At 42.6% G+C, this 57671-nt stretch carries 43 protein-coding genes; 12 read left to right on the forward strand and 31 right to left on the reverse strand.

Annotation, left to right across the window (positions count from 1 at the left end; genetic code table 11):
* Positions 1-314: 314 nt before the first annotated feature.
* The 4 genes from ACH0BF_RS03905 to ACH0BF_RS03920 form a co-directional block, all read right to left on the reverse strand.
* The gene (locus ACH0BF_RS03905; protein ID WP_120034958.1) at positions 315-782 is read right to left on the reverse strand and encodes an S-ribosylhomocysteine lyase; all 468 of its coding nucleotides are present in this window, start codon (positions 780-782) and stop codon (positions 315-317) included.
* Between the two features lie 60 nt (positions 783-842).
* Positions 843-1379, reverse strand: a complete 537-nt coding sequence (locus tag ACH0BF_RS03910; protein ID WP_406908888.1) for a hypothetical protein — start codon at positions 1377-1379, stop codon at positions 843-845.
* Between the two features lie 423 nt (positions 1380-1802).
* Positions 1803-2483 (reverse strand): response regulator, encoded by a 681-nt coding sequence (locus ACH0BF_RS03915; RefSeq protein ID WP_120034962.1) that lies wholly within the window; start codon positions 2481-2483, stop codon positions 1803-1805.
* 25 nt (positions 2484-2508) lie between these two features.
* Complete coding sequence (locus ACH0BF_RS03920; RefSeq protein WP_120037961.1) at positions 2509-3663, reverse strand: sensor histidine kinase; 1155 nt, start codon at positions 3661-3663, stop codon at positions 2509-2511.
* Between the two features lie 434 nt (positions 3664-4097).
* Between ACH0BF_RS03920 and ACH0BF_RS03925 the strand changes: the two genes are divergently transcribed.
* On the forward strand, positions 4098-4739 hold the full coding sequence (locus tag ACH0BF_RS03925; RefSeq protein WP_340852192.1) for a YigZ family protein: 642 nt from the start codon (positions 4098-4100) through the stop codon (positions 4737-4739).
* Between the two features lie 136 nt (positions 4740-4875).
* Entirely contained in the window at positions 4876-5856 is a 981-nt protein-coding gene (locus tag ACH0BF_RS03930) for an LCP family protein (protein ID WP_120034966.1), read from the forward strand.
* A gap of 68 nt (positions 5857-5924) precedes the next feature.
* Here ACH0BF_RS03930 and ACH0BF_RS03935 read toward each other — a convergent pair whose 3' ends face one another.
* Positions 5925-6974 carry a glycosyltransferase family 4 protein gene (locus tag ACH0BF_RS03935; RefSeq protein ID WP_120034968.1) on the reverse strand — a complete coding sequence of 350 codons (1050 nt, stop codon included), beginning with the start codon at positions 6972-6974 and terminating at the stop codon, positions 5925-5927.
* Between the two features lie 369 nt (positions 6975-7343).
* Between ACH0BF_RS03935 and secA2 the strand changes: the two genes are divergently transcribed.
* Together secA2 and ACH0BF_RS03945 are read left to right on the forward strand one after the other, a co-directional pair.
* Positions 7344-9701 (forward strand): accessory Sec system translocase SecA2, encoded by a 2358-nt coding sequence (gene secA2 / locus ACH0BF_RS03940; RefSeq protein WP_340852189.1) that lies wholly within the window; start codon positions 7344-7346, stop codon positions 9699-9701.
* A gap of 2 nt (positions 9702-9703) precedes the next feature.
* Positions 9704-10606, forward strand: coding sequence for an accessory Sec system S-layer assembly protein (locus tag ACH0BF_RS03945; RefSeq protein WP_340852188.1), 903 nt, complete (start codon positions 9704-9706; stop codon positions 10604-10606).
* A 132-nt stretch (positions 10607-10738) separates the two neighbouring features.
* On the opposite strand, the gene ACH0BF_RS03950 is transcribed toward ACH0BF_RS03945, so the two are convergent.
* Positions 10739-11932, reverse strand: a complete 1194-nt coding sequence (locus tag ACH0BF_RS03950; RefSeq protein ID WP_406908889.1) for a phosphodiester glycosidase family protein — start codon at positions 11930-11932, stop codon at positions 10739-10741.
* 327 nt (positions 11933-12259) lie between these two features.
* Between ACH0BF_RS03950 and ACH0BF_RS03955 the strand changes: the two genes are divergently transcribed.
* Both ACH0BF_RS03955 and ACH0BF_RS03960 read left to right on the forward strand, forming a co-directional pair.
* On the forward strand, positions 12260-13705 hold the full coding sequence (locus ACH0BF_RS03955; RefSeq protein WP_120034976.1) for an MBOAT family O-acyltransferase: 1446 nt from the start codon (positions 12260-12262) through the stop codon (positions 13703-13705).
* A gap of 11 nt (positions 13706-13716) precedes the next feature.
* A complete protein-coding gene (locus ACH0BF_RS03960) occupies positions 13717-14754 on the forward strand; it encodes a hypothetical protein (protein WP_120034978.1) in 1038 nt (345 codons plus the stop codon).
* Between the two features lie 107 nt (positions 14755-14861).
* Here the strand turns inward: ACH0BF_RS03960 and ACH0BF_RS03965 are convergent, their stop codons facing one another.
* The 15 genes from ACH0BF_RS03965 to ACH0BF_RS04035 form a co-directional block, all read right to left on the reverse strand.
* Complete coding sequence (locus ACH0BF_RS03965) at positions 14862-16736, reverse strand: C40 family peptidase (protein ID WP_340852186.1); 1875 nt, start codon at positions 16734-16736, stop codon at positions 14862-14864.
* A gap of 184 nt (positions 16737-16920) precedes the next feature.
* Positions 16921-18933, reverse strand: a complete 2013-nt coding sequence (locus ACH0BF_RS03970) for a penicillin-binding transpeptidase domain-containing protein (protein ID WP_340852185.1) — start codon at positions 18931-18933, stop codon at positions 16921-16923.
* 90 nt (positions 18934-19023) lie between these two features.
* Complete coding sequence (locus tag ACH0BF_RS03975) at positions 19024-19980, reverse strand: DMT family transporter (RefSeq protein WP_340852184.1); 957 nt, start codon at positions 19978-19980, stop codon at positions 19024-19026.
* 141 nt (positions 19981-20121) lie between these two features.
* A complete protein-coding gene (locus ACH0BF_RS03980) occupies positions 20122-22083 on the reverse strand; it encodes a hydantoinase B/oxoprolinase family protein (RefSeq protein WP_120034986.1) in 1962 nt (653 codons plus the stop codon).
* A gap of 13 nt (positions 22084-22096) precedes the next feature.
* On the reverse strand, positions 22097-24184 hold the full coding sequence (locus ACH0BF_RS03985) for a hydantoinase/oxoprolinase family protein (RefSeq protein ID WP_182917025.1): 2088 nt from the start codon (positions 24182-24184) through the stop codon (positions 22097-22099).
* A 148-nt stretch (positions 24185-24332) separates the two neighbouring features.
* Positions 24333-25313: a 5-oxoprolinase subunit C family protein gene (locus ACH0BF_RS03990; RefSeq protein ID WP_406908891.1), complete on the reverse strand. Its 981-nt coding sequence runs from the start codon at positions 25311-25313 to the stop codon at positions 24333-24335.
* 2 nt (positions 25314-25315) lie between these two features.
* Positions 25316-26200 carry a 5-oxoprolinase subunit B family protein gene (locus tag ACH0BF_RS03995; protein WP_406908893.1) on the reverse strand — a complete coding sequence of 295 codons (885 nt, stop codon included), beginning with the start codon at positions 26198-26200 and terminating at the stop codon, positions 25316-25318.
* A 13-nt stretch (positions 26201-26213) separates the two neighbouring features.
* Positions 26214-28244: a sigma 54-interacting transcriptional regulator gene (locus ACH0BF_RS04000; protein WP_406908894.1), complete on the reverse strand. Its 2031-nt coding sequence runs from the start codon at positions 28242-28244 to the stop codon at positions 26214-26216.
* A gap of 445 nt (positions 28245-28689) precedes the next feature.
* On the reverse strand, positions 28690-29850 hold the full coding sequence (locus ACH0BF_RS04005) for a glycerate kinase family protein (RefSeq protein WP_406908895.1): 1161 nt from the start codon (positions 29848-29850) through the stop codon (positions 28690-28692).
* Between the two features lie 165 nt (positions 29851-30015).
* Positions 30016-31851, reverse strand: coding sequence for a sigma-54-dependent Fis family transcriptional regulator (locus ACH0BF_RS04010; protein ID WP_406908896.1), 1836 nt, complete (start codon positions 31849-31851; stop codon positions 30016-30018).
* A gap of 244 nt (positions 31852-32095) precedes the next feature.
* A complete protein-coding gene (gene lpdA, locus ACH0BF_RS04015) occupies positions 32096-33475 on the reverse strand; it encodes a dihydrolipoyl dehydrogenase (RefSeq protein WP_406908897.1) in 1380 nt (459 codons plus the stop codon).
* Between the two features lie 16 nt (positions 33476-33491).
* The gene (locus tag ACH0BF_RS04020) at positions 33492-34712 is read right to left on the reverse strand and encodes a dihydrolipoamide acetyltransferase family protein (protein ID WP_406908898.1); all 1221 of its coding nucleotides are present in this window, start codon (positions 34710-34712) and stop codon (positions 33492-33494) included.
* 28 nt (positions 34713-34740) lie between these two features.
* The gene (locus tag ACH0BF_RS04025) at positions 34741-35772 is read right to left on the reverse strand and encodes an alpha-ketoacid dehydrogenase subunit beta (protein ID WP_120035009.1); all 1032 of its coding nucleotides are present in this window, start codon (positions 35770-35772) and stop codon (positions 34741-34743) included.
* A 24-nt stretch (positions 35773-35796) separates the two neighbouring features.
* Complete coding sequence (locus ACH0BF_RS04030; RefSeq protein WP_340852169.1) at positions 35797-36789, reverse strand: thiamine pyrophosphate-dependent dehydrogenase E1 component subunit alpha; 993 nt, start codon at positions 36787-36789, stop codon at positions 35797-35799.
* Between the two features lie 173 nt (positions 36790-36962).
* Entirely contained in the window at positions 36963-37244 is a 282-nt protein-coding gene (locus tag ACH0BF_RS04035; RefSeq protein ID WP_120035013.1) for a hypothetical protein, read from the reverse strand.
* Positions 37245-37563: 319 nt separating this feature from the next.
* Here ACH0BF_RS04035 and ACH0BF_RS04040 point away from each other — a divergent pair, with 319 nt between their 5' ends.
* Positions 37564-38673 carry a mandelate racemase/muconate lactonizing enzyme family protein gene (locus tag ACH0BF_RS04040; protein ID WP_340852167.1) on the forward strand — a complete coding sequence of 370 codons (1110 nt, stop codon included), beginning with the start codon at positions 37564-37566 and terminating at the stop codon, positions 38671-38673.
* 40 nt (positions 38674-38713) lie between these two features.
* Positions 38714-39793: a M20 peptidase aminoacylase family protein gene (locus ACH0BF_RS04045; RefSeq protein WP_340856326.1), complete on the forward strand. Its 1080-nt coding sequence runs from the start codon at positions 38714-38716 to the stop codon at positions 39791-39793.
* A 113-nt stretch (positions 39794-39906) separates the two neighbouring features.
* On the opposite strand, the gene ACH0BF_RS04050 is transcribed toward ACH0BF_RS04045, so the two are convergent.
* Both ACH0BF_RS04050 and ACH0BF_RS04055 read right to left on the reverse strand, forming a co-directional pair.
* Positions 39907-40671, reverse strand: a complete 765-nt coding sequence (locus ACH0BF_RS04050) for a 3D domain-containing protein (protein WP_120035015.1) — start codon at positions 40669-40671, stop codon at positions 39907-39909.
* A 509-nt stretch (positions 40672-41180) separates the two neighbouring features.
* Complete coding sequence (locus ACH0BF_RS04055; protein ID WP_120035018.1) at positions 41181-41738, reverse strand: 3D domain-containing protein; 558 nt, start codon at positions 41736-41738, stop codon at positions 41181-41183.
* Between the two features lie 392 nt (positions 41739-42130).
* Here ACH0BF_RS04055 and ACH0BF_RS04060 point away from each other — a divergent pair, with 392 nt between their 5' ends.
* Both ACH0BF_RS04060 and ACH0BF_RS04065 read left to right on the forward strand, forming a co-directional pair.
* Complete coding sequence (locus ACH0BF_RS04060; protein WP_340852163.1) at positions 42131-42793, forward strand: hypothetical protein; 663 nt, start codon at positions 42131-42133, stop codon at positions 42791-42793.
* 23 nt (positions 42794-42816) lie between these two features.
* Entirely contained in the window at positions 42817-44064 is a 1248-nt protein-coding gene (locus ACH0BF_RS04065) for an efflux RND transporter periplasmic adaptor subunit (RefSeq protein WP_406908899.1), read from the forward strand.
* Between the two features lie 546 nt (positions 44065-44610).
* Here the strand turns inward: ACH0BF_RS04065 and ACH0BF_RS04070 are convergent.
* The 3 genes from ACH0BF_RS04070 to serC all read right to left on the reverse strand — a co-directional run bounded on the left by ACH0BF_RS04070 (position 44611) and on the right by serC (position 50552).
* Positions 44611-48117, reverse strand: coding sequence for a S8 family peptidase (locus ACH0BF_RS04070; protein WP_120035025.1), 3507 nt, complete (start codon positions 48115-48117; stop codon positions 44611-44613).
* Between the two features lie 157 nt (positions 48118-48274).
* Entirely contained in the window at positions 48275-49477 is a 1203-nt protein-coding gene (locus ACH0BF_RS04075) for a phosphoglycerate dehydrogenase (RefSeq protein WP_406908901.1), read from the reverse strand.
* Positions 49467-50552 carry a 3-phosphoserine/phosphohydroxythreonine transaminase gene (serC, locus tag ACH0BF_RS04080; protein WP_406908902.1) on the reverse strand — a complete coding sequence of 362 codons (1086 nt, stop codon included), beginning with the start codon at positions 50550-50552 and terminating at the stop codon, positions 49467-49469. Before serC ends, ACH0BF_RS04075 begins: the two co-directional genes overlap by 11 nt.
* Before the next feature lie 777 nt (positions 50553-51329).
* Here serC and uraA point away from each other — a divergent pair.
* On the forward strand, positions 51330-52604 hold the full coding sequence (uraA, locus tag ACH0BF_RS04085; RefSeq protein ID WP_340852158.1) for a uracil permease: 1275 nt from the start codon (positions 51330-51332) through the stop codon (positions 52602-52604).
* A 113-nt stretch (positions 52605-52717) separates the two neighbouring features.
* Here uraA and ACH0BF_RS04090 read toward each other — a convergent pair whose 3' ends face one another.
* The 4 genes from ACH0BF_RS04090 to ACH0BF_RS04105 all read right to left on the reverse strand — a co-directional run bounded on the left by ACH0BF_RS04090 (position 52718) and on the right by ACH0BF_RS04105 (position 55336).
* Complete coding sequence (locus tag ACH0BF_RS04090; protein ID WP_340852157.1) at positions 52718-52903, reverse strand: hypothetical protein; 186 nt, start codon at positions 52901-52903, stop codon at positions 52718-52720.
* Between the two features lie 33 nt (positions 52904-52936).
* Positions 52937-53266, reverse strand: a complete 330-nt coding sequence (locus tag ACH0BF_RS04095; protein ID WP_406908904.1) for a DUF2812 domain-containing protein — start codon at positions 53264-53266, stop codon at positions 52937-52939.
* A gap of 285 nt (positions 53267-53551) precedes the next feature.
* On the reverse strand, positions 53552-54412 hold the full coding sequence (locus ACH0BF_RS04100) for a CvfB family protein (RefSeq protein WP_120035038.1): 861 nt from the start codon (positions 54410-54412) through the stop codon (positions 53552-53554).
* Between the two features lie 132 nt (positions 54413-54544).
* Complete coding sequence (locus ACH0BF_RS04105; RefSeq protein WP_406908906.1) at positions 54545-55336, reverse strand: hypothetical protein; 792 nt, start codon at positions 55334-55336, stop codon at positions 54545-54547.
* Between the two features lie 130 nt (positions 55337-55466).
* Between ACH0BF_RS04105 and ACH0BF_RS04110 the strand changes: the two genes are divergently transcribed.
* A complete protein-coding gene (locus tag ACH0BF_RS04110; protein ID WP_259455620.1) occupies positions 55467-55595 on the forward strand; it encodes a hypothetical protein in 129 nt (42 codons plus the stop codon).
* 28 nt (positions 55596-55623) lie between these two features.
* On the opposite strand, the gene ACH0BF_RS04115 is transcribed toward ACH0BF_RS04110, so the two are convergent.
* On the reverse strand, positions 55624-57447 hold the full coding sequence (locus ACH0BF_RS04115) for a S8 family serine peptidase (protein ID WP_340852150.1): 1824 nt from the start codon (positions 57445-57447) through the stop codon (positions 55624-55626).
* Between the last annotated feature and the right edge of the window lie 224 nt (positions 57448-57671).

Here is a 57671-nt window from a genome sequence, read left to right on the forward strand (position 1 = left end):
GAGGAACGCCACTTCACCATTTCGTCTTATGCTTGTCGCTCCAGTGCAGGCGGCTTCGCTTTTATTCTATCCAGCTCCGCCTCCTTGGAGCTCGAGGTCATATGCCGACCTGGTTGTGTGGCTGAGGAACGCCACTTCACCATTTCGTCTTATGCTTGTCGCTCCAGTGCAGGCGGCTTCGCTTTTATTCTATCCAGCTCTGCCTTCTTGGAGCTCGAGGTCATATGCCCGACCTGGTTGTGTAGCTGAGGAACGCCACTTCACCATTTCGTCTTATGCTTGTCGCTCCAGTGCAGGCGGCTTCGCTTTTATTCTTAAAATACTTCCGTCCACTCTTCGCGTTTTGATAGCATATACCGGGCAAGTTCTTTTGCTCCTTCAAGGCTGTGGCTAGCCGCCCATCCGCATTGCACTTCGTTGCAGGCAGGAACTTCTGTTGCTTCGAGTACATCTTTTAATGTGGCTTCTACAATGCGCAAAATGTCATCAAAATCTTCGTGGTTAATGACGGATAAGTAATAGCCTGTCTGACATCCCATCGGACTAATGTCTACAATTTTATCCGAATGGTTGCGGCTGAATTCCGCCATCATATGCTCGAGGGAATGAATGGCAGGCATGTCCATATGTTCTTTATTTGGCTGGGAAAAGCGCAGATCATATTTGTAAATTTGATCTCCATTGATCCCTTCTTTTTTGCCAGCAAGCCGAATATAAGGTGCTTTTACTTTCGTATGGTCAAGGTTAAAGCTTTCTACGTTCATCTGTTTTTGTTCTGCCATCATGATCGCTCCTTTATCAGAAAGTTAACTCTATTATATCAGTTCTCCTGAACATTTGGACTATTTCATCGCAGATAAAGCGGTTTGTTTCCAACCGTCTTTCTCTTTATTAAACTTCATCACTTGCCGCGTCGTTTCTGCGACTTCCTTTCCTGTCTGCAAATCTTTTGTGACAGATTTCATTGCCACGAATATATAAGCCTCTTTTTTCTTATCATCATACTTAATGATAGCTGTATGTTGAGGTTCCATTTTTGCATCAAATGTATCAAATACCTTTTTCACGTAAAGACGCTCTTCCTCATAATTGCGTTCTGTATTTTTAGAAATGGTCTCCATATATGCATCGAGATCTTTTCCGTTAAAGGCATCTACGTGCTGGGCAAGCGTCTTCATTAACTCCTCTTTTTCTTTTGGAGGCACATTATCTACATCTTCAATTGGCTGCTGTTTCGTTTCCTCAGGCTGATCAGCTGCCGGCTTAGGGTCTTCTGCTGCTTGTGATTGATCTGCCTTTTCTTTCTTTGCCTCTTCATCACCACATCCAGCCAAGAGAATCCCGGCCAGCAAAGCAGGCACCATTAATCTTCGTATCAACGTCTTCACGTCCTTTCTGCCCTATTGTATGTCAAGTTGCCCTTTTTCCTCAACTGCTGAACATAGAAAAAATTAGCGAATTGCGTGGGCAGGAGGAATGGCACTTCAAAGCTTGATTACTGATTAAAGCACCGACCGGCTACTTGCCGGGCATCCGAACGGTGCTTGCTGATCAATGCGGGCAAGTATCCTTCATAGAAATAGAAATAGGGATCGGTCAGGCCGCCAAAGAGGCATCCCTGGATGCTGACGCACCGCCTCTCCTTCAGGCCCCATCTGCCAGCCTCTCATTTACTTCCCCCCTGCACAGTGTTTTTTCCCCTTAATCGAAAACTCCTTATATGATGTGTAATGGCCTAGCTAAGTACCGCTAAAACCTTCCACACTAAAAAAGCAGCAGGCATGACTACCTGCTGCTTCCATTTATCTAACCTCTACCCAGCCTTTTTTAATAGCAGTAACAACAGCCTGTGTTCGGTCATTTACATTCATTTTCTGTAGAATATTGCTGACATGGTTTTTAACCGTTTTCTCACTGATATATAATGCTTCGCCGATCGCTCGGTTGCTTTTTCCATCTGCAAGAAGCTGAAGCACTTCACATTCGCGTCGAGTGAGCAAATGAAGCGGACGACGCACTTCTGTTTGTTGGAACCCTTTTCCTTTTCCTTCATCATTGGCCAGACGGCGATAATCAGAAATCAGATTATGTGTTACGCGCGGATGCAAATAAGAACCGCCATCAGAAACAACTTTAACAGCTTCAATTAATGCATCGGCATCCATTTCTTTTAACAGATAACCCATAGCTCCTGATTTCAGTGCATGCGTCACATAATTCTCATCATCATGAATGGAAAGGATAATCACTTTTGTATCCGGGAACTTTACTACGAGTTCACGTGTCGCCTCCACACCATTCACCTCTGGCATATTAATATCCATCAAGACGACATTTGGATGGTATTGCTCAATCAGTTCAACAGCATCCTTGCCATCGTCCCCTTCCGCTACTACTTCGAATGATTCCTCGAATTCTAAAATCCGCTTAACCCCTTCACGGAATAATTGATGGTCATCAATAATAACGATTTTCGTTGTCATTGGTCTTCCTCCCTTAATTCAATCTCTACTCTACAATTGGAACACGAATCATCACAAGTGTTCCTTCGTCCGGTTTAGAATGGATAGAAAGGTCACCTTCCAACAATTCAAGGCGTTCTTTCATTCCCATAATGCCGAACGAACTGGTCTTTTTCTCTCTTATATCAAATCCTTGACCATTATCTTTAATAACAGCCAGCACTTGATGTGCTTTTATTTCTAGTTTTACCGTAATGGATGTCGCTTCTGAGTGCTTTAATGCATTCTGCACCGATTCCTGTATGAGCCGGAATAAAGCGACTTCCAATTTGGACGAAAGCCGTTTTTCGCTTCCCATATTTGTAAAATGAATTTTTGTCGATTTTTTTAATGATTGTACATGTTCCTCGACGGTTGCCAAGTATTTTTTCAATGTGGGAACAAGACCAAGATCGTCGAGAGCCATTGGGCGTAGATCATAAATAATCCTGCGGACTTCGTACAAAGCGGAGCGAACCATTTGTTTCAAGTTGCGAATTTCTTTAAATGCTTCATCCACACCCCGTTCTCTATACAGCCGCTCAATCAAATCAGATCTAAGCAGCACGTTTGCCATCATCTGCGCCGGACCATCATGTATTTCACGCGATAACCGCTTTCGTTCTTCTTCCTGCGCCTCCATAATTTGCAGGCCGAATTCCTGTTTTAAACGGGCATCCTCCAGTACTTCGCCGATTTGCTTCATGTCTTGTGTCAAATAATTTAAGACAACAGATACTTGGGAAACGAGATGCTCTGCTCGTTCGATTGTCGATTCAATCGTCGACAATCTTCTTTCCAAGTCGTTCCTTTTTTCAAGAAACTGCTTCTCCCTTTGCCGGGAAACGAGCAGCTTCATTTGCAGATCGTGAGCTTTTTCGTAGGCCTTACGGACAGTCTCTTCAGAGTATGTATGAAAATTTTGACTCACTTCCGACAAACGGTTCCTAGCCATTTTGACCTTTGTTTCAAGTTCATCTTGTTCATCAATTAACTGATGCACCTGAATACGGACTTGTTCGAGTTCTCCCAGCAAGGATTCATAGTCGTGTCTGCTCTGCTCAGCAATCGCGAATAATTCTCCTTTACTCTGGTCTACCGTCACAATCATTTTTTTTAAAATGGTATCTAAAAGTGATGTATTGGTGTTTTTAGCAGCCATCATTAGGTAATCCCTTCCTCGACATCCCTATTTTACCTTTATTTCATCTATATCACTATGATGAGGATAGGTATTTGTATAAAATCCCTCTAAAAGACCCTTAAAAATTAAAATCTCTGGGAGAGAGGAGCTTATATAGAACTACTTTTCCGATAAGTTATCGTAGTTTTAAAAAGGACCTCTTTACCACTTTAACCCGTCTACTTGGCGATTATACAACATTGAGGATGCATTCATTATATCATGACTGAATTTCCTATACATTAAAGTTTAATTACTATTGCGTTAAAAAGATTTCCATTTGCGTACAAAGAACCATATGGCTTTGCTCCTCTCCTTTTTTCATATATCATAAGAATGATTAGTACCCATCTTTTTGTCGTTTAAACATATTATTTGCCTAATTTTCAAATTTTTTATTGGAGGAATGAACCTTGCTCCCTCATTATTATACCGTTAAGGGCTACGGCGAAGAGGAAATCGTTATACAGAAATCCCGCTTTATCGCCTACGTCACCCGTGCAGAAACCGAAGAACAAGCTCAGCAATTTATTGCTGAAATCAAAAAGAAAAATTGGAATGCTACTCATAATTGTTCTGCTTACATGATCGGTGAGACGAATCATATCCAAAAAGCAAATGATGATGGAGAACCGAGCGGAACAGCCGGCCTTCCTATTCTCGAAGTGTTAAAAAAACGCGGTTTAAAAGATACAGTCGTTGTCGTTACTCGTTATTTTGGCGGGATTAAGCTCGGCGCAGGCGGTCTTATCCGCGCATATGGAAAGGCTGCTTCTGAAGGGATCGATGCGGCAAAAGTTGTTGAACGCCGGCTGATGCAGATCATGGAAATTGCGATTGATTATACTTGGCTTGGCAAAGTTGAGAATGAGCTGCGATCCTCTGTCTATTCTATCAAAGACATTCATTATCTCGATAAAGTAACGGTAGAGACATTTGTCGAGGAAAATCAAAAGGAAACATTTACTGACTGGATGACAGAATTAACGAATGGCCAGGCTGTCATTCAAGAAGGTGCGCTTCTCTATCAGGAGAAAGTTGTCAAATCTTCATAGAATTTTAGCGAATATGCCAAAAATTAAATTTACGCCTGCTGCGTTTCATAGTAAAATGTTACTTGGCCTCTGGAGAATGATAACTATTTGAATAGTTGATTCTTGCCGCATTACTCTATTGAAGGAGCTAAACTATATGTCATCAGATAGACAGCGTTTGCAAAAACGCAAAAGACAGAGAAAAAAGCGTCGCGTTGCTTTTTTCATCCTATTGCCTATCGTATTTCTCACATTCACAGCCGCCGGCTACGGTGCCTTTTTATATAAAAAAGCAGAAACTATTTTTACAGATTCTTATATGGATGATGGCCGTAAAAAATCGGACTTGCGTGATGCAGAAGTTCATCCGCTTAAAGATAACATTTCCATCTTATTTATCGGGATTGATGAAAGTGATGTGCGTACAAAAGAAGATAAGACACGCTCAGATGCCTTAATGCTGGCTACTTTAAATGTAAAAGATAAGTCCATTAAATTACTTAGCATTCCGCGTGATTCCTATGCATATATTCCAGAAGTCGGCTACAAAACAAAGATTAATCATGCGCATGCTTTTGGCGGGCCAAAAGCAACCATTGATGCCGTTGAGGACTTACTGGATGTTCCTGTTGATTACTACGTCCGCATGAATTTTTACGCGTTTATGGACGTGGTTGATGCCTTGGATGGTATCAAGTTTAACGTTCCTTATAAGCTGTCAGAGAAAGATTCTAACGATCGCCATAATGCCATCAAGCTTGAACCTGGCCTTCAAGAATTAAATGGCGAAGAGGCTTTGGCTTTAGCGCGGACCCGCCATTATGATAATGATATTGAGCGTGGCAAACGTCAGCAGCAGCTATTGAGAGCCGTGATTAAAAAAGCAACCTCTTTCAACTCGATTACAAAATATGATGAAATTCTCGAGGCAGTTGGCTCCAACATGAAAACCAATATGACATTCAGCGAAATGAAGTCGCTTATCAACTATGGGAAATCAGGAAATATAGAATTTGAATCCCTCACCTTAATCGGTGATGATGATAAAATGTCTAATGGCGCTTATATTTACCGTCTTGATGAAGACGAGCTCGAAGTCGTCAAACGTAAACTTGCCCGTCACCTAGAAATTGACTAACCAACGAATGAAAAGCGTAGCCCGCCCAAAAAAGCTGTCGGATGATCCGACAGCTTTTTTTCGTAGGCTTAATTCTTTTTATCGCGAACACGCATAAAGTTAAGGAGTGGCTTGTAATTAGAGCTAACAAGACCGATACTTTCAACGAACAGCTCGATAGCAATCACAATCACTGCAATCATAATAAATGCACCCCAAATGGTTGCCATAGAAAAAATAACAGCAGCTAAACCAAACATAGAGGCGATTGCATAAATAATAATTACCGTTTGCTTATGAGTGTATCCCATGCGCAGTAAACAATGATGCAAATGTGATTTGTCAGGGGCCGATAAAGGCTGTTTGTTTACTTTTCTTCTAACGATTGCAAAGAATGTATCAGAAATAGGCACACCGAGAATAATAATTGGGATAATTAGTGAAATAACGGTAATATTTTTAAAGCCAAGCAAAGAAAGGACGGCAATAATGTAGCCAAGAAACAGAGCGCCCGTATCTCCCATAAAAATTTTGGCTGGGTGAAAGTTGTAACGCAAAAAGCCAAATGTGCTTCCTAAAACAAGCAAAGCCATGCTCATTACGTATATATCGCCCTTCATAAATGCCATCAGGCTGATGGTTAACAGGGCAATGGATGATACGCCTGCCGCCAGTCCATCCAGCCCATCGATTAAATTGATCGCATTTGTAATGCCGACGATCCACAGAAGAGTCAATGGTACGCTAAGAACTCCAAATTCCATTTCACCGCCAAATGGCAGAGTAATGAATTCCATCTTTACACCGCCGTATAACACAACAACGAGAGCAGCAAGCAGCTGCCCTCCCAGCTTTACTTTCGCCGATAACTCAAACCGATCATCAAGTACACCTGTTATAATAATAATCACACTGCCAATAACGATAGCAGCATTAAAGGGCGACTGCGGTTTCAATAAAAGTAAGCCGATCATAAAACTAATAAATATCGCTAATCCCCCCATACGGGGCATAACTGTTTCATGGACTTTCCGATAATTCGGCTTGTCGATCGCACCGACAGCAATAGCCATCTTCTTTACGAGCGGGGTGATCGCGAGCGATAGTAATACACACATCAAAAAGGCAAAGAGAACCATGAAGTACCTCCTCTAGCTATACAGACGAGTTTTGCATTTTTTCTTCCATATAAATTAACAGCATTTAACATCAGCATGCTGCTAATGACTTGCTTATTTTATTTTCCCTCATAAATTCATTTCACTTCAACATTATAATGGTAATTCAAAATAACTTCTATAAAAACAAGTAAATTCGCTATTTTCTTTTTCCTGTTTTGCTGGCTCTCTAAACGCTTTTCCCTCTAACCTTGTACATAGCTTTTGCTTTATTTTTACAGAGACTTAGATATATTAGTCAATCGATTCTTCTTTTGGTAAAATAAAATAATGATTTAACTATCCCACACTGCACTTAATTGAAATTTCTCCAAGGGAGCGTAAAGATATATGATTTCGTTTTTTAAAAAGCTGGGCGATTCAAATGATCAGCGTTTAAAGAAGTATTACAAAACAGTAGAAGAGATCAATGCGCTGGAAGCTGATTTTGAAAAGCTTTCAGATGAGGAATTAGCACATATGACCGTCGTCTTCAAAGAAAGGCTCGCAAACGGTGCAACCGTTGACGAAATCAAGGCGGAAGCCTTCGCTGTGGTCCGCGAAGCTTCTAAACGCGTGCTTGGCATGCGTCACTACGATGTGCAGCTAATTGGCGGAATGGTGCTTACAGAGGCAAATATCGCTGAAATGGCGACAGGTGAAGGGAAAACTCTCGTCGCTTCTTTACCAAGCTATTTGCGTGCTCTAGAAGGAAAAGGTGTACACGTTATTACAGTTAACGATTACTTGGCAAGCCGTGACCGGGAGACCATCGGCCCGCTTCATGAATTCCTCGGATTGACAGTCGGTCTCAACTTGCCGCTGATGGATCCTGCTGAAAAACAAAAAGCTTATAAGGCCGATATTACGTATGGAGTCGGCACGGAATTCGGGTTTGATTATTTGCGTGACAATATGGTATGGCACCCTTCTCAGCGTGTGCAACGCCCATACCACTTTGCGATTATTGATGAAGTAGACAGTGTCTTAATTGATGAAGCGAAAACACCGCTGATTATTGCTGGTAAAATGCCGGCAAGCGCTGATCTTCATGTTATTGGGGCCCGTGTTGCCAGCCGTTTTGTGAAGGACGAAGATTACCATTTGGATGACGAGACAAAGGCGGTCAGCCTCACTGAGCAAGGGATTGAAAAAGTAGAAAAAGCGTTTGGTATCGATAATTTGTACGAGCTAGAACACCAGACATTGTATCATTATATGATCCAAGCTGTGCGTGCCCATGTCATGTTTGAACGGGATGTTGATTATATTGTGAAAGACGGAAAGATTTTGCTCGTTGATATGTTCACTGGGCGAACAATGGAAGGCCGAACATTGAGTGATGGACTCCATCAGGCAATTGAAGCAAAAGAAGGCTTGGAGATCACCGATGAAAACAAAACACAAGCCTCCATTACCATCCAAAATTACTTCCGAATGTACCCTTATCTTTCCGGCATGACAGGTACAGCAAAAACAGAAGAAAAAGAATTCCAGCAAGTGTACAACATGCAGGTCATTCAAATCCCTACAAACCGCCCTAAACAACGGATAGATAGACCAGATAATATTTATGTGACGGAAGAAGCAAAATATAAAGCAGTAACAGAAGAAGTAAAAAAGCGGCATGCCACGGGCCAGCCAGTCCTCGTCGGCACGACCTCTATTCTTCAATCGGAAAAAGTAGCTGAATATTTTAAAGAAGCTGGACTGTCTTTTGAACTGCTCAATGCAAAAAGTGTAGAGCAAGAAGTTGAGCTCATCTCCAGATCTGGTCAAAAAAACCATATTACAATTGCTACTAATATGGCTGGGCGTGGCACGGACATTCTTTTAGGCGAAGGAGTTGCCGAGCTTGGCGGACTCTTCGTGCTAGGGACCGAACGCCATGAAAGCCGCCGGATTGATAACCAGCTCAAAGGCCGCTCTGGCCGGCAAGGAGATCCGGGAGAGAGCCAGTTCTTTATCTCACTAGAAGACACGATGTTCCGCCGCTTTGCGAAAGAAGATATAGAAAAACTCGAGAAAAAACTGCAAACAGATGCCGATGGAATTGTGCTCAACAAAAAGATGCATGAATTTGTAGACCGTGTTCAGCGCATCGTAGAAGGCGCCAATTTTTCTATGCGCGAATATAATTTAAAGCTGGATGACGTAATTAACGAACAGCGCGGCATTATATTCGGCCTTCGCAATAAGGCGGTTGATTTAGATGAACATTTTGACCGTTTTCTCTCTATTCTGCAGGAAGCTGTGCGCAATGAAATAGACCGCCTTTGCCCCGAGGACGAACCTTCTGATGAATGGCAGGTGGACCAACTGGCAGGCAATATCAGTGCTTTGCTAGGCAGCCGCCCGGTTCAGCTACCAGAAGAAGTCATAAACAGAAAAGAAATCGAAGAGGTTGTGGAGCAGTCTTTATCTGCCTATGTATCAGCACTTACTGCAGCGTACCAAACAGAATGGGATGAATACATTAAGCGCATTATTCTCTCCACAATCGACCGGCTCTGGGTCGAACATCTAGAGAATATGACTCGTTTAAAAGAAGGAATTGGCCTTCGCTATTACCAACAGGAAGATCCAATGAGAATTTATGCACGCGAGGGGCTTCAGCTGTTTACAGATATGCACCATCAGCTCCAAAAAGAGATTGCCATCCAATTCGGCCATCTCGTTAAGGAATTAAATAGTGAGGAGTTGCAATAATTATGTTTTCATTTTTTAAAAAGAAGCAAAGCGATTCAGATCAATTGAAGAATGATGGACGTGAAAGTGCCATCGCATCAAGCGAATTAACAGATAGCACAGCTGCAGAATCTGCTGAAGAAGTAGAAACTGAGCTGTCTATTCATCCATCGTCTACTATCCCTAAAGAGCAAATGTATGTCTTGCGCTTTTTAAACAACGAACTCCCGCCTTTAAAAGCGAACCAGCTGTCCCTATCCGGCATTGAATGGGATGAGCAGCCAGAAGGACTAGCTGTCTCCGCTTTCGTGCGCAACTCTGTTGAGAAAGGCATTCAGCTCGGCAAGGTGCCTCTCTTATTGATTAATGAGAAAAATGAGGTTAAAGCCAGACATGAGTTTAATCTGGCAGAAATAGGCGAAATTCCTGCTAAAAGCAGCCGGCCGTGGACATTTATTTTTCCTGCCTCGTCCATTGAAAAACAAGTAGGCCTAGAGAAAGAAAATTGGACATTAGCTTTTGATTTAACATCTAAGGAGCACAAGTTGGATTTGGCTGATTCCTGGAAGGAAGTTTTACCGGAAGCAGAACAAGAAAAACTCCAGCAGATTGTTGAACAGCTTGGTGATCCGGGGAAAAATGAATTGAATTTTACCGGGCTCCAGGCAAGACGAGCGGAGGATGGTACATTCCATGTTACTGTTCTCATTCGCAATGGGTATGATCGCTCGATCAATATTGAACAGCTGCCGTTGCAAGTATTGGATAGCCACAAGGAGATCATTGCCGAAGGGCAATTTAACGTAGGAAATCTGGAAATCAAAGCAAATACAACGAAGCCATGGTCCTTTATTTTTCCAAAAGAGCTATTAAAAAATGAAACTCCTGATCTTTCAAGATGGAGCGTACACGTGAAAAGCAACTAACTTGTTCACTTCTAATCTTTAAAGCTGTCAGCATCCAACTGACAGCTTTTTATATTTAATCGAAGAAATAAGCAGCGATCATTTGGCGCTAAAAATAAAAAAAGAGGCTTTATGAAAGCCTCTTTCCTATTCTTATTTAGCTTGAAATATTTCTAAAATAGCAGAAACTGTTCTTTCTCGGCCGTCTGAAGGTATGTTCAATACTTTCGCCTTGCTAGAACCGATGGCACGGCCAGCCATTGTGGTTGACCCTCCGCCGTCCAAATTTAATGCTTGATAGCCACCCAAGCTTTTTAAGTAGCCGGCAAATTCCATTAGTGTCATGCCTGCACTTCTTTTTTGACGGCCGTCCACAGTGACAAAATACACCTTTTTCCCCGAACGATCAACCATTATGGCCGAGCGCGGCGCCCTTGCACGTGCATTGGGACTCTTTGTTGACATGGTCATCGCTACTTTCCCTTTTTGAACAAGCAGCGGGCCACTGGCTAGCATGAAACGGCTGTCCTTCCATTTTTCTTCCGGATTAATTGTTAATGAAACAGGATCTCCTGTCTTCAATGATTTCAATAACTGAGTTTTCTCTCCATGCGCTGATAGCACAAATCCATTTTTAGGGATCACGGAGCTTGAACGCTCGCCATATTTTCTAATAGCTGTTACCTTTCCTGTAACAGGCTCACCGAATTTTGCACCTGGATCCAGCGGATGATCAAGACCCTCGACCGTCACTTCATAGCCATACGGGTTCGTTCTTGTATTGTTGAACTTCATACTTCTTGTATAAAGAATCAACTCTTCTTGTTCACGGGATTCATTATAGCCTGTTATAGGAAAAGCAGCCTTTTTCGAATTTGCGGTCATAGACAACCGGAAACGGTCAATCATCGCTGCCCCGTCTTTCTTCACACCGAATGCAGCCGGCACATACATATAATCCGTGTTTTTATTCGATACGGCTCCCAGATTGTCCAGTTTGTTCTCTTTAACAAGTAAATAAGCCGGCTCTCTCGTACTAAAATGGAAAAAGGAAGCATTGATCGCTCCAAGTTGTCTCTGCCCTGTCGGCATTTGGCGGTTAGATAAAGCAGATACTTTATTAAGACGATAATACGGCATGGGCAGATGATAAGAGATGCTGTGTCCCCTTTTCGTTAAGTCTGCTGCCATAATATTAATCGACTGATATTTCCCATTCACTTTTGTATAGACATGTCTCCAATTGACGCCATTGCTCAATGCTGTTGTTTTAGCCAGACTCTCCATCGGGAAAGCTAGCAGCAGGACAAGCAAAAAAAGCAGCAGTCCTGTTTTTTTCTTTCGCAAAACTATGTCCCCCTCTTTTTCTAAACTAGTACAATTATACCAAACTGCCAATCTATTTTGACCACTTTTTCCCAAAAAGAAAAAGCATCTGCTCATTAAGAGCAGATGCTTCCGGGCCATCCAACCGTTGCCACTTCATTATTGTCAAATTACAAAACAGAAAACTATACTTTTATTGTACCATATCTCTTCATTTTCACAAGAAATATTTTCATTTACTGGATATAATATCTTAAAGCGAGAAAATAACGTGTCATTGTATTCATTTGGTGATTATAGTATGATTAGTTCGCCATTATTTTCCGATGTTTTTTGGAGGAGATCCACTTGATTTTTAATTCATTTGAATTTATTTTTCTGTTTCTTCCTATTGTTTTATTGGTTTACTTCCTATTTAATAATTGGAGTTTTACACTTGCTAAAGCATGGCTTCTTGGCGGTTCCTTATTTTTCTATGCTTGGTGGAACCCGCTATACTTACCGCTCATTCTTTGTTCACTCGTTGTAAATTTTATCGTCGGTACATTGCTTGGCAAACAATATTCTGTTTCCAGAAAAAAATTAATTTTAACGAGCGGCATTATCTTCAACGTTGTCCTGCTCGGCTATTTTAAATACTATGATTTTTTCATGGAAAATATCAATTTCCTATTTAATGAATCTATTCCTTTGAAACAACTGATTTTGCCGCTGGCCATTTCTTTTTATACGTTTCAGCAAATCGGTTATTTAGTGGATTCTTTTCGCGGCGAAACAAAAGGATACAATTTTTTAGACTACTGTTTGTTTGTTACATTCTTTCCGCAGTTGATTGCCGGTCCGATTGTTCATCACAGTCAAGTAATGGGACAGTTCCAGCAAAAGGAAAACCGCCGATTAAATCCGCAGAATTTTGCGCTTGGATTGCTTATATTTAGCATCGGTTTGTTTAAAAAAGTCATCATTGCTGATTCTTTCGCAGTCTGGGCTAACAAAGGATATGCACTAGCTGATCAGTTGACATTTGTGGATGGATGGATGACAGCACTCGCTTATACGTTCCAGCTTTATTTCGATTTTAGCGGCTACTCTGATATGGCAATTGGTGCTGGCCTGTTATTTAATATTCATTTGCCTAAGAACTTCTTTTCTCCTTACAAAGCGCTCGATATTCAGGATTTTTGGAGGAGATGGCACATTACGTTAAATACCTTTTTAACTCAGTATATTTATATTCCGCTCGGTGGCAGCCGCAAAGGAGCGGCTAGGACTTATATCAATATACTGATCATTTTCTTCATAAGTGGTTTTTGGCACGGAGCCGGCTGGACCTTTATCATTTGGGGAATGATGCACGGGATAGCAAGCGTTATTGCTCGTGCATGGAAACGCGCTGGGCATTCGATGAATAAATGGCTTGCCTGGTTTATTACCTTTAACTTCGTAAATCTATCATGGGTATTCTTCCGATCTCCTGATTTTGAAACGGCCCTCCATGTATTAAAGAGCATGTTTGGGCTTAATGGCGTCTATTTACCTAAAGAAGTGATTGAAGCGTTACATATTCCGCTTGGCAGTCCGGTTTTATTTAATTTTGAACTCGGCAGTTCATTCCTAGAGGTACTGCTTTACATTATTGGCGGTTTTCTCATTGTTTTATTTGCTAAAAACTCCATTCAATGGAGAGATGAGTTTGAGCCTAAAAAAACCATCGCTTTGTATGCTTCTGTTCTTTTTCTTTATTCTGTGATGCAATTACAACAAGTGACCGCTTTCCTCTATTTTAACTTTTAAGGTGGATCATCATGAAACAAGCTAAGCAATTTATCGTTATTTTTTTTCTCCCTGTTATTTTTGTTTTGAGTGGAATGGCTGCTTTTAACTTTTATATAGATCCCTATTGGACCTATGGGCATAATCACTCGTACAATGATCATCAAATATCTGTGGATGAACGGGAGCAAAAGACAAACCGAATTTACTTTCAGGATTTTTCCTACGATACTATTATTCTCGGGAGCAGCCGGACGACCTATATTAATCAAAATCGTTTTAAAGGCATGAAAGCTTATAATTTTGCTGTAAACAACATGTCCATTAGAGAATATGATACTTTTTTGCAATTTGCAAAGGAGCAAAGCACACAAAAGGTTAAACGCGTTATTATTGGCGTTGATTTTTTCAAATCTAGCATCCAGGAAAGTGAACAGCCCATTTCTTTGAAAAACTATGAAGCCAAAGTGCAGCAGCGATTTTACCGTGCCAGAAACTTGATTTCTTCAGACATTTTCAAGTACTCTCTGCAAAACTTTAACATGTCCAAAAGCAATGAGGTCAATGACCTGCGTGTCTATGACCGCTATAATGTGGCCTCTGCTAAAAATATCAATACAAAAGAAAAACTAAAGAACACATCAGAAAAGATTGAACGGTTTCGAGATGAGTTTTACGGAAGAAATTATCAATATAACCCAAGATATAAAGAATATTTAATGCTCTTTAAAAAACGCCACCCGGATGTTGAATTTATTATTTTTACCACGCCGATTTCAGCGAAGCTCTTTCAAACCATGGTTGAAGAAGGGCAACTGGATGATTATGAACGCTGGCTGCGTGATGTAACGGATGTGTTTGGCGGCGTGTACAATTTTATGTATCCCAATAAGGTAACACTTGACCTTGATAATTATCTTGATGGCCACCACTTCTATCCACATGTTGGCGATCAAATTGCAAACCGCATCTTGCAAGGACCTGATGTGAAAAACAGCTCGTTTGGTGTATATGTAACAAATCAAACGATTGACGATCACCTAAGAAAAGTCGAGCAACTGGCAAGATAAGAAATTGCTTTAGAGGGCCAACTTTTATATCTAACTGGCTTTATATAAAGCTTCCTTCCTATTTAAATAACAAGCAAGGAGATGGGATACACATCCCATCTCCTTTATTAATAGAACCGCTTAAAGCTGTCAAACCGCTGTTTAAAGTATGAGTTATCTAAACTTGTAATGGTAATCCCCTGGGAGGAGCTTGCCTGAATAAATTGATTGCCTCCTATATATATCCCCATATGCGAAATTCCTTTTTTATACGTATTCGCAAAGAAAACAAGATCTCCTACTTGCGGCTTGCTCACCAAATAAGAACGACTGTAATAGCCATCTGTACTTGTTCTAGGGATATTCTTCCCGGCTTTGTTAAAAACATAATAAATAAAACCGCTGCAGTCAAAGCCCGAGGGCTGAGCGCCTCCCCAGACATATGGGGTACCGAGATGCTTTTTAGATTCCGCAATTAAGGCCGTGATGGAAAAAGACGTACCGGAAGAATCGGGCTTGTTAGAAGATGGCTTATCCTCTTCTGTTGCCCCGCCTGCTACCTTCAGTTTTTGACCAACGAATATGACGTCAGACGTTAGTTTATTCAGCTGTTTCAACTTAGCTACACTCATTTTATATTTTTTTGCAATTAAGCTTAAGGAGTCCCCACTTTTTACTGTATAAGTGCCCGTGGTCGAAGGGTTTGTTACAGGTAAAGTTGGAGTCGGCTTTGGTGTTGATGGCTTCGGTGTAGTAGTCGCCGGCTTGCCGCTTACTTTTAATTTCTGACCAACGAATATGACGTCAGACGTTAAGTTATTCAGCTGTTTTAATTGCGCTACACTCATCTTATATTTTTTAGCAATCAAGCTCAAGGAGTCCCCACTTTTTACTGTATAAGTGCCTGCTGACGGCGGATTCGTTACAGGAGTGGTTGGTTTTGAAGCTGGTGGCACAGTAGCAGGCGGCTTTGATTGGCCACTTACTTTTAACTTTTGACCGACGAATATTATATCGGACGTTAAGTTATTCAACTGCTTTAGTTGCGCTATGCTCATTTTATGATTTTTAGCAATTAAGCTTAAGGAGTCGCCGCTTTTTACTGTATAGGTTCCCTTAGCAGCAGGCGTCGTTACAGGCGCAGTTGGTTTGGGTGCTGCTGGCGTGACAACAGCTGGCTTGCCGCTTACCTTCAGTTTTTGACCGGCATAAATCATATGAGACGTCAGCCCATTCAACTTTTGCAGCTCGGCGACTGTCATATGATGCGCTTTGGCGATGGCACTGAGTGAATCACCGCTCTTTATCGTGTAAGTGCCTGAGGAAGCTATTTTAGTAGTCATCGTGGACGGTTGACTCTTTGAAAGCGGCTGGCCGCTTACTTTTAGTGTTTGGCCGGCATAAACTGTGTTGTTTTTGAGATCATTCAACTCTCGCAGCTGGGCAGAATCCATCTGATAGGCTTTTGCGATCGCTCCTAATGTATCGCCATTTTGAACTATGTAGGTTCCTGTAGCGACCACCTGCTTGGCGCCGGCCTCAACTGCAGGCTTTGCTGCTTTTGTATGAGATTCCGCCGAAGGCAGCGGGCGCTGAACAGCAGGCGGCTGACTAGCGGCAGCCTCTCCGGTCACTTTCAACTCTTGACCGATCACAATATTCTGGTCTTGGAGCTCATTCATTTGCTGTATCTCTGCTTCATTCATTCCATAGAGCTTAGCAATAGAATGGATCGTCTCCCCCTCTTTGACAATATGGGTTCTTGTAGAAATAGTGACAGCGCTCTTAGATACCTGCAAGATCTGGTTTTCTTGCAAGTCACTCGTTTTTAAGCCGTTTAACTCCTTGAGCATATCGACATCCATTTCATATTGCTTGGCAATGCTGTACAATGTTTCACCGGGTTTGACGACATGCTGTTCAGCCGCATGAACGACGGTAGCCGCTCCCGCCCCGGTGGAAAGAAAAGCAGCTGTTGATAGTGTAAATAAACTTTTTCTCATCTCAAACCCCTTATCACCGGAAAAATCCGTTTTCTTTTTTAATATCGGTTATCTTTCATATTTTTTAATTTCGACAACAAGATCTATACAAATTACTTCTACAAGAGGAAAGGATTACCTTCTAGAATGTAAAAAAAAGCCGCCGAAAAAACGGGAAAATCCGCTTTTTCTGGCGACTCACTATTTAAGAGCTTATTTCTTTCCACTTAAGGAAAACTTGCTTGCTTACGCCGATAGCTGCTTTACTTCCCCCTTCCTCTTCAGCCCCTTCTACCATCAAAGCCATAATAAAGGCTGGATTTTTCTGATCGTATGCAACAAAAAGGCCATTTTCTTTGCCGGTTGTTCCCTGTTCCAATTTTATTTCAGCTGTACCCGTCTTACCAGCGAGTGCAAAGCCTGGCATGTCTGCTTCTTTCGCCGTTCCTTTTTGGATAACGAGCCGTAGATCTTGCTTTAACAACGCAGCTGACTCTTTAGAAAGAAGGTCTTTCTTCCATACGTCTGCTTTTTCTCCGACATAAAGCTGCGGCTTCATCATCACACCATCATTTACGATCGCACCATAGGTAGAAGCAAGGTGCAGCATACTTGTCAGCACTTCTCCTTGCCCATATCCTGTATCACCAAGCAAGATCTCTTTATCTAATGATCCACTGTTGGAAATTTGTGACGCCCTTATCGGATAGGCAAACGGGAGTTTTTCAGCGAAGCCAAAGGAACGAAGCCCGTTAGCCATTTTTTCCTTCCCCGCTTCAAGAGCGGTTTGTGCAAAATAAATATTATCAGAGTATACAAACGCTCTCTGAAGATTGATTGGCTCTCCTGGGTCTTTTACCCTTGTTACGGAGTAACTGCCCCACGATGCATCTTTTTGCCAATGAAGGCCTTTAATCGGTCGTTCTTCCGCTGGATCAAGCGTACCAGCCTTCAGTCCGATTGCTGCTGTAATCGGCTTAATGGTTGAACCAGGTGCATACGTAGCGGCGAACCGATTTAAAAGCGGTTTGGCCGGATCATTTTCAAGCTCCTCGTAACGGCTGCCTGACACCCCAAGAACAAATTCATTCGGATCAAATGCTGGGGAGCTGACGAGCGCTAATACTTCACCATTTTTTGGATCAATAGCCGCTGCTGTTCCAGGCTTCCCTTTTAATTGTTCATAAATCGTCTTTTGCATCTCTGCATTGATCGCTACTTTAATATCTTTTCCGTTTTTCGGAGGCTTTTCTGCAACTGTTACTGGTTCACCTTTTTCCTTTTCAATATAAATTCTTTTGCCATCTTGAGCATGGAGCTCCTCTTCCAGCAACTGCTCCAGCCCACGTTTGCCTACCTTGTCTTGTTCACTATACCCTTTTGATTTTAGCTTCTTTAATTCTTCACTGTTAATATCGCCAATATAACCAGTTAAGTGCCCTAAGGCTTCTTTATAAGGATATTGGCGCATCGTTATTTCTTCTACAGCAAATCCTGGTATTGTCCGCAGCTGCTGAAGCTTCTTATTGTCATAGGCAGATATATTTTTCAAAGGGACAAAATGACCAGGCTGCACCCAACTTTGCTTCAACTGTTTGTCAATAAACTCCGTCTTAATGCCAAGCAACTCGGCTAATTTGCTTTTAGCTGCTGTATCATTATCTATTTCTCCTGCCTTCACTCCTGCTGAATAGCCTTGTCCGTTAACAGCCAATGAATTGCCGTTGCGGTCAAAAATCTGTCCGCGGCTTCCTTTCCTTGTCTCGATTCGAATCTTATCGCCCTCCTCCATTTGCGGGAAGATATAAGAAGGATTCCAATCGATAAACCAGGCTTCTTCCTTATCCGTTTCTTCCTTCTTCAACGTAGCTTTCTTTTTAAAAGAGACAGGGCCGGCACTTGTATCCATTTGGACGTTGATCGGAAGAACGGCTTTTTCCCCCTTCCAATCTTTTTCTTCTTTCGCAAGCGGCGTTACTTTTATACTTTTTATTCCCAAGCTCTTATAGATAGTTTGATAACGGTCAACATAGTCTTCCTTCTTAACCTTTTCTTTCGTAGAAGGAGCTACATAGCTTTTGTACATTTCTGCAAAATTTTGATCATTCCACAACTTTGTATACTCATTCAGCCGCTCCTCCGGTGAAGCCAATTTGTTGCAGCCGGCTAAACTGAAAAGCAACACTAGCAAGCCGGTTAAAAATAGATATTTTCGCATTCTTGCACCCTCCGATTTAAATTCAACATTCTGCCGAATTTCTCTCTCATCGTACTTTCTCCTTATTATAACAAACAAAGCGCCTGACACTTAAGTGCCAGGCGTTATTTGTTTGGCATGGGAAACATAGCTGTGCAGCACCATGCCGATGACAATTAATATCATGCCGGCAATAGAAATAGGGGCCGGTAAAGGGGCCGATAGCAAAGCCATCTCTCCAACAACGGCAAATAAAACTTCTAACGATTGAGTGGCCTCTACGGCTCCCAGCTTGCTCATATTGCCTCTTACAAGGTCAGTCGCGGCAAAAAATAAGACGGTAGCAAAAACGCCTGAAAAAAGAGCGACCAATCCTGATTGCCCAACTTGACTTTTACTAGGCCATCCATCCACGTACATAGCTACTCCTGAGAGGATGAGCCAAAATGGCAAGCTCGCCAGTGTCATACCAAGTACGCGTTGGTAAGCATCGAGGCGGTTAGAGCAAACATCCATCATTTTACGATTCCCAAGCGGATAAGCAAATGATGCTACAATAATTGGCAACATGCATAGCAAAACAGCCTCCAAAGACAATTGCCGTGCGTGCTCAGCCTGCATAAGAGCAACCCCGGCCAGTATAATAAATGACATCGCAAGTCCTCTGAATGGAATCTTCCCTCTTACCTCTTTTGGTCCGCTTGGCGTTTGGATTGTTATGTAAAAAAGCGGCACCAATAGGGAGCCGGAAATGATTGTTACTTGCCATGTACCCGCAATTAGCCATCCCGGTCCATAAGCCGCCGCAAAACAAAGCGGAGCATAAAATAAACCGAACCCAATTGTGCTCCATAATAGCCAGGCAGAGGGGTTCTTTCTCATTTCTGCAAATAGCGGTCTAATCCCCTTGCGACTGCCAACGATTACGGCAAGCAACGGCACCATAAATAAATACCGCAAAGAAGCGCTCCACATCCAGCTGCCTCCTTCTGCATCCATCAGCCGATTTAGCACAAATGTAAAAGCAAAAAAGAAAGCAGAAAGTACACCTAACATAATCGGTCTCATAAGATAGATCCCCCAATAACAAACAAAAACCTCTGCCCTCACTATAACGCACCTTTAATTTCACACGCAATGCTAAATTTTCAGAAAGCAATTGTTTTAACGAATAAAAGCAGCGGGGGATTTTCCCCCGCTGCTGCTTGGTTATGCCCAGTACGCAAGCGAACGCTGTTCGAGCATTTCCCGATTTTGTTCCGTTGTCTTTTTAAGAACCGTTTCAGTTGCCAAATCAACAATGACACCATATCTGCGAATTAAATCTAATTGATCAATTTCTCCGTTGCGATATTTGGAAAGGACACTGTCTACATCTTCTTTCAGCCAGCCTGCACGTGATTCACGGATAAATTGTCTTTCTGCCTTTGTAGCTTCCTCATCAATTTCAAACAGATCAATTTCCCTATCAATCTCATGAATAACAACACCGTAATCTTTCTTTGCGCGTTCAATAGAAACATATTCATCGATCACATCTTCCAGCACAGCTTTCGGGTCACGCTCAAGCGGATCACCAAGTCCGCCACCGCCAGCAGATGGCCTTGTAAATGTGTCACCTTTTTTTAGCTTAACGTTCGAGAAAATGGCACCTAAGAATTGGCCGTCTTCTTTGTCTTTATTTAACCAAGCACCGTGTGGGGTAGACGGAAGTCCGCCAAAGATTCCCCATGTAACGGAGCGGGAGCGGTCACAACAGTAAGACATGACTGTATCATTCGCATCTGTTAAGATCCCGCCTTTTTCTACCCCACAGCCGCCGCGGAATTGACCTGGACCTGCGGAGTCTGTGACGATTTCATGCTTCGTTGTAATGACTGGAGACAGGCGCTCTTGTCCTTCACAAGGCTGGATGCTGAGGCCGACACCAAAGACCGGGGACAGGGCGTTCGCTCCGTCACGCTTGTCACGGCCGCCGTGTCCGCCTGCCATCCAGTCATACCACATAAAGTAGTTGTCATAGCCTTGACGCTTATCCCAGCCGCCGATCAATAAATATTCCAGGTTGAAGGAGCAGGCGAGTGCGCGTTCCGGCATCACATGAGACCACAGCTCAAAGCAGGCATTCATAATTTTTTCGTATGCGCCCGAACAGAAGCCAGTAACCGCCACTGGCCAAGCTGCATTCACTACTGAATTTTCCGGCAAGTCCACATGCACTACTCGGTAAAAACCGGAGTTTAACGGGATATCCGGGAAGAATGTTTTTGTGCCGGCATAAGCGGCAGACATCGAAGACCCGAAGGCGGAGTTTAAGAAACAGCCGATATAATCATGGGAACCGGCTAAATCATAAAAAATTTCGTCACCTTTAATCGTCATTTTCACTTTAATTGGAATAAGACCATCGCCTACTTCTGGATCCATATCAATATAATCTGTTGTTTCCCACTCACCATCAGGAAGAGCAGCTACTTTTGCCCGCGCAAGGCGTTCTACATAATCCTGCACCTCCGCAAAAGCAGTTAAAATTGTGTCTAATCCGTATTTCTCCACAAGAGCAAGCAACTGTGTTTCACCCGTCTTTGTAGCCTCTGCTTGGGAGCGTAAATCACCAAGACGCTCTTCCGGAAGACGCATGTTGGAAACAAGAACGTTTGCCACGTCGTGTAAGTATTCGCCTTTTCTCCAAATACGCAGCGGTGGAATTCTCATCCCTTCTCCATAATGGTCTTTTGACGTAATATCGAAAGATCCTGGCACAGAACCGCCCATGTCTGCCCAATGGCCGTTCAACTGCATGAAAGCGATCAACTTATCTTCATAAAACACTGGGCGAATCACACGTGTATCGTTAAAATGGGTGCCGCCACGATACGGATCATTAACAATAAAAACGTCTCCCGGGTGAATATCGTCGCCGAAGTCTTCAATGACCGCTTTTGCTGTTAGGTGAAGCGTGCCAACGTGAACAGAAATGTCCTGCGTTCCCTGCATAACAGTATTCCCTTCCGCGTCGCACAAAGCCGCACTAAAATCGCGGTTGTAAATAACGAAGGAATAACAAGTCCTTAAGACTTGCTCGGACATTTGGTCAACTAAATTGACAAAACCATTTTTCAAAACCTCAAATGTAACAGGATCTAACTGGCTCTCAAATACTTTGCTCATATTCCCACCCCTTTTAGTTGGCTAATGTTGGTACTGTCGCGTCTTTTTCTTTTTGGCCTTCTTCTTTTTTTACAAACGACATAATAATGTTGCGATATTCATCTACTTTTACCGTGCAATATGGAGGCACAACAACCGTGGAATCAAGCTGGTCAATAATTGCTGGACCAGAGAATTCAGATAGAACAGGAATTTTCACACGGTCGTAAACAACTGTTTCTGTAAACCCTCCAGCTTCTTCAAAATATACTTCACGGGTTTCTTTCCGTGCGTCTTTTAATGTTCCGGACGGCTCTTCTTTATTGAATTCTGGTTTATTGACTGTTCCGATCGCCTCTACACGCAAGCCGTAAATTTCGATGCCTGTTGCCTCATCTCTGAAGGCGAATTCACGTTCATGCTCTTGATGGAAACGCTCAACTGCATTTTCAAGCGACTGCAGCGGACGATCCACAGTGACAGACAGCGTTCTCCATTGACCGACATAACGCATATCTACATAACGAATTAAATTCATATTTTCCGGCGCAATGCCCTCTTCTTCTAGCAAGCTGATCGCTTCTTTTTCCATTTCAATAAATTCTTTTTCTAAATCCTCTTTCTGAATCTCCGCTACGTTCGCTAAATATGTTTTCGTCACGTCATGGCGCACATCCACAAGCAAACATCCCATCGCTGCTGCCACTCCCGGGTGAGCCGGTACGATGACATGTGGGATCTCCATTTCTTTCGCCAGTTCTGCACCATGCAAGGCACCGGCCCCACCAAAGGCAACAAGTGCAAAGTCACGCGGGTCATAGCCGCGGCGGACAGAGATCAAACGGAGGGCGTCACACATATTTGCGTTGGCCACCTTAATAATCGCATCCGCTGCTTCGTATACGTTGTAATCCAGCTTAGAAGCTACAGTCTTTTCGATCGCTTTAACAGCTGCCTCTTTATCCAGTGTCATCTGGCCGTCAAGAAGCTTTGTGCCTAATCGCCCGAGCACAACGTTTGCATCTGAGTTTGTCGGCTCTGTTCCACCGCGTTGATAGCACGCAGGCCCTGGTACAGCACCAGCACTTTGCGGACCATTCCGTAAAGAACCGCCTTCATCGATCCATGACAAGCTGCCGCCACCAGCCCCAATGGTTAAAATCTCGATGCTCGGGAAGCCGATCGGATAGCCGTACTCAATGTACCAGTCTTTCGTTACACGCAAATCGTTCTCGTACATTAAGGAAATATCCGTACTTGTTCCGCCCATATCCAAACCGATGGCATTTTTAAAGCCGCACATATTAGCAATATGCTTACTTGCAATCGCTCCAGCCGCAATCCCTGAGCTTGCCAGACGGGCTGCATAGCGGGGAACTGTTTCTGACGTCATGACACCGCCTCCGGAATGAAGAACGAGAATGTCTCCTTTATAGCCAATCCCTTTCATTTCTTCTTCCAGTACTTTAATGTACTTGCTGATGGTTGGACCAAGAACAGCGTTTACGATCGTTGTGCTCATCCGCTCATGCTCAAAGATTTCCGGAAGTGTTTCAGACGACGTACAAATGTACACATCTGGCATTTCTGCTTGCAAAATTTCTTTCACGCGCTTTTCATTGTCGCCATTTACATAAGCATTCATGAAACAGATCGCAATGGATTCTACCTGACGCTTTTTCAATATTCGTGCAAGCTCTCGCACTTCATCTTCATTCACTTCTGTCATAATGTTTCCGGAATAATCTACCCGCTCTGTTACCTCAAATCGGTCACGGCGCTTAATATAAGGCTCAGCAACATCGTTATAAGCATCCCACAGATCAAGCTTTGTACCGCGGCGAATTTCCGTCACATCACGAAAGCCTTTCGTCGTAACGAGCGCAGCTTTTGGCAGCTTTCTTTCGATTAAGGCGTTTGTTCCAACCGTTGTTCCATGAGAGAACATCGCAATTTGATCGCCTGTCAGCTTCGCTTTAGCGATTCCGTCCATCATTCCTTTTTCCGGATTAGACGGAGTGGAAGACGTTTTTGTTACATAGATTTTCCCTGTTTTTTCATCGAATACGAATACGTCCGTAAATGTTCCCCCAACATCAACAGCTACATGATATTTACTCACTTGATCGCCTCCAGTATTTATTAAAAAAATAAATTTATTTATTAATTGATCGCTGATCCCTTTTAGTGCTTTTCGGCACCACCTCCTAAATTGAACAGCCTGAAATAGACGAAATATTCCGAATTTATTTTTGGCAGCAAGCGACTCGTCACGCTTGCTGGACATTTATTTTTACTTTTTCAATGAGCTGTTCTTTTTGGCGGCGTAATTGAAACGCCTGTTCCACTGTCACAGCATGAAAACGGACAACCGCTTGTGGCCTCGCTTGAGAAAGTACACTAATATCCGAGCTAATCACAGTTCCTGTTGTCACAAAGCCGCCTCCACCTGTGCCGTCATTCAACAGAATGATCAATTCCTCTTCATTTGGCACAATGACTCCGCCGATCGGATAAGGAATATCCACAATGTTTCCCGGACTGTTTCCCGATCCGAACGGAGCTGCTTCTTGGATATAACGAACACGCTCTCCGTGCAGGCGGTAGGCTACCCGGTTAGATTGCGGATGAATTTTCCACTCATTATTGAGCAGACCCGTTAGCCCTTCATCACTGATTCTTTCACTGGCAATGCCTAATACGAGATGAATATCAAGCTGCCGGCTAAAGACTGGCTTCATTTCATTTGATATACTTCTTCCGACCTGACGATGAACTCCCGGGAGCGGCTCATTGAGCGGGATCTGGTCGCCTTTCAAAAGCTTTCGACCGAGCACACCGGGAAATCCACTGGCGAAACAAGCAGAACGGCTGCCAAGCATTTCAGGAGTAGCAAGCCCGCCGGAAACAGTCAGATATGTAAAAATCCCTTCATAAATTTTCCCTATCGCTAGCACATCTCCGGAAGATACAGCTACCGGCTGCCAGAGTGGCAGCTTTTCTCCGTTTAGCTTCGCTTCTGCCGGTGCTCCGGTGAGCACGATGACTGTCTTTTTCCGAAACTCAATGACTGGACCTTCCAGCATTATTTCCAAGCCAGCGTAATCAGGAGGATTGCCAAGAAGGGCATTTCCCAATAAAAAAGAATGTTTATCTGCCGCTCCTGACGGAGGCACTCCCATATGGTAATGCCCAAAACGGCCGGTGTCTTGAATCGTTGTCTTTAAGCCTGGTTCCAGGATATGAAGCACAGTTAAAATCCCTCCATCAGTTGAGAAATGTAATGGATGCCGTTTTCATCATATTGCTCGGCAGAAAATTGAATGGGCTTTACCTTATACTCATATGTGCGCTTTTCCACCTCTTCACGAATGTTATAATACTCGGCTTCTGTTACCGGTCGATATTTCCATAAGTCTCCCGGTTTGGCGAGAAAGAATGAATCTCGGAAGATGGGCAGGCTTTGTCCTGTATCATACACAGGGACTGCTGATACACCGATTAGCTGGTAGCTTCCAGTAGATTCCGATGGGTAAACGACGGTGAACGCACCGCCTATGCCTAGGGCCTCGCTCGGTGTATACGGACGCGGACTAGAATATTTCGGTGCTTGAATAATGCGATTTTGCGGCACGCCGAGCGGAAATCCCCACGCGGTTCCAGGCTTAAATCCTAGTGATGTAATGAAATACGGCGGAGATGCATGGGCAGTGATAAAGGCCTCTACATCCGTAAATCCATTCGTTCTCATGACATATGCAAAGTCATCTCCCTCTGCTTCTGGCTGCAAATGCTGATATTTCTCTATCGTCTTCTTTGTCACTTTGTCGTTGTACCAAACAGGGATTTCAATGATCCGGCTGCTAAAATGCAATTCCGAACGATCACTCTTCTGCTGATCAATTTCTTGTAAATAATCAAGCAAATGATAAGGAGAAATGACATTCGGATCATAGCGGATCAAATAAGAGGCATTACTTGGATACACTTCAATCATGCCAGGAATATTGCGTTGTCTTAATTCATTTGTGATGGAAATGGCTTTGAAATTGCTCTCAATTCTCATTTCTGTTGAAATTTCTGCGTAAATATATTCATCACCGCAAAAATCAAATTTCGTTTCCGGAAAAATTAACACGTTGTTGTCTCCTTCATTTCGATGCTTTTTTCATTCTCCGGCTGACTGTCGATGCGCTGACTCCCAATGCATCTGACGCTCTGGCCGCTGTTTTGTATTTTCCAAGAGCAAGTCGTATTAACTGGTCTTCCACTTCCTGAACTGCTTCTTTCAGCGGCATAATTCCACGAACCGTTAAATGCCCCTGCTCTTCCGATTCACTGTCCCAGACAGCTCGAAACACGTCGTCACCGGAGATGACTTCTTGCCTTCCGATGACTACAAGCCTTTCCATCACATTTTGCAATTCTCGAATATTTCCTGGCCATTGATAACTTTCCAGCAGCTGCAAACCTTCTCTTGATAATTTTTTCTCTTTTTTATATGTTTCATTTAATCTTTCAAGAAAAGAAAGGGAAAGCGGTGCAATATCTTCCTTTCGTTTTCTAAGCGGTGGAATTTGTAATGGCACAACGTGCAAACGGTAAAATAAATCCTCACGAAACTTTTGAGCGGCAACCATTTTTCTTAAGTTTCTATTCGTTGCCGCCAGTACACGAACATCTACTTTGATCGGTGTAAGGCCGCCAACGCGAACAACTTCACGTTCTTGCAAGACCCGTAGAAGCTTTACCTGCATATGAAGCGGAATCTCAGAAACTTCATCAAGAAAAATAGTCCCGCCGTCAGCCGCTTCAAATAGTCCTTTCTTTTTATCTACAGCGCTTGTAAATGCGCCTTTTTCATGACCAAACAATTCACTTTCTAGCAGATTCTCAGGAATGGCGCCACAATTAATAGTGACAAAAGGTGCTTCTGCACGCCGGCTATAAAAATGAATATGGCTAGCAACCACCTCTTTTCCAGCGCCCGATTCCCCGGTAATCAAAACCGTTGACTCCGTTTCTGCTATTTCCTTTATCTTTTTCACCAGCTCGGCCATTTCTTGAGAACGGTACACTAGCTTTTTCGTTAAATCGGGTGTAAGCTGGTTTTCACTTTCCATGTTCTGTTTTTCTGAAATTTCCTCCGTACTCACATCACGGGAAAGAACGATAATTTTTTCTAACTTTCCCTTCTTCAAAACTGGAGCAGCAGTCGATAAAATCTTTACATTCCTTCGGCTAGTTTGTGTCATGCTAATTCTTTGCTTCTCTTTCAGGCAGTGATCTACAATATTAGGCTCAAACAGCCCTTCTACTTCTAACTCGTATATATTTTTTCCAATCAAATCATCTTTTGAATAAGGCCGCCAAAAATTCTCAAGGAAAGCACCCGCTATGTTGGAGATTTCCCCAGACGGCCGTATAGCCATGATTTGTTCGTTGGATGCCGCGTAAATCGTCTGAAGCTCTTCCGTCAGCTCACGAACAAACTCCAACCCGCTCACTGCTTTTTCCAAATGTTCCTGCAAATAAAACACATGGACAATTCCCTCTATTTGTCCTTCATGATATACAGGGGAAAAGTGGCCGGTCATTTTCTTAAAGTTAAAAGAACTGTCAACACCAAATTTCTTCTCACCTGCCAAAACATTTTCCATTTCCACATCAGCAGCGATAATTTTTTTATAATTTCTTCCCGCAAGGATCGAGCGGGACAATCCTAAAATCTGGCCGGCCGTTTCATTCATAAAATTCACTTCAAACTGCTGATTCGTTGTAATAATTCCAATTTCTGCGCTGTTCAGGCTATGATTTAAAATTTCTAGCTGCAGCTGGGCAAGCTGGTTTTTAGCTTCCTCAATAGTAATATAACCGACTGCCTGTTTTTGCTCATCGACCCCGGCGACAATATGGCAGTTGTGACAAAACTCTACCCACCCTGTCTCACGGACAAGAAGCAAATCCTTTTCGTATTCAATCGGCTGGTTTAATGATTCAGCCCCCTTTACTTGTTTCATTAAATCGCCGAGGGTAAGATAGCCGACTAGTTCTTCTTTTTCATAGACAAATGCCGTGTGGCTCTCTTCCCGCGCAAGCAAGCTGATGGCACCCTGTACTGTAGCTTCGCTTGATAGGCCAGGTGGCAAAGGCAATAAAATCTCCTGCCATCTCCATCTCATAGTCACTGAACCCCTTTCCATTGAATCAACGGGAAAAGAACTTTCTACCTGGCAAACAAACGATTCAAAAAGTTGAATACGTTTACATCTGCTTTTATATAAGCAATTATCGTGCCAAATAGAAGTTATTCTAAAAATAAATGAAAAATTCAGAAAAGAGCGCCTCTTTTCCTTGCTGTTTCAGCTCTTCGCTTTTCCCTCTACCTGCAACAGTATTCGACAGTTATATTTAAAACCCCTTTTCTGTTCTTGCAAAGCTGCAATCATTATTGCAGTTTTGCAAGAACTCTGTATTACTTCAAATTAAAAGTAGAAGCCTATTTGTAAAATAAATATCCAAAACTGAAGATTATGCTTTTTAATATAGAAATGCCGCCGGAATCAGACGGAGGCAAACGGCTATTCTTGCAAACTTGAAATACGCAGTGCCCAGGCGGTGCACTGCCTATGAAGAGCTGTCACAGGAGGCGTTTCTTGCTCGCTTTGAAGAATACAAACGAAGAAGCTGTTCGGCTGTTTGACTCGCTTGGTAAGCAGCTACTCCAGGATTCATAGCCTGTTCAACAGTCAAGCAGTCTGACTGAATTGAAAAGATGCCGTCAAAGTATGGATGAAGTGATGCTACATCTTTTCCAAGCCTGCCAGCAAGAGCAATAACAGGTTTATTGTGCAGTTTTGCAAGCTTTGCTACACCAACAGGGACCTTCCCAAGCAAACTCTGTCCATCAAGACTTCCTTCCCCTGTAACGACTAAATCAGCCTTCTTAATGTCTGACTCCAGCCCAACCAACTGGATAACCATTTCAACGCCTGATATAATTTCACCGCCAAGTGCGGCAGCTACAGCCCCACCAATTCCACCGGCTGCTCCGCTTCCTTTTACCTTCTGTACATCGGTCCCGTAAGCTTGCTGAAACAAACAGGCGACCCTTTGCAAGGCTTGATCCAACCGCTCCACCTCCTGCTCGTTTGCTCCCTTTTGCCGGGCAAATACAAAAGCGGCTCCCTCTCGTCCATAAAACGGATTCATCACATCGCTTGCTGCCAAAAATCGCGTTTCCCGTATTGCTGGATGAATCTGTTTATCGCAAAACGAATGAATGGACAGCAATGGATTGCCAGCTTTCCTTATTTCATTGTTGCGGTGATCGTATAACTTCCAGCCGAGTGCCTGAAGCATTCCAAGACCACCATCATTTGTGGCACTGCCGCCGAGCGAGATAATAATCTGGCGGTATCCCTCATCGAGCGCTGCCTTAATCTGTTCACCCAATCCATACGTATTGACAGCCATCGGAGATCGCTCTGTTTCTGCTAGAAGCGTTAAACCGCTGCTTTCCGCGCATTCAATTAAAGCAGTGGGTTCCCCCTCATATTTCATAGTGAGATAAGAAGCTTCCGCGGATCGCATGAGCGGATCGCAAACCATTAGTTTTCGCAGCGTGCCGGGTAATACCGCTATCGTTCCTTCACCGCCATCTGCCATTGGCACAATCTTTATCTCCGCGTGTGGAATAGCCTTTTCCACTCCAGCTGCCATCGCTTTCCCAACAGCTGCGGCTGAAAGCGACCCTTTAAACGAATCCGGTGCAATAACAATATTCATATTCAACCTTCTTTCAGCACTTTTTCTTTATTTATTTTAGCGGACGAATAGGGAAATTCCTTTATCCTGGCCATAAGTCTATTTACCTTCCTCTCTTCACTACTATCATTTCTCTCGGCTGCTACTTGTCCACAAAAAAGAGCAGGAGGTTTTCCTGCCAACTTGTTAAAGGTGATATTTTTGCATGCGCCTGTAAAATGTACTTCTCGGCATATTCAACAGTTTTGCTGCTTGAGAGACATTCCCTTGCGTTTTCTGCAGTGCCTCAATCATTAAATCTTTTTGGATGTTTTCCCGTGCGTTTAGCTTGTGTGTCTCTTTCTGGATAGGAAAACAATGAACATCTGTCACAAAAAATTTATCTAATACGTGGTAATTTTCCGCTCCAAGATAAGGGAATGAAATGCGTAAACGATCCAATACATTGAACAGCTCCCGAATATTTCCCGGCCAGTCGTATTGTTTTAGCCTTTCTATATATTCTTCTGGCATCTGAACATTCCAGTCATTTTGCTTACAATAATAGTGGACTAAATACGGAATGTCTTCCTTTCTTTCCCGTAATGGAGGAACATAAATCGGGTACACATGAAGACGATAATATAAATCCTTTCGGAATTTCCCTTCTTCTACAAGTTGACTGAGATTCCAATGGGTAGCTGTGATGATACGAACATCCAATTCAATTTCTTTCGTCCCTCCCACCGGTGTTATTCTTCTTTCTTGGAGAACGCGTAATAGCTTCACCTGCATAGCCGGTGAAATTTCGCCGATCTCGTCCAAAAAAATTGTACCGTTATTTGCCTGCTCAAATTTTCCTTTATGGCCTTGCCGCTTTGCTCCGGTGAAAGCACCTTCTACATAACCAAACAATTCACTTTCTATTAATTCAGCTGGAAGCGCGCCGCAATTTAAAGCAATAAAAGGCCCATTTTTTCTCTTGCTATTAAAATGAATTGCTCGAGCGATGATTTCTTTTCCTGTACCTGTTTCTCCCGAAATATAGACACTGGCTTCTGTTGGGGCCACTCTCTTAACATCATCCAGTGTTCGTTGGAAAGAAGAACTCGTGCCAATAGTGCCTTCAAAATAAAAAGGCTTAGAGGTTAATGTCCAGCTCGAAGAAAGCTCGTCCACTTTCTTTATATGCAGACAAGTACCGATACATGTTGTCTGATCGCTTGCTAGAATAGAAGACTCCATTTCTACTTTCATGCCGTACTTGAGCAGCTCTTTTCTATCCATTCCTTTATAGTTAGGAATGTGCTGTCGTAAATCCTCACTGACGGCAACTACCTTCTCTCTTTCATTACAAACGACTACCGACTGGCTGCTCTCCAGTAAATGCGTACATCGATTAATTAATTCGATTTCTTTTTTGTGGGCTTGGACATTTAACTCCTTCTCCGCTTCCTGGGCAAGCGAAGCAACCATGCCAAGCATAAATGGATGGGCTCGATCCACTGGACAGGATACATCAATTACACCAAGCAATTCGCCTTCACATGAATGAATTGGAGCCGCTGCACAACTCCAGTTATGAGAAGCAATGGAATAATGCTCTGAACCGCTGACCATAATCGCTTCACTTGTTTGTAGAGCCGTGCCAATCGCATTTGTTCCGACTTCCTCTTCCGTCCAACGTACCCCTTCAACAAAATTAATCCTCCTGGCTTCATGCAGAACCTTCTTATTTCCAGTGATTGATAACACATACCCTGAAGGATCAATCAATAGTACGATTGCTTCTAATTCGATCATCATCTTATCAATTCTTTTCAAAGTTGGCAAAACAGCTTGGAGAAGCAAGGAGTTTTTTTCTTTTTGCTGTTTAAATAAATCACTCGTCAAAAAATGCTCGCCTTTTTTTAAGTAAGGATTCACCTGCTGGCTTTTGCAGCGATGCCAGGATTCAATAATTCGTTTACTAATACGGGAGGGATCCAGTACTCCTTCATTAACAAAGCGTTTCCATGTACTCAAATAACAGACGGATTGCATTCTAATATCCCCCTTAAATCATTCATTTAGTACACCTGAAAAGCTTATTCATATGTATGCTTGAGGACAGTTTCTTTTGTGAGATTAGATGAATAGACTGATGAACAGCGGCAGGAGAAAAGAAGCTAATAATTACTTTCCCCATTATAAAATAGATAGAAAATTTAGGCAATTATCATTTTCTACTAAAAAAAGACAAAAAACTTCATGCGAAACACTTTCGCATGAAGTTACAACGCTCTCTTCAAATGTGTATGGCCTGACCGACCGTACAGGATATCGCTTCATAAATTGCTTCTGATAAGCTGGGATGTGCAGCTATAACCCAGTCTAAGCTATCTGCTGTCATCTCTCCATGAAGCATAACGGCCCCTTGTCCAATCAGCTCTGTGGCATATGGTCCAACAATCGACAGACCAACAATTTCATTGTATTCAGGCTCGATAAGCACTTTGACTTTTCCGGCTGCTTGATTAAGAATCACTGACTTTCCGTTCGCCATAAATGGAAACTCGCCTATTTTTATATCGCCATACTCCACACGCGCCTGCTTTTCGGTTAACCCGACGCTCGCTATTTCGGGAGAGGTATAAATACAGCGGGGGACAGCTCGATAGTTCGCGTCTATAGACTCTCCGCAAGCATTCACTGCCGCTACTGTCCCTTCGTGAAAAGCTACATGGGCAAGCTGAATTCCTCCAATAATATCTCCGCAAGCGTAAATATGAGGTATATTTGTTTCCATCCGGCTGTTCACTTCAATACCATGTTTAGAATGGAAGATTCCGCCTTTGTCTAACCCTAAATTTTCTACCCGCGGTTTTCTTCCGACGGCCACCAATACTCGTTCCGCGGCCAGCTTTTCAACCCCTTGATTCGTCTCTATTATCACTTCTCTTGTACTGGCATTTACCTCTTTGACAGCACTGGAGGTATAGACAGTCACCCCATCTGCCTGCAGCTTTGCCTGAAAAATTGCAGCAATATCTGCATCTTCACCCGGCAACAGTTGATCAGTCATCTCAACAACTGTTACTTTGGCTCCCATTCGGCTATAAATACTGGCAAACTCACAGCCGATCACTCCTCCACCAATAATCACCAACGTGGACGGAATAACAGGAAGCGATATCGCTTGTCTGCTGTGAATGATCCACTCACCGTCAAATGGCGCAAAAGGCAAAGAAACAGGCTCTGAACCAGCTGCAATAATAAACTTGTCCGCCGAAACAGTCTTTTCTCCTTCTGTCGTTGCCACTAATAAGCTATATGCGTCTCTAAAACGAGCTTGCCCATTCATGACCGTAATTTTATTTTTCGTTACTAAATGCTTTACGCCCGCCACTAACGTCCGGATCATTTTTTCTTTTCGCAGCTGCACATATGCCCAGTCCACTTCTGCATGAGCGGATAACGAACGAATGCCAAACTCCTCTGCCTGCTTCACTTTTTCAAACATATCCGCACTTTCTAATAGTGCCTTTGTTGGCATACATCCTTCATTTAAACATACGCCGCCTAAAGGACCCTCATCAATGAGGGTGACTTGCCAGCCTTGCCGGGCGGCAGTAATTGCCGCCACATACCCTGCAGGCCCGCCACCGATAATTGCAATGGTTGTCATATAATCTACCTTCCTTCTAAAGCAACATTATAAACGGATCTTCCAGCAGCTGTTTAATCGTTTGTAAAAAAGCAGCAGCAGGTGCTCCGTCCAATACCCGGTGATCAAATGTCAGGCTAAGAGGCAGCAAGCTTCTGCGCTCCACTTTTTCCCCTCTAAAAACGGCCGCATCCTCCACGGCCCCGACACCAAGAATACCGGCTTCAGGCGGATTTAAAATCGGCGTAAAGTATTCGACTCCATAAGTCCCGAGGTTGCTAATTGTAAAAGTAGAACCTATCATTTCATCCTGACTCAGCCCCCCTTGACGCGCACGCTGAGCGGCTTGTTTGATTTTTTTAGCCAACTGGATTAGCGAATCGTTTTGCGCCTCTTGAACAACTGGCACTACAAGTCCTTTTTCCAATGCAACAGCTATACCGAGATGAATCGATTCAAATACATGAATGTGATCATCTATGTAAGCACTGTTCATTTGCGGATGCTTTTGCAGCGCGAGTACAACGGCCCGAGCCACAAGGTCATTCATTGAGAGCTTTGTGTCAAAATGGGATTGAACGGTCTCTGCCAGTTGTGTACGCAGTTTTACAGCATCAGTTACATCCACTTTTGTTGTCATTGTTAATTGTGCACTGTCTTTTAAGCTGTCGTGCATGCGTTTAGCAATCACTTTGCGCATGCCCATCACTGGTGTTTTATGTGCTTCGTTAGCGACTTTACTCTCTTTTTGCTCGATTGCTTGGGGAACTCCCACATAGGAGATTGCTTTTTCTATATCTTCTTTTATAATTCTCCCGCCCGGTCCTGATCCTTCCAACAGCTTGTAGTCAATACCGGCTTTCTCTGCCATCTTGCGGGCAACAGGTGAAATTTTTACCCGGTTTTTTGTATTTACTTTAGAAAGTGAAGCAGCCTTCTCTGACTCAGCAACTGTGGCGGCAATCTCTTTTTCGGCTTTCTCTTCTTCAGCAGAAACCTTTGCTTCCGGCACTTTCTCGTTTGGCTGGCCAATGTAGCCAATGACCGTTCCAGGAGGGACTCCCTGTCCCTCCTGCACGGTAATCTCCAACATGCTTCCAGCTGCTGGCGCTTCGAGCTCCATTTCAATCTTCTCCGAGTTAATGCTGGCAATCAGTTCGCCCTTTTCTACCACATCTCCCACTTGCTTGTTCCAAATAGAAACCGTTCCTTCCTTCATCGCCATCCCTAATTTTGGCATGATCACTTCTACAGCCATGTAACCCCTTCCTTTCTTCTTTATTTGCTTATACGCTGAGAGAAGCTTCTCCTAAAAGTTCCGAAACAACCTTTATCACTTTCTCAGGCGTAGGAAGATATATATCTTCTAAAGGAGGAGAAAATGGGACTGGTGTATGCGGTGCAGTTATGCGTTTAATTGGTGCATCCAGCGCATCAAACCCTTTATCCGCAACCATTGCTGCAATGTCCGTCGCTACGTTGCAGCGCGGGTTCGCTTCATCAATAATAACGAGGCGATTCGTTTTTGCAACAGAAGAAAGAATGGTTTCTTCATCTAATGGCGATAAGCTGCGCGGGTCTACTACTTCTACTTCTATTCCCTGGCTGGCAAGACGATCAGCAGCTTCCAAAGCGGTATTCACTTGCTTTCCAATACCGACAATGGTCAAATCAGAACCTGCCCGCTTGATATCTGCTTTTCCAATTGGAAGGGTGTAATACTCTTCCGGCACTTCTCCGGTCACGTTATAAAGGGTTTTGTCCTCGAAGAAGATGACGGGGTCATTGTCTTCAATGGCCGCAAGCAGCAACCCCTTCGCATCATAAGGGGTAGAAGGGACAACCACTTTCAACCCAGGAACGCTCGTGAATAGCGCATACAGGCTTTGCGAGTGTTGAGCAGCTGCACGAAAGCCTGCTCCATGCATCGTACGCACTGTCACAGGAACCTGCGCTTTTCCGCCAAACATATAGCGGAATTTTGCCCCCTGATTTAATACTTCGTCGAGACAGCTGCCGATAAAATCATTAAACATCAGCTCAGCAATCGGCCGCAGCCCTGTAGAAGCGGCTGCCATCGCCGCACCCATATAGCCTGCTTCGGCGATCGGCGTATCTAAAATCCGTTCCCTTCCAAACTCCTGGACGAGCCCTTTTGTAACACCGAGCACACCGCCCCATGCGTCTTCATCCTGCAAATGATCCACTTCTGCTCCTCCAGCAACATCCTCCCCCATTAAAATGACATTCTCATCTTTCCTCATTGCTAGTGTGATTGCTTCATTAATTGCTTCCGACATGCTTATTGATCTCGCCATATTGATCTCTCCTTATTTAAAAAGTTAATAGGATACATAAACATCTGTCAGTAACTCGGATGCTTCCGGATATGGGCTTTCCTCACTAAATTGCACGGCTCGTTGAATCGCTTTCTCAACGGATTCTTCAAGGGAGGCTAACTCGTTTTCACCTAAAATTTGTCGGGTTAATAAATGCTTTTTAAATTGAATAATGGCATCCTTCTCCTGCTTATGCTCTTTCTTCTCTTGTTCTGCCTTGTATGTTTGGGCATCTCCCTCGAAATGTCCATAATTACGATAAGTCATACATTCAATTAGCGTTGGCCCTTCTCCACGGCGAGCTCTTTGTATCGCTTCTTCAGCCGCCTGGTAAACGGCAAGGACATCTTTTCCATCCACACGAACTCCCGGAATGCCATAGGCAGTTGCTCGGTCTGCAATCGTTTGGCAGCTCGATGCATATTCGAATGGCGTTGCCTCCGCATAACCGTTATTTTCAGCAATAAAAACAACAGGAAGCTTCCAAATCGCCGCCAAATTGATTCCTTCGTGGAACGTCCCATGGTTATTCGCCCCGTCCCCAAAGAAACAGACACTGACCCTGTCTGTCTTTTTATATTTCGCTGTTAAAGCAGCACCGCATGCAAGCGGGAACCCTCCGCCAACAATGCCGTTTGCCCCGAGCATCCCTTTATTTAAATCAGCGATATGCATCGATCCGCCTTTTCCCTTGCACAATCCTGTTGCTTTTCCGTATATTTCAGCCATCATGCCATCGAGGTCGCAGCCCTTTGCAATACAATGGCCATGCCCGCGATGAGTGCTCGTAATTGTGTCTTTATCATCTAGATGAGCGCAGACACCGACCGCCACTGCTTCCTCACCGGCATACAAATGAACGAAACCCGGTAAAATTCCTTGCGCAAACAATTCATGGACTTTATCCTCGAACTGGCGAATCTCTAGCATCTTCTGATACATCCATCGGGCCTTATCTTGCGTCAATGTAACTCCTTTGTTCTGCAGCACTTCCATGGTTAACAGCCTCCTATCATTTGCTTTCTCCTATTACTTATTGCAAATGCTATGCCAAGCTTCAAAGCGCATAGAAACAGTCTTTCGCAAATAAAAAAAGAGACAAAGTGAGACAGTTGTCCCACTTTGTCTCGCTTTGTCTCTTTTTTTATTACTTGTCCATTCCACACTCGTTACTTTCCTCTGAAGGCATTTGTGATAAGAACAAGCGCGGTAATCCAGTGCATGATCATCCCTACAAATGGAATCCAGCCAATAACAGAAGTAATAATACCGAGAATGCTACCTGTTAAACTTCTGCCGGCATTTAAGGCAATAAGTAAAGTGATGATATGCAGGATGGCCATGAAACCGAGCGGCGCCCAGGCATGTCCCATAATAAAAAAACCACCGATAACAGGAATGCCCAGAAAGGCTTCCATGCCGCCCGTTACCCATTTCATTGCATTCGTCATATATGTCTCCCCTTTTTACGATTGCTTATAATTTACTTACGAATGATCAGGAAAAAAGTTTCACAGCAAATTAGCTTTTTGACAAAATCAGCAAAAGAGAGAAAACTTCTTTAAAGCCGAATGCTCAGTAAGATAACAACGAAAGCTGGTTTTGTAAATATCGACCAAGATAAGCAGGCTCACTTCTCTGCTCGACTCTTTTTATATGAAGAAAAAATTTAAATACTGCGGATATGAAAGCATGCTGTCTTGGAAAGTCTCTTCTCAATCAATTTTTTCACTTATACTGATATATATACATACAAAGGAGAGAGCAAGAATGAATATTACAAAAGCAGAAATTTTCGGCATTCATTTGCCGCTAAAAACACCTTTCATTATTTCTTACGCTACCTTTCACCATATGCCGTCTATCATTGTTAAATTAGAAACTGATAATGGGCTCATCGGCTGGGGTGAAGCAGTGCCCGATGAACATGTAACGGGCGAAAGCTTTTACAGCTGCATTGAAATTCTGCGCCATGTTCTTTTGCCAGTGGTGCTGGGGGAACATCCCTTCCAAATCGAGCATATCCATCATAAGATGAATCAAGCGATCACTGCCAACCCGGCTGCAAAAGCAGCAATTGACATTGCTTGCTACGATTTAATGGGTAAGGCGGCTGGATTACCTGTGTACGATTTGCTCGGCGGAAAAAGTCATAAAAAATTGACTTATCCAAAAGTATTAAGTATCGAAGAGCCGGAAGTAATGGCAGACAAAGCGCGGGCAGCCATTGAAGCCGGTTTTCAATCATTAAAGCTGAAAGTCGGCATGGATAGACAAATGGATGTTAAGCGAATTCAGGCAGTCCGAGAAGCAGTCGGATGGAACATTCCAATCCGGGTAGATGTCAATCAAGGTTGGCATACGTATGCGGTGGCTATTCAGGCGATGAAGCAGCTTGAGCCTTTGCAGCTTGCCTGGATTGAACAGCCGATCCGTCTCGGCGACATTGAGGGGCTAGCACACATCAAGCGGCAATGCACCATTCCACTCATGGCGGATGAATCTATTCAAAATGGCGAACAACTAATAGAGATGATTAAAAAAGACGCCGTTGATAAGATTAATATCAAACTAATGAAATGCGGCGGCATCTTTCCAGCGGTCCACATAGCAAAAGCGGCTGAATACGCTGGAATTGACTGCCAAATCGGCTCCATGGTCGAATCATCGATTGGATCAGCAGCCGGCTACCACGCTGCGATTTCAAGAAAAAATATTACAAGTACAGAATTAACTGGCCCGCTGCTATTTAGCAAGGACATTGGCGACCTCACGTACGAAGTGCCTTTTGTTCACTTGAACAATAAACCAGGCCTTGGACTTGTGATCAATGAATCTGCATTAGAAGAATTAACCGTCTCTCGAGCGACAATAAAATAAGAAAGGAGGATCGTTCGTGAAAAAGACAGACAGCCAGTTGATGAATATTTTTCAGCATCTGCATACACACCCGGAAATCAGCTGGAAAGAAACAGAAACAACGGCGTATATCACCGAATTGCTAAAGAAAGAAGGAATCTTTGTCTCCCTGTTTGACGATTGTACGGGCTTGATTGCTGAACTCGGAAACGGAAAACCCATCGTTGCCGTCCGTGCAGATATAGATGCGCTCTGGCAGGAAGTTGATGGTATCTTCCAGGCGAATCATTCATGCGGCCATGACGCTCATATGTCTATCGTTATCGGCACCATTCTGCAATTAAAAAATCAAGTAACAAACGGCACAGTCCGCTTTATTTTTCAGCCTGCCGAAGAAACCGGCAGCGGCGCCTTAAAAATGGTTGAAAAGGGCATTGTTGATGATGTGGATTATTTGTTTGGCATCCATTTACGTCCTATTGAAGAACTGCCCTTCGGCAAAGTCACCCCTTCTGTTCATCATGGCGCCGTCACTTTTTTAACCGGAAAAATAATAGGAGATGATGCACACGGTGCTCGACCTCATCAGGGAACAAATGCAATTGACATTATTTCTGTTATAAACGAACAGCTAAAGTTAGTTCATTTCTCCCCTTTTGAACCGTATTCTGTCAAAATGACCTATGTGGAAGCCGGAGGCCAAAGCTTGAATATTATTCCTGGTACTGCGAAATTTGGGCTTGATGTGCGCGCTCAGAAAAACTCAGTCTTGTTGGACATGCAGAAAATAATTGAAAAGAAAATTCATCAGCTAAGCCATCTTTTCGAGGTGAAAATTGAGACAGAGTGGCTCGACTTTACCCCGGGAGCAGAAGTAGACACAGAAGCGGAAGAATTGCTTCGTCAAAGTATTCTTGACTATGGAGGCCGGGAAATGCTGGCAGATCCACTTATCACATCGGGAAGTGATGATTTTCATTTTTACACCATTAAGCGCCCAAAGATAAAAGCATCTATGATGGGAATTGGAGCTGACTTAAAACCCGGGCTGCACCATCCCAAAATGTCCTTTGACCCGCGTGCCATTCAAATTGGCGCCGATATACTAGCCAGTGCTGTTTTAAATGCGTTAAAAAAATAAACAAAAAAGCCGGCTGCTAAAAGTATTTAGCAGCCGGCCCTTTTCTTTTATACCCGATCGGCTTTCTAGCTCAGAAAAATTATTTAGTCAAGCTCGGTTGGATGGATCTTTTTTTAATTTAGGATTGTTACATTTACTGTACGGCGGCCCCAGTTAACAGCTTGAGACTCCGTTGGCACATGGATATCGATGCGATTTCCTTTAATCGCTCCGCCAGTATCACCAGCGACAGCTGTACCGTATCCTTCAACATGTACTTTTGATCCTAGCGGGATTACGTTAGGATCAACCGCAATGACTTTTGCATTTGGATTCGCATTTAAGTTAATGCCTGTTGCTGTAACGCCTGAGCAGCCAGCACATTTTGCTGTATAGGCTGTGGCTGAAACAGAAATAGTTTTACCGCTTTGTGGTGCTTGTTGAGCCGCTGCCGGCTCTGCAGCTGCTTTAGTTGCTGCTGGTCTAGAAGTCGATACTCCTTTTACCTGTCCGGAAAGAGAAAGTTTGTCACCTGCATAAATTCTATCAGAGGACAAGCCATTGATCGCTTTTAAAGATTGTACAGATAGTCCATTTCTAGAAGCGATTTTGGCTAGTGTGTCTCCAGGTTGAACAGTGTATGTACCGTTTCCATTGGACGCTGCAGAAGCTTTTGGAGCAGCGCTGCCGCCTACTTCCAATCTTTGATTAGGAAAAATTAAATCAGATGATAAGTTATTAGAAGATTTTAATTGTTGAACAGTTGTATTATTTTTTTGAGAAATGCCCCATAATGTATCTCCATTTTTTACTGTATATGTTTGTGCTGATGCAGCTGTTCCGAAAAGACCTCCGCCGATCACTGTAGTAGCTGCAAGTGCGATAATTTGTTTTTTCATGATAGAAAAACCTCCTGATTGTTCTAGCACGCGGTAACTTCCCAGTTTAGGTTTCCAATTAAAAGGGAAAATAAGAAACAACCGCCTGCAAGAAGCTTTTTTAAAAAGTAAAGTGTCCAGTGGCACTACTAATGGCAATAAACAATTTTTATTTATATAAACAGTTCGGTCAATCACCCGATGACCCGCTGACGAAATTCATTGTATCACGCCAAAGCATGTAATGATTTTAAGAAGCCATTACGCTTTCCCGCTTTATATAACGTTCTTGTTACAAAAAGATACTTTATGCATACTTGTAACTTCGATGAAATAAATAAGACAATTCCTGCAAGCCCTAGAACATGTTTTTTCTCTTGTTGGATAAAATCACTGTGGTATTTGGTTGTTGATTTTCGCTTCAGGCGGACCTTTCCGCTCTAATCAGCTATTGAACAAACAACCTTCAACAGGCCTTAGATAAAAAAAAGAAACCCATAAAGTGGATTTCTTTTTTTCTTACAATCTATTTATTTCAAAATCTGTACTTTTACTGTCCGTACTCCCCAACGCTTTGCTTGTGTTTTATTCGGAACATGAACGTCGATTTTGTTTCCTTTAATGGCGCCGCCTTTATCACCAGCAACGGCTTGGCCGTATCCCTCTACGTATACTTTCGTCCCAAGCGGGATAACTTTTGGATCGACGGCAATGACTTTTGCATTTGGGTTTTTCTTTAAGTTGATGCCTGTTGCTGTAACACCTGAACAGCCTTTGCATGAAGCCGTATAAGCTGTTGATCTCACAGTCAGTACCTTGGCGGCTTTGACGGCCTGTGGTTTGCTTGCTGCCGGCTTAGCGTCAGCTTTCTTAGTTGTATTTTGAAGGACCAATTTTTGGCCAACTTTGATGTTTTCTGATTTTAAATTGTTCCATTGTTTTAATTGATTAACAGTCGTCTTATACTCTCGTGCAATGCTCCATAAGGTATCTCCTCTTTGTACTGTGTGACTCACTGAAGCTGCTTCTACAGCAGATGTGCTGAATAGTACGCAAGCAAGAACCAAAGACATAATAGCTTTTCTCACGAATGAAAGACCCCCTTGTTTTTCTGTAACATGTGCCTCATTCTATCATGGAATTATAACGAGACTATTACACTAGCATGTTTGTTTCTTTACACGCACATTTCAAACGTTATAATTTTCTGACACATTTTCCTTTTCGCAAAAATCGCCATTAACCTCTATCTATTAAGCTTTTTGTCATATTTCAGCTGAAAAAGCAGCTGCTTAATCTATCACTATTTTAAAAGCCACTGTTTTATTTGTTACATTATTCTACATTTCCCCTCCATTATTGCCCCTTCAAAATAACTCGCTTTTTATCAAATTCTGTTAGATTATATTGGTATGAACAGAGGGAGTTGTATATAATAAAAAAAGATGTCAATTTACATTACTTCATTGGAGGATTTTAGATGATTTATCGTGTGCAGCTAATTAAAGGGCTGTTTCGTCCGAGTGATCGTTTCTATCAGCTGGACCATGCGGAACAAATGAAAGGATTATGGAGCCGCATTTCTTTATTAATCATCATCAGTACAGCCTTGTACTTTTTAAGCGGCCTGTTGGGCATTCAATCTGAATCAGTCTCTGCCTATTTGGCGGACACGAACAACGCGGAAATCCAGGGACAGAAAATGTGGTTCACTATTGGAAGTACCATTTGGGGCTTTCTTTATCCACTAATTATCTTGTTCTTGCCTGCGCTTTTATTTTGGACTTTTTTAGAAGTAGATTTTCGTAAGTTACTTGTCTTGCAATCATTTGTCTATGTCATTTATTTAATTGAGTTTTGCTTATTAATTCTATTAAATATCACGCTTGCTATTCCGAGAGATTCTTCTCCTTTTTCACTCGGCGTACTCGCTCAATATGCATCAAAAAACGAGTTAATAACAAGCTTTTTTAGCTTTATTACTCTGTTTCAAATCTGGGCCATCAGCCTGCAATATAAGTTTTTAAAACAAAGTTCAGAGAAAAGCCCGCGTTTTGTTCTTTTACTGATTTTAGCAGTTACCCTTGCAATCTGGCTTTTTTCTACTTTGTTCACTTCCATCCATGTTGACCGCTTATTTTAAGAGAGAAGGAGGCGGCGGGGCATATGAAAAGAATAAAGAAATCCGTCTGGCTGACAGCAAGTGTGCTGATCATTGCCGGCAACTTGTATTTAACCTTTAAAGAAGACAGCAAAGCTGACCGGTCACAATGGCTGACAGAATGGAATCAATCGGCAAAAGATGACGTGGTTGAATCCTTCCAAACAACAGGTGTGATCATTCCAGCAGATGAATATCCGATTTATTTCGATAAAAATGAAGGAACATTTTTAAGGTTCCTCGTAGAAAAAGGCCAACAGGTCGATGCAGGCACACCGCTATTTGAATATTCATCATCCAAACTTGAGCAAGAAATAGAAGAATTAGAGGCAGAAAAGAAACAAACAGAGAAGCAAGTTCAATTAATTGATGGACAAATATCTAAATTGAATATGATTTTAGATAAGATAGAAAGGGAAGAAAGGGTAGCAGATGATAAGAAAGATGACGAGAAAGACGATAAGAAAGACAGTGCTGCCAAAGTAACCGTTGAAAAAGACATTATTGATCAAGAAACAGAAAAACTGAAATTAGAAGAAGAAATTCGTAAATATGATTCCTTAATTTCACAGACTGAATCTAAAAAGAACAACTTAGTCGTCAAAAGTGAAAAAGAAGGCGTTGTTAAAAATCTAAATGCTCGTCTCGATAATCCGATTATCACTATCCGCTCTCCCGAAGCGGCTGTTCAAGGTGTCTTTGACGAACAGCAAATGAATAAAGTAAAGGAAGGATTAATGATCCATGCCTCTGTCGATCCCCTTCCAGTTACCTTTCAAGGTGAAATTTCAAGCATCGAAAAGTTTCCAGAGCAGGAACCGTCTGTGAAAAGAAAGAGCTTATATCCATTCACCGCTCAGCTTGATAAAAGCAATATGAAAGAAGCGGCTGATCAGCTGTTGCCGGGTATGAAAGCAAATGTTACAGTCGTCACAAAGGAAGCTTTACAAGCTGTAACCGTCCCTGCTTCTACCTTGATGAAAACCGGCAATCACTCTTATGTATTTGTCTTAAATACAAAAGGGCAAATTGAAAAAAGAGCCGTGCAAAAAGGGCTTCTTGTGGACGGCCTTCAAGAAATTAAGAGCGGCTTAAAAGCTGGCGAAAAGGTTGTAGCCCATCCCGAGAAACTCATCGCTAAGCAAGATCGTTTTATTACGCCGGCCGATTATACAGCCATACAGAAGAAACAGCTAGAGCAACTAACAAAAACCGAACGATTGAAATTTATGTTAATGGGTGTATTGTCATAATTTTATTTAACAGAGCGAAATTTCGCTCTGTTTTTTTATTTCTACTGGTAATCTGTCAAACTATCAATAGCAGAAAAAAGACTGGAGATTAACAGGAAAACGGTATTCATTATTAAGGCGTCTCCCTGCATTGGTCACGTCCCTATGCCAAGCAGACCCTTCTCCTCTAGAAGAAAAGGGTCTGCTTGCCAATAAAATACAGGCCGCTTATTAGGCTTATCCCCGCTAATGAATCGACTCCCTACTCGGGGCTATTGGAATTCATTCATAAGAAGATGTAAATCCCCATAGCCTAGATAACATTTTCAAAAGAGGCCACACTCCCATCTGAAAATACTATCTTGACTTCTTGTACCAAAATTACCTTTGATTTTCTTGAGTAATAACCTGCTGCGAAGCCGGCCTGGCCGACCCCGATTACATTACCATTATAATGGCTCTCCAAAAGTTAAAATTAAATAAGTGAATGGATGAAGACCTATAAAAAAAACACAAAGCAGCTTATCAATCGAACCGCTTTGTGTTTTTCCTCTACTCAAGTCTTTCTTACTTTACTGTCAGTTTGTACGGCTGTGCAGAAGCGCGGCCTTCTGTTTCGCTAATTTCGATAAAGTACTTTCCTTTTTTCAATTGGATGACAGCCAATTCTTCATCGCCGCTTCCGTAATGATCAAAGCTTTGAACGAGCACACCCTTGGCGTTATAAATTTCAATTTTTCCGTCCAGCCCATCTTCCATTTCTAACGCAAGAGAAAACGTTCTATCTTTTGTTACATTTAAGACGAAGTGATCGATATCACCAAACGGAACACCGGCGTTCATATACCCATTTATCCCAAGATGTCCATTCATCTTCTTTAAAGAAATCGGCTTTTGAGGTACATGGTTTACCACCTTGCCATCGCCATCTTTTAGTGCATCTTTCATATCAGCCAACTTTATTTCATACGGCTGGAGACTCGGCTTCATGGAAAGGAATGAACTGACTGCAAGGAAATACCCCGTGTCTTCTTTTGCCATAAAGGAAAGGTTTGCTTTTGTTTCAAATGACAACTCAAGCAAGTTAGGGCCAAATGGGATAGACTTCAGCTGCTCTTCTTCGTCTAATACCTTGTCACCGTTCGTATCTTCGATGAGTGCGCCAGTGAAAATAGCCGGTTGACGAAGATCATAAGGAATCGCTGCTTTTTCAGCTGCTGTTAATTTTCCTTGATCAATATTTAAACGATAGACTGCCTGTTTACCACTATTTTTAAAGTAATAAAAGCCAGTATCCCCTGGATAAATAAAGTAATTCTTAAATGCTGTTCCTGGCTTAAGCATTTTTGCGTTTTCAGGGGTGTTCTCATTCTGTCCAGTTCCCTGTGGCGTATGAGCCAGCTTCTTGGAACGGATCGTGTATGGGTCTGCAGAAATATTGTACGTTTCATTTGCCAAACGCAGAATGTAGGTTTCTCCCTTTTTAAGAGCCATCGTCATTTTATTATTTTTTGCGCCGCCAAGCAGACTCATAATCAGGCTGAGAAGATCCTCTTCACCGCCTGAAATCGGAATCAGTTCGTTCGTTTCTTTATCATATTGCAAAACAGTAGCAACTGGCAGCTGGCTTGATCCTTTTTGAACATCAAACTCATAGATGCCGTTCTCTGCAGGGGTGAAAGAATAGTAATCTTCATCCCCTTCTAGTTGAAAATAACCGGATTTTGTATTTCCGAGTTTGTACGGTATGGCATTAGACAAAATGGCTTTTGTCATTTCGCCTTCCATTTCTTCTGTCGGCTCTTCATCAAGCGTGCCATCTATCGCTTCAGCAGCTTTTGTTTGCGCGTATTTTGCAGGGGCTATTTCCCCCTTTTCAAGCGCTGTTTCTAAATCTTCTTTAAATGGCAGACCATCTTCATCTTCCGGCAGTTGCTTTTCTTCCACTTTTAATTCATAAGGATAAGCAGACGCTGCATATTCATCAAATTGAAAGGCTCCCGGGTTCATCATAAGTAAATCAAGAAGAGACCCTATGCCCCCGGCATCGCCAAATGATTCATTTGTTACGGTGAGCTGGTATTTAACTCCTGGCACCGCTTTAAAAGAAAGTACTTCTCCCTCGCTCATGCCGCGATCATCAGCCTCAGCAATCTCTTCTACTGTTGTCGTGTTGCCTTCTTCTTCCTCTTCCTCGGTTATCATAGAAAGACTCATGGCAGAGTTTACCCCTGGCAAAGCAGATAAGGAAACAGAAAGCACTTTTGCTTCATCGACCTCGATGGTGTAATGATCATGGTCAGGCATTCCTTCCTCTTCCGGGAATAAGGTGAAATCCCCTTTTTTGTAAGGAAGTGATTTGATAACTATTGGTTGATCAGACGTGTCAGGATCTGCTTTCAATCCGCTGATCTTTTCAGCTGTGAATGTGTAAGACGATAAACCAGCTGTACTGTAACTGCCATTCACATCTTTTATGCCAATAAAGAGCGTTCCTTTTTCTTCAGCCTTAAATAAGTAGCCTTCCTTTTCTCCAGCACGGCCTTTATTATATTCCGTGAGCATGCCTTCGTCTGTCTCGGCTCCTTCAGGAACAAAGTAAAAATCCATTCCATAATCATAATCGCGGCTTGCCTCTAATACGGTTTGGACATGTTCATTTTCATTTAAGTTCATTTTAAACCAGTGTGTTTCACCAGGTGTTTTTAGCTGCCCCTTCATCATGTTCTTGCCTGCTGTTAACGGCTTTGCAGAGCGACTGAGAGTTTCACTGGTCAGGACCTGCTTCTTTGGCAGCTTTTTGATGTCATAGGACAGTGCAGCCAGCGGGTTAACCAATCCATTAGCATAGGTTGTATCATAGCCTTTTGCCCCCAGGTCTGTCGCTGTTCTTTCCAAAATATTTTCAATATCATAAGCAGACAGTTCGGGATGCTTGGACTTCAATAAAGAGACAACACCAGCAACCATTGGAGCTGCCATAGAGGTGCCGGTTAGCATAGCAAAGCTCGATCCTTTGCCGTCTTTTTCATAAGCCGTACTGTAGATATCTTCTCCTGGAGCCACTACATCAACAGAAGGACCGAAATTCGAACTATCAGATAATCTCTTATTGCGGTCAATATTTCCGACACTGATTACACCAGGGTAAGAAGCCGGATAAGAATAAATATCTGTTGATTCATTCCCGGCAGCTGCCACTACTACCGCTCCGCTGTCAATCGCCTCACGGATCGCTTCTTCCACGAGCGGTGAGGAAGCAAAGCCGCCAAGACTCAGATTAATAACGTCTGCCCCTTTTGCTACAGCGTATAGAATTCCTTCGGCGATCGTAAAGTCATTCGCTGACATCTTGCCGTTAAATACATCTATAGGTAAAATTTTGGCATTCGGATTTACACCATGGCCGCCAATGCCATTGTTTGCTTTAGAAGCAATAATCCCTGCCACATGGGTTCCGTGCAAATCACGAACTGGGTTGTTCGCTGGGTCTGCTGCGTTATACGGCGGCAGCAGCTGTCCCTGCAAATCTGGATGCTTGTAATCTACTCCACCATCGACCACTGCTACAGTTACCTTGTGTTTGCCGGAAAGCTTTAATGCCTTATCAATATTTAGCAATGGCAAGTGGTACATTTTACTTTTTTTCGGATCACTTTGTGCAGTCGCAAATTGTTTATATTTCACGCTGGGAGTAATAGAAGAAATCCCTTTTTGCTGTCGGTATACCTTCATCGCATCACTTACTTTTTTGGATTTCGGCACATGGACAATATCATAGCCAAGCTTCGGCAGCGAGCGGACCAGCACGGTTCCCGCTTTCTTATGGATGGCTCTGTTAAGCGGCTTAGTATATTTAATGACTAGTGTGTTCGTATCAACTAGCTCATTCATTTCTTTTAATGCTTTATACGCTTCTTTATTTTTTTCAGAAGCAGCCGCAGTAACAGGTGTCTGTTCAGAAACCTGCTGGAACACCTTTACTTCTTGATTATGTACGGATGCCCCAGCTGCTGCTGGAAAAACCATAACAGCAGAGAGGCCGAGGGCCAATACCTTTTTCCACGTCTTCATCTTATTCGTTCCTCCTGAATTTTTTGTTTACCTGTTTAATAATAACGTAAAAGAAAGACAAATAGTTTCACTTTTTGCATGTTTTTGAAATAAATGTTATTTTTTCCATATATAAAAAAAACCGCAGCTACTTTAGGAGTAGCTGCGACTTTTTTTATTAAATAATACGCGTTGTAACAACGCCTTCAATTTGGCTGATTTTCTCTTCAAGTCCCGGGATAACGTCACCGTTTACTTTATTGTCAATGTCAATCATTGTATAAGCAAAGTCGCCCCGGCTTCTGTTCACCATGTCTGCAATATTTAAGCTGTATTCAGATAAAGCAGAAGTAATCTGTCCAACCATGTTCGGAATGTTGCGATGGTAAACAGTTACCCGGCGCTTTCCTGTATAAGGAAGAGAGGCATTTGGCATATTCACAGAGTTTTTGATATTCCCTGTTTCTAAATAATCTTTTACTTGACGGGCTGCCATGATCGCACAGTTTTCTTCTGACTCTTTCGTAGAAGCACCTAGATGTGGGATCGGCACAGCATTTTTCATTTTCAAGACGTTTTCATTTGGGAAGTCGGTTACATACTTACCGACCTTGCCGCTTTCAAGTGCAGCTGCCATGTCTTGTTCGTTCACAAGCTCTCCACGGGAGAAGTTCAGAATATGAACGCCTTCTTTCATAATATCAAACGTGTTTGTATTGAACATACCTTTTGTTGTGTCTGTGAGCGGAACGTGAACAGTAATGTAATCACTTTTCGCAAACAATTGTTCAATTGTCATAGCACGTTGAACATTACGAGATAAGCTCCAGGCAGTATCGACAGAAATGAACGGATCAAAACCGATAACATCCATATCAAGATCAAGCGCGTCGTTCGCAACTAGCGCTCCAACAGCACCAAGCCCGATAACACCAAGTGTTTTTCCTTTGATTTCTTTACCGACAAATTGCTTTTTGCCTGCTTCAACAAGCTTTGGAATTTGATCGCCCTGACCCTCAAGTCCTCTTGTCCAAGCGATACCCGCAAATACGTTACGAGAAGATGAAATTAAAGTAGTGAGTACAAGCTCTTTTACCGCGTTCGCATTTGCTCCTGGCGTGTTGAAAACGACGATGCCGCGCTCTGTATAATCGCTGACTGGAATGTTGTTCACGCCAGCTCCCGCACGGGCAACGGCTTTTACATTCTCACCAATTTCCATGTCATGCATGTTAAAGCTGCGCAGAACAATGGCATCCGGGTTTTCACTGTCATTATCGATCGTAAAGTTTTCGTTAGTAAAAACATTTAAGCCGCATTCGGCAATATTATTTAGTGTTTTTATAGTAAACAACTGTCCGTCTCCCCTTTTATTGTGCATGTTTTTCTTGGAATTGTTTCATAAACTGGATGAGGGCCTCTACCCCTTCAACCGGCATCGCATTATAGATACTAGCGCGCATTCCGCCAACGGAACGGTGGCCTTTCAATGTTTCAAGACCGGCTGCTTTTGCTTCTTTAACAAACGCCGCATCTAATTCCGCAGATGGTGATACAAACGGAATATTCATAATGGAACGGCTGTCTTTTCTAACTGGAGAGTTGAACATCGTTGACTGTTCAAGAAAATTGTATAACAGCTCTGCTTTTTTGCGATTGATCTTCTCCATTTCTTTTAAACCGCCAATCTCCTGCAACCATTCAAATACGAGCTTTGCCATATAAATGCCATAAGTTGGCGGCGTGTTGTATAGAGAACCGCTCTCGCTATGCGTCTTATAATCAAGCATCGTTGGGCAGCTTTCCGGCGCATGACCGATCAAGTCTTCTCTAATAATGACAACTGTCAATCCAGCTGGCCCGATGTTTTTCTGAGCACCAGCATAGATCAAACCGAATTTCGATACATCGATCTCTTCTGATAAAATGTTGGAGGACATATCAGCAACGAGCGGCACGCGGCCTGTATCCGGAATGTTTCTGAAAGCTGTTCCTTCTATAGTATTATTTGTTGTAATATGTACGTAGTCAGCTTCTGGATCAATCATGCTGCTGTTGATTTCCGGAATGTAACTGAAGTTCTCATCTTCTGAAGAAGCAATTACACGAACATCTCCATATTTCTTTGCTTCCTTAATTGCTTTTTTAGACCATGAACCAGTGTTCACATAGTCTGCCTTTTTACTGTTTGCCAACAAGTTGAGTGGAACCATTGCGAATTGCTGGGAAGCGCCCCCTTGAATAAACAGCACTTTATAATTATCTGGAATGTTCATTAAATCTCTCAGCAGTTGTTCCGCACCGGTAATAATCTCTGTGAATAACCCCGAACGATGGCTTAACTCCATGACTGACATACCAGAGTCTGCATAATTAACTAATTCTTTTTGTGCTTTTTCTAATACTGGCAGCGGCAACATAGAAGGTCCTGCCGAAAAATTGTATACTCTCTTCACGTGAACTCCCTCATTCGTTTTAAATTTGGAATCAGAAAATTTATACATTAATAATATTCATGAATTATAAATTATTACTCTTTACTTATCAAGGGGCGGTCTGGCAACTTTTTTTCTATTTTTCAATTGGTAACGCTTTCATTGCTTTTTTAAAAGGAGCCTAAAAAATTACGAACATTTTTTGTCTTTTTTATTCATTCGTTCGCTTCTTTACCTTCTTTCCTTTATCGCTTCTCTATTTACTTGGACTCTACCGCTCAACTAAAAAGAAAAATATTCTTAATATGATAGAGATGAAACAGACGTTTCATCCCTTTGGCCATTCTCTTCCATCCTTCCGTTAACCCTAATTAAATGAAGGGCATTTATTTTTACATTTTCTTGATGTCCTTTATGTATGGCCCCGCCACGGAGCGAACATACATATAGGGCCGTTTCTATTCTGGCTGCGGATTAGAACATCTAAACAAGACGGTGCTCTTCTAACAAACTTTCCTCAGAAAAAACAAAAATCTTTAATAGAAATGATGGAAGCTGCTCAGAGAAAATAGATCCTCTAACAGCGCCAGAATTAAAACGCTTCCTTGATATATCGATTTCCTCGTTGCTTTCCTTACTATTATTATTGCAATGATTCATAGAAACGGCTTGTTTGCAATACAATAAAACAAGAAGGAGCCTCCTACTTTTTCAAAAATAATTTAATTTTTTATAGAAATTTAACGGTTAATTACTGTATAATAGCTACAATTTGTGTTTGATAAAGGGAGGGTATTTATGCGTACCTATCAAGTTGATGAGCGGCCGCCGGTTGCGGCGATGATCCCGCTTAGTTTGCAGCACTTATTTGCGATGTTCGGGTCAACAGTCCTCGTGCCTATTTTGTTCGGCGTCAACCCGGCAACTATTTTGTTAATGAATGGGATTGGTACATTAATTTATCTTATTCTATGTAAAGGACAGGTTCCTGCTTACCTCGGTTCAAGCTTTGCGTTTATTTCTCCGGTGCTCTTGGTGCTCTCAACAAAGAGCTATGGAGCGGCGCTTGGCGGCTTTATCGCCACTGGTATTGTCTTTATTTTGGTAGCTCTCATTATTCGTGTGGCTGGAACTAAATGGGTAGATGTTATCTTCCCGCCAGCAGCGATGGGTGCGATTGTGGCTGTTATTGGGCTTGAGCTTGTTCCAGTGGCTGCTGGCATGGCTGGGTTAGTTCCTTCGGGAGATGCGGATCCTGCAAAATGGACACCCGATGCAGATGTGATTACCGTTTCCTTGCTAACACTTGGCATTACGATCGTTGGTAACGTCATGTTCCGCGGATTTCTAAGAATTATCCCCATTTTAATTGGAATCGTCGCAGGCTACATTATTGCTGTCTTTTACGGGCTCGTTGATTTCCAACCGGTAAAAGAGGCTCATTGGTTTGCTTTACCAACGTTTTACCGTCCAGAATTCGATTGGTCAAGCATGGCAATCATTCTGCCAGCTGCTCTTGTAGTTATCGCTGAGCACATTAGTCATCTTGTTGTTACACAAAACATTGTCGGCCGTGACTTGATGAAAAAACCAGGCTTAGGCACTTCTTTACTTGGAAACGGGATTTCAACAGTCATTTCTGGCTTTGTTGGCTCTACTCCGAATACTACCTATGGAGAGAATATCGGTGTCCTCGCTTTAACGAGAGTATATTCAACCTGGGTAATCGGTGGGGCCGCAGTGATGGCGATCATCCTGTCTTTCCTCGGCAAGCTGGCCGCTTTGATTTCTACGATTCCTACAGCGGTTATGGGTGGCCTTTCGCTTCTGCTGTTCGGAAGCATTGCCGTATCTGGCTTGCGCATGCTCGTTGAATCGAAAGTAGACTATTCCAAAGCGACCAACATGATTTTAACGACTGTTGTACTCGTTATTGGCCTTAGCGGTGCTACTTTGAAATTCGGCAACTTTGAGTTGAAAGGAATGGCTCTTGCAACTATCATCGCCATCTTTGTCAGCCTGTTCTTTGCCATCATTGATAAGCTAAAAATATCAAATGACTATGAACAATAAAAAGCAGCCCTCGGGCTGCTTTTTGGTTGTTTGCTTCAGAATTAAATGTGGGTAGTCAGTAAACTATTTTTATTGGTCGGTATGGCGTGTAAACGACTCAGCTTGCCAAACATTTATCCCTTTTGCTGGCTAATTCTAATCTGATAGGCCAGCCAGGTAGCTGCCGCTGGGGATAAAAAAATGAGCGGAAGCACACGAATCCAATAGACAATATCATTAATTGCTCCTGTGCTGTCTGAGAAGAGCATAGAACTGAGAAAGAATACAAGGATGGTTAAGGCTAGAAGAAATACAGTCACTTTGCTAATTATCCCTTTAGCTCGCTTGTACTTTTAAACAATCGTTGACCGGCCTGTATAAATGGGCCTCATTCCCGGAACAGCAAAAAAAATGTGCATGCCTCCTGCTGAACAAACAGGCTTCCATCCGCCTGCTCTAAAAATAGCATAGTAACCCTCCATCTCCGCTTTAGGAACGTCTTGATAGTCAAGACTATAGATGAGGTGGCGAGGATTGCTTTTTCGAAGCGTATAACCTAATGGTGCAAAAGATTGAAGGATCCACCCTTTTTTGGCCAGCTTGCTTAACTTTTTCATATCTTTTCCTTCAGAGAATGCCAAGCCGCCTGATGAAATATAACGCTTGTCCTTCTGTTTTTTCATTTTCCTTCCCCTCCTCTAACAGTTGGAATGACAGCTCGCCTTGTTGAACCGTATGACTTCGCCTGCTTACTTCATTGCAGAGCATATTTTTGCCCTTTTCGGTAGCTTTATAGATTTTTCGCCTACTATGTGTGAATTCCAGCAAAGTAATGAGTCCCGTGATTGTTCAATCGCATAGACTTCATTATATCCATTACCGATATATCATATAACGATATAACAAATATATCCAAATGATTTGTCAATAAAAATAAGCTGCCGGAAAGTTCCCGGCAGCCCCAACTGTTATTCCTTTACTTGATATGTCCATCCTTCTTCCTGGTACACTTTCTTTTCTTTCATCAGCTTGCCAAGCGCCCGCTTAAAAGCACCTTTACTCATCGAAAAACGCTTTTCAATTTCTTCCGGGAAGCTCTTATCGCTATAAGGCATGGAACCGCCTCTTTGCAGTAAGTATGCGTATACTTTTTCAGCGTCGTCTTGTTGAACTTCCTGCTTTCGTCCAATAAGAGACACATTAACAGAGCCATCCTCTTTTACATCGATAATACGCCCATCTACCTTCTGTCCGAGCCGCGGCTCTTCTTGCCGCTGAGACTCATGAATGAATCCGCGATAGCCTTCTGCTGTAATAATAAATGTGCCCACCTTCGTTGCACGATAAACAATGCCCGTTATATCCTTATTAAAATCTTTCTTAGAAGCTTTGGTAAACTGTTTAGCCATTACCTCTTCTGTAGCCGGCTTGGCAAATAGACGGCCTCTCTTATCAAGCCTCAACGTGCAATAAAGTCGGTCTCCAACAATTGGCCGCACGGAATATAGGAACGGCAAGTCATCTTCCGACACAAGTATATCTTTTGTAATGCCGATCGAAACGAACACACCGAGCTTTTCCTCTACACCAACAACTTCTACCCATTCATACGTATCTTGTGTAATCATCGGCATCTTCATCGTTGCCGCAAGTCGTCCCTGATGATCTTGGAAAAGAAAAACTTTCACCGGTTCATCGGGGTCAAATCCTTCTTGTATCTCTGAATGATGCAGCAAAACTGTTTCTTCTCCGTCTGTCAGAAACCAGCCAAATGGCGCTTCATTTTTCACATCCAATGTGACAATCGTGCCAGCTTGTAAATTATACATATAGGGTAAATCCTTCTTTCACTTATATTTATTAACAATTTTCCCGTTTCGGCTTTAATTATAACAGGCTTTTGGGCAGGCGCATCGTTTCTGTAAAAAAACTTCATTCCAGAGAATGAAGTTTTTTACAAATTAATTTATTTTTTGCAGTTCAAATACTCGCTTTGGTGATTTTCCGTTGTTATCTACTGTGAGAATGAGACCGACGTTCGGAGCAAAATAGTAGTAGAAGTTTTCCGAATCCTTGATCTCAATGACATGTTGGAAAGTGCCTGCTGGTGTCTTAACTGTTTTATTGACTGATAGGACACGATGATGAACGCCGTAAAGATCGTCCTTCCAATAGCTTCCTTTTTTTAGCGGCAGCTTAATATTCAAAAAGATGAAATCAGAATTGGCCAAACCTAAGCGCATCCACTCTTTATTCTCTCTATAAGCATACCCATTGTCCCCGTTCACTGTCCAAACATCCCAGCCGTATGCTGTTCCTTTGTATGCCCAATTTTCCTTCCCATTCTCTACATCATAATACGTATATCGATGTTTTTTATTAAGCTTTAACCCGTAATACACTGTTCGATATTCTTTGTTTAATTCATACTGCACATCTTTTGGAACAGGTGTAAATTTAGCATAGGAATTTTTCTTAATAAATGTTTTTTTATAAAGATGATAATACCCTTTTGTGACTGCAAATACGCTTGCTGTCTGGCCTTTTTTCAACGTTTTTACTTTTACAATTTTCCCCTTTGATCGTGTAAATAAAGGGGTATCTTTTAAGATAGTTACTTTGCCGATCGTCCCTTGTTTTAATTCTATCCCATCCCAAATAACGGCGGCATCCGCTTTTGAGAAAGGCAACGTGATAGCGGATGAACAAATCATTGCAACTGCCATTAAGAGACACGCTATTTTTTTCATCATTTTTCCCCTTTTCTAGTAAAATATCCCTTTAATTATAACATGTAAAAAGTGGCTCGTCCGTATCGTTTAATAAATTTAAAAAAGGGGAAGTTAAATTATAATTAACGCTCTAAAAAAGGTGGTAAACACAATGAGTAAAAAAAGAGGCTTATCTTCTTTAATCAGGCTAGCTATTAAATATGGACCGATTCTCTATCCTATCGTTAAGAAAATGCTGGATAAACGCAAAGCCGCCCGGGTTATGCCTACTCAAAGATAAAAAACTCCAGGCAGACGCCTGGAGTTTTTTACAAATTAATAGGAGTTTCTTCTGTTACCTGATTGTTCTGTAAGTCCCTGCCAGTGATAACCAGTTTATAAGTGCCCTCAGGCATTCTCTTTACATTTTCATTTGTCCCATTCCAGGAAAGACGGTGACTTCGGGCCGGCAACGCCTTTTTATTCAACAACGTTTTGACTAGTTGTCCTTTATTATTGTAGACAGCCGCCGTGACAAACAAGCTTTTATTAATGGTAAATTTGATATTTACATTTGTTTGAGAAGCTGAGGAAGCTTCATTAACGACTTCTGCCTTAATAGAAGGCGGCAAGTTATGGATCAATTTAACTGCTGCTTTCTTCGTTAAAGATTGATGATTATCGAATGTCCGGAACACAATGGAATATTTTCCTGCCGGTGCTATGGTACCGTCTGCCAGCTTTCCATTCCAATAGGCAACAAAGCCGCCTTTTTGCGGTGCTGCTCCGCTTATAAGCGTGCGGACATTTTTTCCATTTGCACCTTCTACATACACCGTTCCTCTCATGCTACCGCTCACAGAAAGTCCAGCTCTAAGATTATTGCTGCCGGTGACTTTAAATTCCGTTGTATTAAGTGAAATGCTTCCCATCGGTTCAGGTGTTGCTGCAAGCGCCTTATATGCATCAACGCGACCATTCCCATAAAAAGAATCCCATGATTTCGTTCCTAGATCTACAGATGACTTGTATAAAATCCGTGTGACCTGTTGCGGAGATAAAAAAGGATTTTTTGACAAAACGAGTGCGGACGTTCCTGAAACAACCGGAGCTGCCATAGAAGTGCCATCCATATAGCTATAGGAGTTATTAACCGTTGTTGATAAAATGTCTTCCCCTGGCGCTGATAGATTAATATAGCGACCAAAATTAGAAAAGTCAGCGATTTTATCCAACGAGCTGGTCGCACTGACGCTAATAACGTTAGACAAAGCAGCTGGGTAAAATGGCAAACTGGTATCCTCATTTCCGGCAGCTGCAACAACCATTGCACCTTTATTGATAGCATAGTTTGCCGCATATTCTATAACATTGCTATACGAATAGCTTCCCAGACTTAAATTAAGAATGTCAGCTCCTTTATCCACTGCATATATCATCGCTTCAGCAATCGTATAACTATCTGCATACTCTCCTTGAAATACATTAATTGGCATAATCTTTACCCCTGGAGCGACACCCGTTACACCCGAGCCATTCATAGCCGCCCCAATAATCCCTGCAACGTGTGTGCCATGGTTATCAAACGGCAAAGCGGTACGGCCAGTTACTGCGTTATACGGATTCACAAGACGACTTTTAAACTCAACATGACGCGTATCCATTCCTCCGTCAATAACTGCGACCGTAACTTGGGAGCTGCCGCGTGTTCGGTCCCATGCTTTCGGTGCGTTAATCTTTGAATGAAACCATTGGCGATTATAATAAGAATCGCTTGGCTTAAATGTATTAGTAAGCTGATAATTGGGCTCTACTTGTTTAACTGCCTCTTCCTTCATTAACTCAGCTGCTACTGTTGACAGCTCTTGTTTTTTCTTAATCGATGCATGGACAAAAAGACCATGCTGCAGGCTATCTTCTTCGGATAAACCATATCTTGTATAAATCGCTTGCCGTTCCGCTTTCTCCAGCGCACGATTAAACTGAATGATCAGTTCTCCTTTTGCATAATCCCCCTGAAATTTCTCCTCCACTGGCTGCGATGGCTCAGCAGCTTTTACCTGATCTGTTCCTGTTGTAAATATAGTACACGCTGTCACCAAAGCAGCCGTGCTAACTACGGCTGCCTGTCGCAACCTTGATCTGATCCCCATCCTGCTTCCTCCCATTTCATTCATAAAGTGCTAATGTATTCCTTTGCTAACGGGAATATTATAGTTTTTTTATCCCCTGGCGTCTATCTAATTTTTATGACAATAAACGGTGAAGCGAAGGCACAGGCGGACACAAGCTAGTGAAAAGCCTGATAAACAGGCAACTGATCAAACATAACGCCGCTAACTTTTCAGAGCTGTGCTGCTGTTTTCGTTTTCGTTTA

This window comes from Pseudobacillus sp. 179-B 2D1 NHS, assembly GCF_045370945.1.
Lineage (GTDB): Bacteria > Bacillota > Bacilli > Bacillales > Domibacillaceae > Pseudobacillus.

Bases quoted from the DNA above. Each gene is read 5' to 3' on its own strand.
- ACH0BF_RS03920 (WP_120037961.1), bottom strand. From the start codon at position 3,663: ATGGCTGCTAAAAACACCAATACATCACTTTTAGATACCATTTTAAAA.
- ACH0BF_RS03980 (WP_120034986.1), bottom strand. From the start codon at position 22,083: ATGAGCAAAGTATTTGAGAGCCAGTTAGATCCTGTTACATTTGAGGTT.
- ACH0BF_RS04060 (WP_340852163.1), top strand. From the start codon at position 42,131: ATGATTTATCGTGTGCAGCTAATTAAAGGGCTGTTTCGTCCGAGTGAT.
- ACH0BF_RS03965 (WP_340852186.1), bottom strand. From the start codon at position 16,736: ATGAGAAAAAGTTTATTTACACTATCAACAGCTGCTTTTCTTTCCACC.
- uraA (WP_340852158.1), top strand. From the start codon at position 51,330: ATGCGTACCTATCAAGTTGATGAGCGGCCGCCGGTTGCGGCGATGATC.
- ACH0BF_RS04070 (WP_120035025.1), bottom strand. From the start codon at position 48,117: ATGAAGACGTGGAAAAAGGTATTGGCCCTCGGCCTCTCTGCTGTTATG.
- ACH0BF_RS04075 (WP_406908901.1), bottom strand. From the start codon at position 49,477: ATGCACAATAAAAGGGGAGACGGACAGTTGTTTACTATAAAAACACTA.
- ACH0BF_RS04025 (WP_120035009.1), bottom strand. From the start codon at position 35,772: ATGGCGAGATCAATAAGCATGTCGGAAGCAATTAATGAAGCAATCACA.
- ACH0BF_RS03905 (WP_120034958.1), bottom strand. From the start codon at position 782: ATGGCAGAACAAAAACAGATGAACGTAGAAAGCTTTAACCTTGACCAT.
- ACH0BF_RS03970 (WP_340852185.1), bottom strand. From the start codon at position 18,933: ATGCGAAAATATCTATTTTTAACCGGCTTGCTAGTGTTGCTTTTCAGT.
- ACH0BF_RS04100 (WP_120035038.1), bottom strand. From the start codon at position 54,412: ATGTATAATTTACAAGCTGGCACGATTGTCACATTGGATGTGAAAAAT.
- ACH0BF_RS04050 (WP_120035015.1), bottom strand. From the start codon at position 40,671: ATGAAAAAACAAATTATCGCACTTGCAGCTACTACAGTGATCGGCGGA.
- ACH0BF_RS04000 (WP_406908894.1), bottom strand. From the start codon at position 28,244: ATGAGATGGAGATGGCAGGAGATTTTATTGCCTTTGCCACCTGGCCTA.
- ACH0BF_RS04045 (WP_340856326.1), top strand. From the start codon at position 38,714: ATGAATATTTTTCAGCATCTGCATACACACCCGGAAATCAGCTGGAAA.
- ACH0BF_RS03915 (WP_120034962.1), bottom strand. From the start codon at position 2,483: ATGACAACGAAAATCGTTATTATTGATGACCATCAATTATTCCGTGAA.
- ACH0BF_RS04105 (WP_406908906.1), bottom strand. From the start codon at position 55,336: ATGATGAAAAAAATAGCGTGTCTCTTAATGGCAGTTGCAATGATTTGT.
- secA2 (WP_340852189.1), top strand. From the start codon at position 7,344: ATGATTTCGTTTTTTAAAAAGCTGGGCGATTCAAATGATCAGCGTTTA.
- ACH0BF_RS03960 (WP_120034978.1), top strand. From the start codon at position 13,717: ATGAAACAAGCTAAGCAATTTATCGTTATTTTTTTTCTCCCTGTTATT.
- ACH0BF_RS04040 (WP_340852167.1), top strand. From the start codon at position 37,564: ATGAATATTACAAAAGCAGAAATTTTCGGCATTCATTTGCCGCTAAAA.
- ACH0BF_RS04005 (WP_406908895.1), bottom strand. From the start codon at position 29,850: ATGAATATTGTTATTGCACCGGATTCGTTTAAAGGGTCGCTTTCAGCC.
- ACH0BF_RS04110 (WP_259455620.1), top strand. From the start codon at position 55,467: ATGAGTAAAAAAAGAGGCTTATCTTCTTTAATCAGGCTAGCTATTAAA.
- ACH0BF_RS04035 (WP_120035013.1), bottom strand. From the start codon at position 37,244: ATGACGAATGCAATGAAATGGGTAACGGGCGGCATGGAAGCCTTTCTG.
- ACH0BF_RS04020 (WP_406908898.1), bottom strand. From the start codon at position 34,712: ATGGCTGTAGAAGTGATCATGCCAAAATTAGGGATGGCGATGAAGGAA.
- lpdA (WP_406908897.1), bottom strand. From the start codon at position 33,475: ATGACAACCATTGCAATTATCGGTGGCGGGCCTGCAGGGTATGTGGCG.
- ACH0BF_RS03935 (WP_120034968.1), bottom strand. From the start codon at position 6,974: ATGGTTCTCTTTGCCTTTTTGATGTGTGTATTACTATCGCTCGCGATC.
- ACH0BF_RS03930 (WP_120034966.1), top strand. From the start codon at position 4,876: ATGTCATCAGATAGACAGCGTTTGCAAAAACGCAAAAGACAGAGAAAA.
- ACH0BF_RS04095 (WP_406908904.1), bottom strand. From the start codon at position 53,266: ATGAAAAAACAGAAGGACAAGCGTTATATTTCATCAGGCGGCTTGGCA.
- ACH0BF_RS04030 (WP_340852169.1), bottom strand. From the start codon at position 36,789: ATGGAAGTGCTGCAGAACAAAGGAGTTACATTGACGCAAGATAAGGCC.
- ACH0BF_RS03975 (WP_340852184.1), bottom strand. From the start codon at position 19,980: ATGAGACCGATTATGTTAGGTGTACTTTCTGCTTTCTTTTTTGCTTTT.
- ACH0BF_RS04010 (WP_406908896.1), bottom strand. From the start codon at position 31,851: ATGCAATCCGTCTGTTATTTGAGTACATGGAAACGCTTTGTTAATGAA.
- ACH0BF_RS04115 (WP_340852150.1), bottom strand. From the start codon at position 57,447: ATGGGGATCAGATCAAGGTTGCGACAGGCAGCCGTAGTTAGCACGGCT.
- ACH0BF_RS03945 (WP_340852188.1), top strand. From the start codon at position 9,704: ATGTTTTCATTTTTTAAAAAGAAGCAAAGCGATTCAGATCAATTGAAG.
- ACH0BF_RS04065 (WP_406908899.1), top strand. From the start codon at position 42,817: ATGAAAAGAATAAAGAAATCCGTCTGGCTGACAGCAAGTGTGCTGATC.